At 73.7% G+C, this 41146-nt stretch carries 40 protein-coding genes and 2 pseudogenes; 22 read left to right on the top strand and 20 right to left on the bottom strand.

The features are described 5' to 3' along the window. Positions 1-90 precede the first annotated feature (90 nt). The 5 genes and pseudogenes from ACFV1W_RS26270 to ACFV1W_RS26250 all read left to right on the top strand — a co-directional run. Positions 91-1479, top strand: a pseudogene (locus tag ACFV1W_RS26270) (ATP-dependent DNA ligase); the annotation flags it as partial. Between the two features lie 216 nt (positions 1480-1695). Beyond that, positions 1696-1914: a ferredoxin gene (locus tag ACFV1W_RS26265; RefSeq protein ID WP_380419695.1), complete on the top strand. Its 219-nt coding sequence runs from the start codon at positions 1696-1698 to the stop codon at positions 1912-1914. A gap of 134 nt (positions 1915-2048) precedes the next feature. Further along, positions 2049-3266, top strand: a complete 1218-nt coding sequence (locus ACFV1W_RS26260) for a cytochrome P450 (RefSeq protein WP_380419694.1) — start codon at positions 2049-2051, stop codon at positions 3264-3266. Positions 3267-3452: 186 nt separating this feature from the next. Beyond that, the gene (locus tag ACFV1W_RS26255) at positions 3453-3617 is read left to right on the top strand and encodes a hypothetical protein (protein WP_380419693.1); all 165 of its coding nucleotides are present in this window, start codon (positions 3453-3455) and stop codon (positions 3615-3617) included. 103 nt (positions 3618-3720) lie between these two features. After that, on the top strand, positions 3721-4056 hold the full coding sequence (locus ACFV1W_RS26250; protein ID WP_380419692.1) for a hypothetical protein: 336 nt from the start codon (positions 3721-3723) through the stop codon (positions 4054-4056). 73 nt (positions 4057-4129) lie between these two features. Here the strand turns inward: ACFV1W_RS26250 and ACFV1W_RS26245 are convergent, their stop codons facing one another. The 3 genes from ACFV1W_RS26245 to ACFV1W_RS26235 form a co-directional block, all read right to left on the bottom strand. Continuing rightward, a complete protein-coding gene (locus ACFV1W_RS26245) occupies positions 4130-4414 on the bottom strand; it encodes a DUF427 domain-containing protein (protein ID WP_380419691.1) in 285 nt (94 codons plus the stop codon). Between the two features lie 84 nt (positions 4415-4498). Further along, positions 4499-4735: a DUF6296 family protein gene (locus ACFV1W_RS26240; RefSeq protein ID WP_380419690.1), complete on the bottom strand. Its 237-nt coding sequence runs from the start codon at positions 4733-4735 to the stop codon at positions 4499-4501. A 41-nt stretch (positions 4736-4776) separates the two neighbouring features. Beyond that, positions 4777-5013 (bottom strand): DUF2277 domain-containing protein, encoded by a 237-nt coding sequence (locus ACFV1W_RS26235; protein ID WP_380419689.1) that lies wholly within the window; start codon positions 5011-5013, stop codon positions 4777-4779. A gap of 169 nt (positions 5014-5182) precedes the next feature. Here ACFV1W_RS26235 and ACFV1W_RS26230 point away from each other — a divergent pair, with 169 nt between their 5' ends. Next, a complete protein-coding gene (locus tag ACFV1W_RS26230; protein ID WP_380419688.1) occupies positions 5183-6427 on the top strand; it encodes an MFS transporter in 1245 nt (414 codons plus the stop codon). Between the two features lie 61 nt (positions 6428-6488). On the opposite strand, the gene ACFV1W_RS26225 is transcribed toward ACFV1W_RS26230, so the two are convergent. Then, positions 6489-7745 (bottom strand): alpha/beta hydrolase, encoded by a 1257-nt coding sequence (locus ACFV1W_RS26225; RefSeq protein WP_380419687.1) that lies wholly within the window; start codon positions 7743-7745, stop codon positions 6489-6491. A gap of 121 nt (positions 7746-7866) precedes the next feature. On the opposite strand from ACFV1W_RS26225, the gene ACFV1W_RS26220 reads away from it, so the two are divergent. Further along, positions 7867-8325: a MarR family transcriptional regulator gene (locus ACFV1W_RS26220; RefSeq protein ID WP_380419686.1), complete on the top strand. Its 459-nt coding sequence runs from the start codon at positions 7867-7869 to the stop codon at positions 8323-8325. Between the two features lie 78 nt (positions 8326-8403). Here ACFV1W_RS26220 and ACFV1W_RS26215 read toward each other — a convergent pair whose 3' ends face one another. Beyond that, positions 8404-8922, bottom strand: coding sequence for a gamma carbonic anhydrase family protein (locus ACFV1W_RS26215; protein WP_380419685.1), 519 nt, complete (start codon positions 8920-8922; stop codon positions 8404-8406). Between the two features lie 297 nt (positions 8923-9219). Further along, the gene (locus tag ACFV1W_RS26210) at positions 9220-9786 is read right to left on the bottom strand and encodes a DJ-1/PfpI family protein (RefSeq protein ID WP_380419684.1); all 567 of its coding nucleotides are present in this window, start codon (positions 9784-9786) and stop codon (positions 9220-9222) included. Positions 9787-10157: 371 nt separating this feature from the next. Here ACFV1W_RS26210 and ACFV1W_RS26205 point away from each other — a divergent pair, with 371 nt between their 5' ends. Then, positions 10158-10706, top strand: coding sequence for an RBBP9/YdeN family alpha/beta hydrolase (locus tag ACFV1W_RS26205; protein WP_380419683.1), 549 nt, complete (start codon positions 10158-10160; stop codon positions 10704-10706). A gap of 4 nt (positions 10707-10710) precedes the next feature. Beyond that, positions 10711-11334, top strand: a complete 624-nt coding sequence (locus tag ACFV1W_RS26200; protein ID WP_380419682.1) for a hypothetical protein — start codon at positions 10711-10713, stop codon at positions 11332-11334. A 68-nt stretch (positions 11335-11402) separates the two neighbouring features. Here ACFV1W_RS26200 and ACFV1W_RS26195 read toward each other — a convergent pair whose 3' ends face one another. Then, entirely contained in the window at positions 11403-13703 is a 2301-nt protein-coding gene (locus ACFV1W_RS26195; protein WP_380419681.1) for a transglycosylase domain-containing protein, read from the bottom strand. A 168-nt stretch (positions 13704-13871) separates the two neighbouring features. Next, entirely contained in the window at positions 13872-15365 is a 1494-nt protein-coding gene (locus ACFV1W_RS26190) for an alpha/beta hydrolase (RefSeq protein WP_380419680.1), read from the bottom strand. Between the two features lie 95 nt (positions 15366-15460). On the opposite strand from ACFV1W_RS26190, the gene ACFV1W_RS26185 reads away from it, so the two are divergent. Further along, complete coding sequence (locus tag ACFV1W_RS26185) at positions 15461-16837, top strand: YibE/F family protein (protein ID WP_380419679.1); 1377 nt, start codon at positions 15461-15463, stop codon at positions 16835-16837. On the opposite strand, the gene ACFV1W_RS26180 is transcribed toward ACFV1W_RS26185, so the two are convergent. Both ACFV1W_RS26180 and map read right to left on the bottom strand, forming a co-directional pair. Further along, entirely contained in the window at positions 16823-17248 is a 426-nt protein-coding gene (locus ACFV1W_RS26180) for an acyl-CoA thioesterase (RefSeq protein ID WP_380419678.1), read from the bottom strand. The genes ACFV1W_RS26185 and ACFV1W_RS26180 overlap by 15 nt on opposite strands. Before the next feature lie 54 nt (positions 17249-17302). Continuing rightward, positions 17303-18070, bottom strand: a complete 768-nt coding sequence (gene map / locus ACFV1W_RS26175; RefSeq protein ID WP_380419677.1) for a type I methionyl aminopeptidase — start codon at positions 18068-18070, stop codon at positions 17303-17305. Positions 18071-18259: 189 nt separating this feature from the next. Here map and ACFV1W_RS26170 point away from each other — a divergent pair, with 189 nt between their 5' ends. Further along, positions 18260-18529 (top strand): helix-turn-helix domain-containing protein, encoded by a 270-nt coding sequence (locus ACFV1W_RS26170; RefSeq protein WP_030285102.1) that lies wholly within the window; start codon positions 18260-18262, stop codon positions 18527-18529. 84 nt (positions 18530-18613) lie between these two features. Here ACFV1W_RS26170 and ACFV1W_RS26165 read toward each other — a convergent pair whose 3' ends face one another. The 3 genes from ACFV1W_RS26165 to ACFV1W_RS26155 are packed head-to-tail and all read right to left on the bottom strand — an operon-like array spanning position 18614 to position 21858. Beyond that, positions 18614-20002, bottom strand: coding sequence for an ABC transporter substrate-binding protein (locus ACFV1W_RS26165; protein ID WP_380419676.1), 1389 nt, complete (start codon positions 20000-20002; stop codon positions 18614-18616). A 48-nt stretch (positions 20003-20050) separates the two neighbouring features. Further along, entirely contained in the window at positions 20051-20953 is a 903-nt protein-coding gene (locus ACFV1W_RS26160; RefSeq protein ID WP_380419675.1) for a carbohydrate ABC transporter permease, read from the bottom strand. Continuing rightward, complete coding sequence (locus tag ACFV1W_RS26155) at positions 20950-21858, bottom strand: carbohydrate ABC transporter permease (protein ID WP_380419674.1); 909 nt, start codon at positions 21856-21858, stop codon at positions 20950-20952. Before ACFV1W_RS26155 ends, ACFV1W_RS26160 begins: the two co-directional genes overlap by 4 nt. A gap of 189 nt (positions 21859-22047) precedes the next feature. Here ACFV1W_RS26155 and ACFV1W_RS26150 point away from each other — a divergent pair, with 189 nt between their 5' ends. Beyond that, positions 22048-22737 (top strand): SMI1/KNR4 family protein, encoded by a 690-nt coding sequence (locus ACFV1W_RS26150; RefSeq protein ID WP_380419673.1) that lies wholly within the window; start codon positions 22048-22050, stop codon positions 22735-22737. A gap of 10 nt (positions 22738-22747) precedes the next feature. Here the strand turns inward: ACFV1W_RS26150 and ACFV1W_RS26145 are convergent, their stop codons facing one another. The 3 genes from ACFV1W_RS26145 to ACFV1W_RS26135 form a co-directional block, all read right to left on the bottom strand. Further along, on the bottom strand, positions 22748-23509 hold the full coding sequence (locus ACFV1W_RS26145) for an SDR family NAD(P)-dependent oxidoreductase (protein WP_380419672.1): 762 nt from the start codon (positions 23507-23509) through the stop codon (positions 22748-22750). Next, positions 23506-24921, bottom strand: a complete 1416-nt coding sequence (locus ACFV1W_RS26140; RefSeq protein WP_380419671.1) for an MFS transporter — start codon at positions 24919-24921, stop codon at positions 23506-23508. Before ACFV1W_RS26140 ends, ACFV1W_RS26145 begins: the two co-directional genes overlap by 4 nt. A gap of 81 nt (positions 24922-25002) precedes the next feature. Next, complete coding sequence (locus ACFV1W_RS26135; RefSeq protein ID WP_380419670.1) at positions 25003-25581, bottom strand: TetR/AcrR family transcriptional regulator; 579 nt, start codon at positions 25579-25581, stop codon at positions 25003-25005. Positions 25582-25727: 146 nt separating this feature from the next. On the opposite strand from ACFV1W_RS26135, the gene ACFV1W_RS26130 reads away from it, so the two are divergent. After that, positions 25728-26213, top strand: a complete 486-nt coding sequence (locus tag ACFV1W_RS26130) for a DoxX family protein (protein WP_380419669.1) — start codon at positions 25728-25730, stop codon at positions 26211-26213. Between the two features lie 5 nt (positions 26214-26218). Here ACFV1W_RS26130 and ACFV1W_RS26125 read toward each other — a convergent pair whose 3' ends face one another. Continuing rightward, positions 26219-26515, bottom strand: a complete 297-nt coding sequence (locus ACFV1W_RS26125; protein ID WP_380419668.1) for an MTH1187 family thiamine-binding protein — start codon at positions 26513-26515, stop codon at positions 26219-26221. Between the two features lie 90 nt (positions 26516-26605). Next, on the bottom strand, positions 26606-28090 hold the full coding sequence (locus ACFV1W_RS26120; RefSeq protein ID WP_380419713.1) for a SulP family inorganic anion transporter: 1485 nt from the start codon (positions 28088-28090) through the stop codon (positions 26606-26608). 747 nt (positions 28091-28837) lie between these two features. Here ACFV1W_RS26120 and gcl point away from each other — a divergent pair. Together gcl and ACFV1W_RS26110 are read left to right on the top strand one after the other, a co-directional pair. Beyond that, entirely contained in the window at positions 28838-30619 is a 1782-nt protein-coding gene (gene gcl, locus ACFV1W_RS26115) for a glyoxylate carboligase (RefSeq protein WP_380419667.1), read from the top strand. A 168-nt stretch (positions 30620-30787) separates the two neighbouring features. Continuing rightward, positions 30788-31276, top strand: a complete 489-nt coding sequence (locus ACFV1W_RS26110) for a glutathione peroxidase (RefSeq protein ID WP_380419666.1) — start codon at positions 30788-30790, stop codon at positions 31274-31276. A 47-nt stretch (positions 31277-31323) separates the two neighbouring features. On the opposite strand, the gene ACFV1W_RS26105 is transcribed toward ACFV1W_RS26110, so the two are convergent. Further along, complete coding sequence (locus ACFV1W_RS26105; protein ID WP_380419665.1) at positions 31324-32244, bottom strand: LysR family transcriptional regulator; 921 nt, start codon at positions 32242-32244, stop codon at positions 31324-31326. A 96-nt stretch (positions 32245-32340) separates the two neighbouring features. Here ACFV1W_RS26105 and ACFV1W_RS26100 point away from each other — a divergent pair, with 96 nt between their 5' ends. The 4 genes from ACFV1W_RS26100 to ACFV1W_RS26085 all read left to right on the top strand — a co-directional run bounded on the left by ACFV1W_RS26100 (position 32341) and on the right by ACFV1W_RS26085 (position 36364). Next, the gene (locus ACFV1W_RS26100; protein ID WP_380419664.1) at positions 32341-33045 is read left to right on the top strand and encodes a succinate dehydrogenase cytochrome b subunit; all 705 of its coding nucleotides are present in this window, start codon (positions 32341-32343) and stop codon (positions 33043-33045) included. Continuing rightward, positions 33042-34985, top strand: coding sequence for a fumarate reductase/succinate dehydrogenase flavoprotein subunit (locus ACFV1W_RS26095; RefSeq protein ID WP_380419663.1), 1944 nt, complete (start codon positions 33042-33044; stop codon positions 34983-34985). The genes ACFV1W_RS26100 and ACFV1W_RS26095 overlap by 4 nt, the downstream gene beginning before the upstream one ends. Then, positions 34982-35719 (top strand): succinate dehydrogenase/fumarate reductase iron-sulfur subunit, encoded by a 738-nt coding sequence (locus ACFV1W_RS26090; RefSeq protein ID WP_030285070.1) that lies wholly within the window; start codon positions 34982-34984, stop codon positions 35717-35719. Before ACFV1W_RS26095 ends, ACFV1W_RS26090 begins: the two co-directional genes overlap by 4 nt. A 333-nt stretch (positions 35720-36052) precedes the next feature. Next, positions 36053-36364 (top strand): hypothetical protein, encoded by a 312-nt coding sequence (locus ACFV1W_RS26085; protein ID WP_380419662.1) that lies wholly within the window; start codon positions 36053-36055, stop codon positions 36362-36364. A 220-nt stretch (positions 36365-36584) separates the two neighbouring features. Here ACFV1W_RS26085 and ACFV1W_RS26080 read toward each other — a convergent pair whose 3' ends face one another. Next, positions 36585-37523, bottom strand: a complete 939-nt coding sequence (locus ACFV1W_RS26080) for a DUF2797 domain-containing protein (RefSeq protein ID WP_380419661.1) — start codon at positions 37521-37523, stop codon at positions 36585-36587. A 302-nt stretch (positions 37524-37825) separates the two neighbouring features. Between ACFV1W_RS26080 and ACFV1W_RS26075 the strand changes: the two genes are divergently transcribed. The 3 genes and pseudogenes from ACFV1W_RS26075 to ACFV1W_RS26065 all read left to right on the top strand — a co-directional run. Beyond that, positions 37826-38458: a maleylpyruvate isomerase N-terminal domain-containing protein gene (locus tag ACFV1W_RS26075; protein ID WP_380419660.1), complete on the top strand. Its 633-nt coding sequence runs from the start codon at positions 37826-37828 to the stop codon at positions 38456-38458. A 247-nt stretch (positions 38459-38705) separates the two neighbouring features. Then, positions 38706-40859 (top strand): restriction endonuclease, encoded by a 2154-nt coding sequence (locus tag ACFV1W_RS26070; protein WP_380419659.1) that lies wholly within the window; start codon positions 38706-38708, stop codon positions 40857-40859. 169 nt (positions 40860-41028) lie between these two features. Continuing rightward, positions 41029-41146: pseudogene (locus ACFV1W_RS26065) on the top strand (ABC transporter ATP-binding protein); the annotation flags it as partial.

Genomic DNA, 41146 nt, shown 5'->3' with positions numbered 1-41146 from the left:
GTGGGTGGGGGGGGGGGGGGGGTGGTGGGGGGGGGGGGGGGGGGGGGGGGGGGGGGGGGTGGGGGGTGGGGGGGTGGGGGGGGGGGTGGGGGCCGGGGGGGGGTGGGGGCGGCCCTGCGGGACCTGCCGGGGCCGGCGGCGGAGGCCTCGTTGGGGGTGCGGGAGGCGGAGCGGGAGCTGGAGCGGCTCGCGGGGGTGCGCGGGCCGGGGTCGCAGGCGGAGCGGCGGCGGTTGCTGGTGGAGCTGTTCGGACGGGCGACGGAGGTGGAGCAGGGGTTCCTGCGGGCGGTGCTGGTCGGGGATCTGCGGCAGGGGGCCTTGGACGCGCTGGTCGGGGAGGCGGTGGCTCAGGCGGCCGGGGTGCCGGTGGCGGCGGTGCGGCGGGCGTTGATGTTCCGGGGGTCGGCGCGGGCGGTGGCGCGGGCGGCGCTGCAGGGCGGCGCGGCGGCGCTGGCGGCGTTCGGCTTGGAGGTGGGACGGGCGGTGCGGCCGATGCTGGCGGCTTCGGCGCCGGATGTGGCGTCGGCCCTGGAGCGCACCGGGCCGGCGGGGGTGGAGTGGAAGCTGGACGGGATCCGGGTGCAGGTGCACCGCGACGGCGGCGAGGTCGCGGTGTTCACCCGCAGCCTGGACGACATCACCGCGCGGGTGCCCGAGGTGGTGGAGGCAGCGCTCGCGTTGCCGGTGCGGACGGCGGTGCTGGACGGCGAGGCGATCGCGCTCGGTCCGGACGGGCGGCCGCGCCCGTTCCAGGAGACCGCGGCGCGCTCCGCCTCCCGGCGGGATCCGGACCGGCTGCGGGCCGAAGTGCCGCTCAGTGTCTACTTCTTCGACCTGTTGCACCGGGACGGCGAGGACCTGGTGGACCGGCCGGGCCGGGAGCGCTGGACGGCGCTGGACGAGGCGGTGCCGGAGGTACTGCGGGTCGCCCGGAGGGAGACCGGGGACCGGGCGCAGGCGCTGGCGTTCTTCCGGGAGGCGCTGGCGCTCGGCCACGAGGGCGTGCTGGTGAAGGACCCGGCGGCCGGGTACGCGGCGGGGCGGCGCGGGGCGGGCTGGATCAAGGTGAAGCCCCGGCACACCCTGGACCTGGTCGTGCTGGCCGCCGAGTGGGGCAGCGGTCGCCGGCAGGGGTACCTGAGCAATCTGCACCTGGCGGCCCGGGCGACCGCGGGCGAGCCGGGCCTCGGCCCGTGGGTGATGCTCGGCAAGACCTTCAAGGGGCTGACCGACGCGACCCTCGCCTGGCAGACCGCCGAGTTGCTCGCCCGGGAGACCGAGCGGGACGCCCGGACGGTGTGGGTCCGGCCGGAACTGGTCGTCGAGATCGCCTTCGACGGCCTCCAGCGCAGCCCCCGCTACCCCGCCGGGCTGGCGCTGCGGTTCGCCCGGGTGGTGCGCTACCGGTCGGACAAGAGCGCCACCGAGGCGGACACCGTCGCCACCGTACGGGAGCTGGCGGCCGCCGAGGGCCTGTGAACCGCACCCTCGGCTCAGCGTCGTGCGCCGCCCGACGGCCTGACGTCAGCTCAAACCCAATTGCACACAGGCGATTTGGAACGAGGAGCGAATCGGCCAATCTCCGCGATCCGGCCGCCGCGCACTCCGTGGACGGACGAGCGGCGGTTAGGTTGGCGATGACAACGAGAGGCGGCCGCCGGGCAGCCGGCGGCGCACTGGAGAGAGGTGCCCGACATGCAGGTGAGCGTCGACCGGGACCGTTGCTGCAGCTCCGGGATGTGCGTCATGAACGTCCCCGCGGTCTTCGACCAGGACGAACAGGACAGTCTGGTGAGGCTTCGTCAGACCAACGTCCAGCCGGACCAGTTCGAGGACGTCCGACTGGCCGCCGAACTCTGCCCGGGCGGCGCGATCACCGTCACCGAGGACGGGGCGGGCCAGGGCGGGGCCTGACCGGCGGGCCGTTCGACCCACGGCCCCACGAGCACACCACCACCCCACGAGCACACCACCACCCCACCGAAGACCCCACGACCCCACGAGGACACCTCGACACCAGCACCCCGCGACGCGAGGAGACCCCCACCGTGACCACCACACCCACCGCCCAGGCCGTCCCCCTGCCGGCCCCGCACTCCAGCCGCTGCCCGTTCGCCCCGCCGCCCGCCTACACCGAGGCCGCCGCCACCGGCCCGATGACCCGCGCCGACCTGCCCGACGGCAGCTCCTGCTGGCTGGCGACCGGCTACGCCGAGGTCCGTACCGTCCTGTCCGACCGCCGCTTCAGCGCCGACGTGCGCCACCCGGCGTTCCCGCTGCTGGTCCCCGGCGGCCGCGAGACGCTGATCACCGACAACCCGAGCTTCCTGCGGCTCGACGACCCCGAGCACGCCCGGCAGCGCCGCATGGTCACCGGCGAGTTCCTGGTCAAGCGGGTGGCCGCGCTGCGTCCGGACATCCAGCGGATCGTGGACGAGGCGCTGGACCGGATGACCGAGGGCCGCACCGAGGCCGACCTGGTGGCCGAGTTCGCGCTGCCGGTGCCCTCGCTGGTGATCTGCCTGCTGCTCGGTGTGCCGTACGGGGACCGCGACCGCTTCCAGGGCCTGAGCCGCACCCTGCTCAGCCGGGAGAGCACCACGGAGCAGCTCAAGGCGGCCCGGGACGAGGTCCTGGAGTACCTGCGCACCCTGGCGGCCCGCAAGCGCGAGCGGCCGGAGGACGACATCCTCAGCCGACTCGCCGTGCGGGACGACCTGACCCTGGACGAGGTCGCCAGCACCGGGGTCCTGCTGCTGATAGCCGGGCACGAGACGACCGCGAACATGATCTCGCTGTCGACCGCTCTGCTGCTGGAGCAGCCCGAGCAGATCGCCCGGCTCGCCGACCCGGACGCGCTGCCCGGCGCGGTGGAGGAGCTGCTGCGCCTGCTGACCATCGTGCACACCGGGCTGCCCCGGGTCGCGCTGGAGGACGTGGAACTGGGCGGCGTCACGGTCCGGGCCGGGGAGGGCGTGATCGCGATGGTCTCCACCGCCAACCGGGAGGAGGAGGTGTTCGGCGGCGCCGGCCGTCGGCCCACGGACGAGCTGGACCTGGACCGCGACGCCCGGCGGCACATGGCGTTCGGCTTCGGCGTGCACCAGTGCCTGGGCCAGCCGCTGGCCCGTGCCGAGCTCCAGGTCGCCCTGGAGACCCTGTTCCGGCGGCTGCCCGGCCTGCGGCTGGCCGTCACGCAGGGTGAGCGGGAGTTCCGTACCGAATCGTTCATCTACGGGATGCGGTCGCTGCCCGTGACCTGGTGAGCCCGACCGGCCGCCGCGCGGGAGCGTCGGGCGGCGGCGGGAGCGGCCTCGGCGGCGGGAGCGCACGGTCACCCGACTGGCCTCTTCGCCGGGCCGGAGGCAGGCTGGAGGGGCTACAGACAGACCCGCCCAGCCACGCCCCCGGCCCGGGCGTTGCCGGGACCGGCCGAGGAGACGGAGCCCGCGATGACCGACATGAGCGAACGCTCCGGGGTGAGCACCGACCGCGAGGAGGACGTCCGCGCCGCAGATCCCGAGGAGGGCATCACCTCGATGCAGAACCTGCACGCACAGGACACCTCCCAGGCGGAGGGCGACTCCATGCTGGACGAACCCGGCGCGAACAGCTGACCGTCCGCCACACCCATCCGACCGCCCGACCGAATCGGGCGGTCCCTGCGACCGCAGGTGTCACTGCCCGGGCGGCGGCTCACCGGCGGGGGAGGATAGGCGCATGACCGAACACGATCAAGCCGGCCGACAGGCCCGGCCGGCCGCGGACCCGCGCACCTCGTGGGCGACTTGGACCACCCAGTCGATCATCAGCGGCCCCGGAGGGGTCACCACCGCCGAGGTCGGGCCGATCTCCGGCGACCTCACGGTGCACACCACGTGGGTGGACGGCGAGGCCCGGCTGACGGTCCAGTACACCGGCGCGCTCGACTGGTACACGGTCTCCGGCAGTCCGGTGCCCGCGGCGGACGAGAGCACCGCGCGGGCCGTCCACCAGGCGATGGTGAACGGCGTCAAGGAGGGTCACGGAGCGGTCGCCCCGCCACCGGCCGCCTGACCCGGCCCCCGACGACCGGCCCCCGACGACCGGCCCCCGACCCGCAGACGGGCCGGGGGCGGCGCGTCGCGCGCTACTCGGTGATCTCCACGCCGCGCCAGAAGGCCACCCGGCCCCGGACGTGCTCCGCACCGGGCTTCGGGTCGGCGTAGTACCAGGCGGCGTCCGGGTTGCTCCGCCCGGCCACCTCCAGCGTGTAGTAGTTGGCGGTGCCCTTCCAGCCGCACACCGTGGTGGTGTCGGAGGGCCGCAGGAACTCGGCCCGGACGGAGTCGAGCGGGAAGTAGTGGTTGCCCTCGACGACGACGGTGTCCTCGCTCCGGGCGACGACGGTCCCCTGCCAGATCGCTGTGGTCATGGAGCGATTGTGCCCCACGGACCGCCGCGCGGGCGGGAGTTCGAGGACGGCCCGTACGGCGGACGAGCCCTGCGGGGACAGGCCCTATGGCAGCGGATGGGCGTGCACCGGCAGGTGCGGGGTCTGGTGGCCGCCGCTGGCGAGCATCCGGACCTCCCCCGCGTCGCTGATCTCGGCCCGGACGATCCCACTGTCGTCCTCGTACACGGGGTGTCCGCCCGGGCCCTTGGCATCGGTCCGGGCCACCACGACCACGTCCTGCGGGGCCTGGGTACCGGGCATGCCGGGGAAGGTGAGGGCGTAACGGTTGGCGGGGTTCATCACCGGCTCCTGCTCCCTGGGCGGCCCGTACGCGCCGGGCCTCAGACGGTGGCCTCCGCGGCCCGGGCGTGCGAGCTGCGGACCTCCAGCTCGTCGAGCAGCCGGGCGGTGGCCTCGGCGACCGCGTCCACGGCCCGGTCGAAGGCCTCGCGGTTGCGCGCGGCCGGGGCGCGGAAGCCGGACACCTTGCGGACGTACTGCAGCGCGGCGGCGCGGAAGTCCTCCTCGTCGGCGTCGGGCGTCACGGGCGGTCGCAGCGTCTTGATGTTGCGGCACATGACCCCAGTCTCCCGCGCGGCGGCCGCATCGGCGACCTTCTTCGGTCACCCGGTCCCCGCTCGTCACACGGGGCTCACGAGGGCGTCATCCGGCCGGATTAGAATTCCCGGTGAACGAATCACCGCCGCGTGCAGTCCCGGGCGCGGGCGTCACCCCGGAGTCACCCCCTTGCCTCTCGCGCTGTTCGCGCTGGCCGTCACCGCTTTCGCCATCGGCACCACCGAATTCGCCGCCATGGGGCTGCTCCCCCAGGTCGCCGACGGTCTGCACGTCTCCATCCCGCGGGCGGGCTGGCTGATCTCCGCCTACGCGCTGGGGGTGGTGGCCGGCGCGCCGCTGCTCACCGCGCTGGCCGCGGGCAAGCCCCGCAAGGCGGTGCTGGTCTCGCTCGCCGGGCTGTTCGCGACCGGCAACCTGCTGTGCGCGCTGGCGCCCGATTTCTGGACCCTGGCCGCCGCCCGGCTGATCACCGGACTTCCGCACGGCGCCTTCTTCGGGGCCGGGGCGGTGGCCGCCGCCGAGCTGGTGGCGCCGGACCGGCGGGCACGGGCGGTCGCGGTGATGTTCTCCGGGCTGACCGTCGCCAACATCGTCGGCGTCCCGGCCGCCACCCTCCTCGGCCAGCACCTGGGCTGGCGGGCGACCATGCTGGTGGTGGTGCTGACCGCCGCAGCCGGGACGCTCGCCATCGCCCGGCTGGTGCCCGCCCTCCCCTCCCCCGCCCAGTCCGGGCTGCGGCACGAGCTGCGGGCCTTCCGCAGCGGGCAGCTCTGGCTGGCGCTTGCCACCGTGGTGCTGGGCTGCGGCGGACTGTTCGCCTGCTACAGCTACATCGCACCGCTGCTCACCGAGGTCTCGGGGTATGCGACCGGCTCGGTGACCCTGGTGCTGGCGCTGTTCGGGGTGGGGATGACGATCGGCAACGTGCTCGGCGGGTTCGCCGCCGACCGGGCGCTGCGCCCCACCGTCTGCGCGGCCTTCGTCCTGCTCTCGGCCGCCCTGGCGCTGCTCGCCGTGACCGCGCACGCCCGCTGGTCGGCGGCCGTCACGGTGGTGCTGATCGGACTGTTCGGCTTCGCGATCGTCCCGGCGGTGCAGACCCTGGTCATGCGCAAGGCGCGCAGCGCACCCACGCTGGCCTCGGCCACGGTGCAGGGCGCCTTCAACCTGGCCAACGCCCAGGGGGCGTACTTCGGCGGGCTGGCGCTGGACGCCGGGTTCGGCTGGACCTCCCCCACCCTGGTGGGCTCGGGCCTGGCCGCCTCCGGCGCCGTCGTCGCGGTGCTGGCCTGGGCCGCCGACCGGCGCCCGCCGGCCCCCGCGCCGGTCGAACCGGCGGGGGGACCGGCAGCGGAGCCGGCGGGGGAACCGGCGGGGGAACCGGCGGGCGCCGCTCCGGCCCCGACGCCGTAGCGCGACGACCCGGCCGAGCCCCGTAGCCCGGCCGCTCAGACGAGCGCCGCCCTCCGGCCGCTCAGCCCCGGCGCAGTTCGCCGAGCGCCACCGGGGCGGCGCCGAGCCACCAGGCCGGGTCGGCGGTTCCGTCGGTGGTGCGTCCGTCGCGGTGGACGTGGTGGCGCACGTCGCGGCCCGGGTCGGCGAACTCGCCGCCGAGGGCCCGCTCCAGCCACTCCGCGCCGAAGCGGAAGGCCTCGGCGGCCACCCCGCCCAGCGGGTGGAACTCGTCCTCGTAGACCCGCAGCTCCTTGGGAGCCCGGATGCGCTCGAAGCTCTCCAGGGCCTGGCCCAGGTCGGTCAGCTCGTCGAACTCGCCGATGCCGTAGAGCACCGGGCAGGTGATGTCGGCGACCAGGTCGCCGAGCGGCATCCGGTGGGCCAGGTCGCGGTCGAAGGCCTCTTCGTCGGTGTACCCGGCCATGTACATGTAGTTGTTCTTGAAGGTCGGCTGGGCGCGCTCGAAGATCGTCGCGAAGTCCCCGGTGACGGCCTCGAAGGCGGCGAGCGCGGCCAGCCGGCGGTCGGTGGCGGCGGCCCGGGAGCCCCAGTAACCGCTCATCGAGATGCCGAACATGCCGATCCGCTCCGCGTCCACCTCCGGGAGCGAGGCCAGGTGGTCGAGGTAGCGGCCGATCGCCCGCTCGTAGTTGCCGAGGTCGACGGTCAGTCCGCCGGCCCGGGTCTCGCCCTGGCCCGGGCCCTCGATGGACAGCGCGACCATGCCGCGGGAGGTGTAGTAGCGCTCCGCCGCCCAGATGTAGTCCTCCTTGATCATGTCCATCCCCGGGCCGAGGATGACGGCGGGCGCGTTCTCGACCCGGCCGGCCGGCAGGTGCAGCAGGGCGTGGATCCGCGAGCCCTCGAAGTCCAGCACCACGCGCCGCACCCGGCCGTCGCGCAGCGCGCCGAGACGCTCCACGCAGTGGTTGGCGCGGGCGCGCATGGCCGCCTTGCGCGGATCGGCGGCGTCGAAGATCGAGTACTGCGCCCGGCCCCACATCACCGCCGCCCGCAGGTAGAGGTCGGCGGCGGTCTGGGCGAATCCCCCGCGCTCGTGGTGCGCGGCGCGCTCCTCGGCCTGGCCGGCCACCGTGGCCCACGCCTTGGGCAGCATCGCGCCGCTCCTGACCAGTGCGAACACCTTCGCGAAGTCGGTGTGGTCATGGCCGAGCTGTTCCATGGTCCCGACGGCCTCGGGGTGCAGGGCGTCGAAGCCGCCCTGGGCGAGGGCGACGTCCAGGGCCCAGCTCTGGCCGGTGGAACGGATGGTCATGGGGGTCTCCTTCTGGATAGATAGATAAGTACTTAGCGATTAAGTACTTATTCATTAAGTACTGAGGCTAGGCTGCTGTCAACCCGCTCGACCCACTCGACCACCGAGGAGGACACCGCCCATGGCCGAGCCGCCGCCCACCCGCGGACGCGCCCAGGCACTCGACCGCCTGGCCCGCGCCGCCTACCGCCTCAGCGCCGCCGACGCCCGACTGCGCGGCCGCGCCACCCGCACCCCGGGGGCCCTCTCCCTCACCCACGCCCGGGCCCTGCGCACCCTGGCCGAGCAGGGGCCACTCACCATCACCCAGCTCGCCGCCGGCACCGAGACCACCGGCGCCGCCACCACACAGCTGGTGAACGGCCTGGTCAACGCTGGCTACGTCACCCGCACCCGCCCGCCCGAGGACAAGCGCTCCGTCCTGGTGACCCTCACCGACGCGGGCCGCGACCGCCACCGGCAGCGCCAGCAGGCGCTGGCCGAGGCCCTGCACAGCGACCTCGACGACTACGACGAGGAGGCCCTCGACCGGGCCGCCGAGGTGCTGCACCGGCTGTCCGCCGTCTACGACCGGCTGTAGGGCGTGTCTGACACTTCCCGCCGGGCGCCGCTCCGATGCGAATTGTCAGACACGCCCCGGCGGCCGCGGGGAAACGCCTCAGATCCGCCGGTGGGCCTCGGCGAGCAGCAGATACCCGTCACCGTTGGCCTTGATGCCGGTCCTCTCCTCCTCGGTCAGCGGGCGGCGGACCTTCGCCGGTACGCCCGCGACCAGGAAGCCGGGCGGGACGTCCACGCCCTGGGTGACCACGGCACCGGCCGCCACCAGCGAGCCCGCGCCGATCCGGGCGCCGTTGAGGACGGTGGCGCTCATCCCCACCAGGACGTCGTCCTCGACGGTGCAGCCGTGCAGCACCGCGTTGTGGCCGACCGAGACGCGCTCGCCGACCACCAGCGGGAAGCCGGGGTCGGCGTGCAGGGTGCAGTTGTCCTGGATGTTGCTGCCCGCGCCGACGGCGATCGACTCGGCGTCGCCGCGCAGCACGGCGCCGTACCAGATGCTCGCGCCGGCGGCGACGGTGACGTCACCCACCACGACCGCGTTGGGCGCGAGAAAGGCACCCGGGTCGACGGCGGGCGCCTTGCCCCCGACGGCGGCGATCAGCGGTTCTGCCATGGCTCGTCCTCCTGGCGTGACGGTCGGCGGTCTGTCGCCGGTCAGCGTAGGGGGCCGGTCAGGGCGCGGCGCGGGCGAGGCCGGGTACGAGGCCGGGTACGGCGGAAGGGGCGAGCGCGGCACTCCGGGGGCCGGGGTCCGAGACCACCGGAATCCCGACAACCCCAGCTTGTCCCAAGGCCGTTGACACCATGGCAGGGCGAGCGGCGGCGGTCATCAGCCTGGAGGAGGGCCCGCGGCCCCGGCCAGGCCCCGGAGCCGTACCCCGAGTTCTCTCGGGGTACGGGCGGAGCGGGATCAGTTCAGCGGGGCCTTGGTGCGCAGCACCTCGATGAAGGCCCGCAGCCACGCCGGGTGGTCGGGCCAGGCCCGGGCCGAGACGACCACGCCGTCCACCACCGCCTCGCCCTCCACGAACTCTGCGCCCGCCGCCTTGATGTCCGGGGCGAGCGCGGGATAGGCGGAGGTGCGGCGGCCGTCGAGCAGTCCGGCGGCGGCGGTGATCAGCGGGCCGTGGCAGATCTGGGCGACCGGCTTGTCCCCGTCGAAGAAGTGCCGGGCGATCCGCTGCACCTCCGGGTCGTTGCGCAGGTACTCGGGGGCGCGGCCGCCGGGGATGACCAGGGCGACGTAGTCGGCCGGGTCGACGTCGGCCAGCGCGAGGTCGGCGGGCCAGGTGTAGCCGGGCTTCTCCGTGTACGTGTCGTAGCCGTCCACGAAGTCGTGCACCACGAACTGCAGGCGCTTCTTGGTCGGGGCCGCGATGTCGACCTGGTAGCCCTCCTCGCGCAGCCGCTGGTACGGGTAGAACACCTCCAGCGACTCGGCGGCGTCCCCGGTGACGAGCAGGATCTTCGATGCCATCGCCGACATCCCTCCACGTGATCGAGCGTCAGGCCTGGTCGGGACCGGGGGCGGTGGTCGCCGCCACTCGGGCCCGGTCCAACCTCCCGTACCGGCCGCGCCGTTGGCAACAGGGCGCACCGGGTGCACGGCGGCGCATCACCCGGCTCATGCGCCGGTCACGAGCCGTGCGCGCCGGGGGCGGTGGCGGGTGCGGTCGCGGGTGCGGCGAAAGACTCGGGGAGCGGGCCTGCCGATCGGGTGCGGCGCCCGGCTACGGCGCCGCGGCGGGCGCGGCCTAGACTCTCGTGCTGCCCGTCCACCGACCGCCCACCGTCCGTCCACCGGACGTCCATTCCCAGCAGTCAGCCCGACCGCCTCCCGGAGGAACCATGCCCGACCGCACCACCTATCTCGTCCTCCCCGGCTACCAGAACTCCGGCCCCGCGCACTGGCAGACCCGCTGGGAGGCCGCCGAGCCGGAGGCCTTCCGCCGGGTCGAGCAGGCGGACTGGGACCACCCGGAGCAGGACGACTGGGTGGCCCGGGTGGACGCGGCGGTGGAGGCGGCCGCCGCCGAGGGGCCGGTCGTGCTGGTCGCGCACAGCCTGGGCTGCGTCACCGCGGCCCGCTGGGTGGCGGGGGCCTCGGCCGCGCGGACCGCCGCCGTGCGGGGCGCGCTGCTGGTCGCCCCGGCGGACGTCGACACCGCCGAGGTGCCGGAGCTGCTGGGCTTCCGGCCCGTGGCGCTGGAGCGCTTCCCGTTCCCGACGGTGGTGGTCTCCTCCACCGACGATCCGTGGGTGACTCCCGCACGGGCCCGGGAGTTCGCCGCGGCCTGGGGCGCCCGCTACGTCGAGCCGGGCGCGCACGGGCACCTCAACTCGGACTCGGGGCTGGGCGACTGGCCGGAGGGCCGGAAACTTCTCGCGGAGCTGTGACCACATGACCGGGGGGACGATGAACGAGCGCCGGGACGGCCGGACGCCGCACGCCAGGCGGGCCCTCATCCGGGTGCTGCTGGCCTGCGGGGCGGTGGCCGTGCTGCTGTACACCGAGGGGCAGTGGGAGAGCCGCTCCGGCGGCCTGATGCTGGTCGCCGACCTGCTGAACCGGCCGGAGCTGCTGCTCGGCGGCGCGCTGGCCGCGATGATCGCCGCCGCCTGGCTGAGCGACCGCCGCACCGCCGTACGGACGGCCACCCGGGCGGTCACGGTGACCGCCGGGGTGGTGTTCCTGCTCGGGGTGCTGGCCGCGCACAAGGTGTCGGCGGCCGAGACCCGCAGCCGGGAGGACGCCCCGGCCGGCGCCGAGCGGGCCCTGGTGGTGGTGCACCGCTCGTACGGCTCCGGGCCGCAGGCCGGTGAGCACTGGCAGGTGCTGCTGGAGAGCGGCGAGGGCTGGTCGGCCCGGCGCTGGCTGCTGGCGGAAGTCGGCGGCGCACCGGACGGCGCCCGGCTGGTGGGGGCGAGTTGGACCGGGCGGACGCAGATCACCGTGGTCACCGACTCCTACCGGCGGGTGTTCAACCTCGACCAGGACAGCGGCGAGCCGGTCGAGGCGCGGTAGCCGCGCCGCCCACGGCGACTGCCCTGCCCCGAGGCCCACGGGGGCAAGGGCCGTTCGCCGTGCGGGGCTCACTGGTCCTCGGGGTCCGGCGGGGTGGTCGGGGTGTAGCGGGTGGACGGGCCGCCGGGGGCGGGGTTGGTGCCGTGCGGCCTGCCGGTCTCGCCCGGGCTGGGCGCTCCGGTGCAGGTGGCCGAGCCGGGCGAGGCGCCGGGGGTGGCGCAGCCGGGGTCGTGCCTGACCGGGTCCGGGATGTAGACGGTGGTGAACTCCTTGTCCGGCACGGTGCGGACGGCGTCGCTCATCGCCTTCTGCCAGATCGGTCCCGGACCGGTCGCCCCGAACACCTCGGCCTGGTACTGGCCGCCGATCCGGATGTTGCGCATCGGCACCTTGGTGCCCGGGCTGCCCAGCCAGACCGAGCCGGACAGGTTGCCGGTGTAGCCGGTGAACCAGGCGGACTTCTTCTCGTCCGTGGTGCCGGTCTTGCCGGCGATCTGGCGGTCGTCGTCCAACCGGAGGTCGCGGGCGGTGCCGCCCTTCTCGGTCACCCCGAGCAGCACGCTGTTGATCACGTCGGCGGTGTCGGTGGACATCACCCGGTTGCAGCGGGCCGGCGGCACCGGGACGTCCTTGCCGTCCACGGTGGTGATCCGGTTGACCGCCAGCGGCGCGCAGTAGTCGCCCCGGGCGGCGAAGGTCGCGTAGACGTTCGCCATGGTCAGCGGGCTGACCTCCTGGGTGCCGAGGCCCAGGGCCGGCACCTCCTGGAGCGGGTCGCCGCTCGCCTTGGCCGTCACGCCCAGCTTGTTGGCCATCTGCCTGACGGCGCAGAGCCCGATCTCCTGCTCCATCTGCACGAAGTAGGTGTTCACGGAGAGCGCCATGGCCTGCTTGAGTGCGTACGGGCCCTTCTCACTCGGGCTCTCGTTGGGGATGACCCCGTCCTTCTTGCCCCTGCTGAGGTTCTTCCAGGTGCCGTCGCAGGTCTTCATCGTCGGCCAGTCCATCCGGTTCGGCGAGTCGTACTGCTGGGTGGGCGGCAGCCCGGCCTCCAGGGCGGCGGCGGCCACGATCGGCTTGAAATTGGAACCGGGCTGGAAGCCGATGCCCCCGCCCATCGCCGCGTCCACGTTGAGGTTGACGACGGTCTGGTTCTTCTCCTTCGCCAGGCCGTAGGGGCGGGTCTGGGCCATCGCCAGGATCTTGCCGGTGCCGGGCTCGACCATCGTCATCGCCGCCGAGACCGGGTCGGTGACGTACACCTTGGTGGACACGGCGTTCTGGGCGGCGGCCTGCTTGTCGGGGTCGAGGGTGGTGTAGATGTTCAGGCCGCCAGTGTCCCAGAGCTTCTTGCGCTCGGCGGCGCTCTTGCCGAAGGCCGGGTCCTGCTTGACCACGTGGCGGACGTAGTCGCAGAAGAAGCCCATGCCGGCCTGGGCGGTGATGCAGCCGTTCTGCGGGTCGCGGTAGTTCAGGCCGAGCGGGGCGGCCTTCGCCTCCTTCGCCTGGTCGGCGGAGATGTGCGTGTTCTCGACCATCTTGTCGAGCACGGTGTCCCGGCGCTTCTGGGCGGCCACCGGGTGAAGCCTGGGGTCGTACTGGGACGGGTTCTGCACCAGCCCGGCGAGCATCGCCGCCTCGGGGAGGGTGAGGTCCTTGGCGTCCTTGCTGAAGTAGCGCTGGGAGGCGGCCTGGATGCCGTACGCCTGGTGGCCGTAGAAGGTGATGTTCAGGTAGTTGGTGAGGATCTGCTCCTTGGAGAGGTCCTCCTCCAGCTTGATGGCGTACCGGAGTTCCTGGATCTTGCGGCCGAGGGTCTTGCGCTGGGCCTCGCGCACCGCCACCGGATCGTCCCCGGCCATCTCGACGTTGACGTTCTTCACGTACTGCTGGGTGAGGGTGGAGGCGCCCTGCACGGCGGCTCCGCTCTCGGCGTTCTTGGTGATCGCCCGCAGGACGCCCTTGAGGTCCACCGCGCCGTGCTCGTAGAAGCGCGCGTCCTCGATGTCCACCTGGGCCTTGCGGATCAGCGGTGACATCTGCTCGGCGGTCAGCACGGTGCGGTCGCGCTCGTAGACCTTCGCGATCAGGCCGCCCTTGGCGTCGTAGATCTGGGTGGCCTGGGTGAGCGGCGGGGTCTTGAAGTCGTCGGGGATGCTCTCGAAGCCCTCGGCGCCGTCCTTGGCGCCGAGGCCGACCGCGCCCGCCCCCGGGAGGATCAGGCCCGCCAGCAGGACGCCGCCCAGCACGCTGGAGCCGAGGAAGGTCGCCGCATGGCGCAGGATTCCGAGCGGGGTCTGTCGGCGCCGGGGGCGGGGTACCCAGGTGTCGCCCGGGTCCGGGGCAGGTATGCGGCTCTTCGGTGACATAGTTCGAACATTAAGGCCGCGAATCCCCGCGGCGGGCGGCGTGTTGGCGAACTATTGTCACAAAATCGCGACAGGTTCGACCCATGTGCGAGGGTCGAATGGAGGCCCACGGAGGGACAAGGGCCGTTCGCCCACGGCCCGTTGTCTCCCCGTACGAACTGCCGGACGTCAGCCCGCCGGGCAGAGCACGTCCCCGCCCGGTCGACGGCCCGTCACCAGGAAGTCCGTCACCGCCGCGTCGCCGCAGGCGTTCCCGTTCGCCAGGTAGACGTCGTGGCCTCCGGAGTCCACGGTGACCATCCTGGCGCGGTCGCCGAGGGCGGCACGGAGCCTGAGCGCACCCCGGTACGGGGTGGCCGGGTCCCGCAGGTTCTGGGCCAGCAGGACGTTCGCCGGTCCGCGGTCGCTCACCCGCACCGGCGGCTCGGCGGGCTTGAACGGCCAGAAGGCGCAGGGCATCACGTTCACCGGCATGCCCGCGGTGAGCGGACGGGCGGCGCGGTCGGCGGCGACGCCCTCGGCGTAGCCGGTCGGATCGGAGGGCCAGCTGACGTCGTTGCAGAGGGTTCCGACGGAGACCGCGATGGTGTTCTGCACCGCCTGCTCGGGCGGCAGGACCGGTGCGGGCAGCGGGCGTCGGCCGAGACCGGCCACCATCAGCCGGGCCAGATCGGGGAACTTGGCGTCCGCGTACAGGCTCTCCAGCATGGTCTCCCGCAGGACGTTGCCGTTCAGCTCGGCCGGGTTGGCGCCGGGCCAGGGCAGCGGCGCGGCGTCCAGGCGGGCGGCGAGGTCGAGGAAGAGCGGGCGCACCTGCTCGGGGGTGTCCGCGATCCGGTCCGGATTGTCCGGCGCCGCGGCCCACTTGGCGAAGTCGGGGAAGCGGTCCTCCGCGCCCTGGCCGAAGGCGGCCAGCCAGCCGCGGCCGACCCGCGACGGATCCGGGTCGTCGTTGCTGTCCAGCACGATCCGATCGGTCCGCCGGGGGAACACGGTGGCGTAGACGGCGCCCGCGTAGGTGCCGTAGGAGGTGCCCCAGAGCGAGAGCTTGCGCTCGCCGAGGGCCTGGCGGATCCGGTCCATGTCCCGGGCCTCGTTGGCGGTGGAGATGCTGCGCAGCACCGGGCCGCCGTTGCGGGCGCAGGTTTCGGCGATCCGGCGTTCGGTGGCGAGGTTCCCGTCGATCGAGCCGTCGGCGGCGGGCCAGGGGCGCAGGTTGACCATGGCCAGGTCGGCGTGGTCCAGCCCGCAGCTGACCGGGGTGGAGCGGCCGACGCCTCGCGGGTCGAAGCCGACCAGGTCGAAGCGGTCCAGGACGGACTGCGGGAGGCGCTTGGCGGCGCTCGCGGGGATGCCGAGTCCGGAACCGCCGGGCCCGCCGGGGACGGTCAGCAGCACGCCGTGGCGCAGGCCGGGCTTGGCGGTGGCGATCCGGGAGACGGCGAGCGTGATCTGTCGGCCGTCCGGGTCGTTGTAGTCCAGGGGGACGGTGAGGTCGGCGCACTGTTGGCGGGGGTCGCTCTGGCTCTGGCAGGTGGACCAGTCGAGCTCGCCTCCGCCGTGGTGTTCCGGGGCGGCGGCAGCGGGCAGGGCGGTGAGTGCGGAGACGGCGAGGGCGGCGGCCACGGTGGCGGCGGCGGTACGACGGATGGTGTTCGACATGCGCAAGAGTCTGCTGTGGCGGTGGACTTGGGGCCATGCGGGCAGCTGGCTGGCGGGGGGTGGGGTAATCCCCCGGGAATCCGAGGAGGCGTCAGGTGACGGCAGGGAACCCGCACGGCGGGCATGCGGGTGGCGGGCCCGCGGGTGGCGGACACGACGGCGACGGGCACGAGGGCGACGGGCACGAAGGGCACGCCGTGCCGGTGGTGCACGCGCACGCGCACGGGCCGGCCGCGCCGGTCTCCGCCCACCTGCGCAAGGTGATCGCGGCCGTGCTGATCCCCTTCGCGGTGGCGGTCGCCGTCGGCCTGGCGGTGCTCTGGCCGGGCGGCGTGCCCGCCCACCGGCACACCGGGGTCGGCTTCGACCAGCAGATCCGCCACGGGCGGGTCACCACCGTCCGGGAGGTGCCCTGCGGCGACCCCGCCCCCGCCGACCGGGGCACCTGCGGGCAGGACACCGTCGAGGTCACGGACGGCCCGGACCGGGGCCGCACCTTCACCGTGGTCGTCCACCCGTCCGAGCCCCGGCAGTACGGGCTCGGCCAACGCGTCGTCCTGGCGGCCGCACCGGGCGCGCCCGAGGACCTCCGGTACAGCGTGGTGGACGTGGACCGGAACCTGCCGATGGGCGTGCTGGCGGGGCTGTTCGCGGTCGTGGTGGTGGTGATCGGGCGCTGGCGCGGGGTTACCGCGCTGATCGCGCTGGCGATCAGCTTCGCCGTGCTCTCGCTGTTCATCCTGCCCGCCGTCCTGCGCGGCTCGGACCCGCTGCTGGTGGCGGTCGTCGGCGCCGGCGCGATCATGCTGATCGCCCTCTACCTGTGCCACGGGCTGTCCGCCCGCACCTCGGTGGCGGTGCTCGGAACGCTGCTGTCCCTGGTGCTGATCGGGCTGCTGAGCCTGCTGTTCGCCGCCTGGGCGCACCTGACCGGGAACACCTCGGAGGAGACCGGGTTCGTCCACACCCTCTACCCCGGCATCGAGATCCGGGGCCTGCTGCTGGCCGGGTTCGTGATCGGCTCGCTCGGCGTGCTGTTCGACGTGACGGTCACCCAGACCTCGGCGGTCTGGGAACTGCACGAGGCCGATCCGGCGATGGGCGCCGGCCGGCTGTACCGGACGGGCATGCGGATCGGCCGCGACCACATCGCCTCGACCGTGAACACCCTGGTCCTGGCGTACGCGGGCGCGGCGCTGCCGCTGCTCCTGCTGTTCTCCACCGCCCACCGGACGGTGGTGTCCGTGGCCACCAGCGAACTGGTCGCGGAGGAGATCGCCCGCACCCTGGTGGGCAGCATCGGGCTGGTCGCGGCGGTGCCGGTGACCACCGGGCTGGCCGCGCTGATCGCCGCCGCCGACCTGCCCCGGACGGCGGGGGCCCCGCCCCGCGCGGTGCCGGTACACGCGGCGACGGGACGCACGGCACCGGCAGGTGCGGGGCGGCCGGCGGAGTTGTCAGAGGCCGAGTAGCCCCGGGTCCGAGGCGAGGGCGCGCAGCGGCTCGCGCGGGTCGCCGACCAGCCGGCGCTCCGCCAGGTCGAGGATGCCGCCCACCCCGGTGATCTCCGCGGCCAGCACGCCGTCCTCGCGGACCAGCCGCTGCACCACCTGGAAGGTCTTGCCCTCCCGCCAGCTGAACGCGCAGCTGATCTCCACCGTGTCCCCGGCTCGCAGTTCCCGCAGGTACTTCACCGTGGTCTCCAGCACCACCGGGCCCACGCCCTTGGCGACGAGGTCGGCCTGGCGGATCCCGGCCGCCTGGAGGTACTCCCAGCGGGCGTGCTCGGCGTACTGCAGGTAGACGGCCTGGTTGAGGTGGCCCTGGGTGTCGGTCTCGTAGCCGCGCACCGTGACCTGCGTGGTGAAGTCCTGATCGGTCATGCCCCGCACGGTACTCCGGCGGGACGGGGAGCAGCGCGTGGCGTCGGTCACTTGTCAGGGAAGAGTCAGGATCTGCGGGCCGTCCTCGGTGACGGCGACGGTGTGCTCGACGTGGGCGGCGCGGGTGCCGTCGGTGGTGCGCAGGGTCCAGCCGTCGGGGTCGGTGTCGTAGTCGTCGCGGCCGCCGGCCGTCAGCATCGGCTCGATGGCCAGCACCAGGCCCGGGCGCAGCGGGTAACCCCGGCCCGGGCGGCCCTCGTTGGGGACGTGCGGATCCTCGTGCATCCGTCGGCCGATCCCGTGGCCGCCGTAGCCGTCGAGCAGCCCGTAGCGCCCGGCGCGGGCCGACCTGCCGATGGCGTGGGCGATGTCGCCGATCCGGTTGCCGGCCACTGCGGCGGCGATCCCGGCCTCCAGCGCGTGCCGGGCGGCGGCGATCAGCGCGTCGTCCTCGGGGCGGGCGGCGCCGACCGTGAAGCTGACGGCGGAGTCGCCGCACCAGCCGTCCAGGACGGCGCCGCAGTCGATGCTCACCAGGTCGCCGTCGCGCAGCCGGTAGCCGTTCGGGATGCCGTGCACGACGGCGTCGTTGACGGAGGCGCAGATGACGGCCGGGAAGGGCACGGGCGCGAAGGACGGCCGGTAGCCGAGAAACGGCGAGGTCGCCCCGGCGGCGGCGAGGACACCCCGCGCCACCTCGTCCAGCTCCCGCAGGCTGACGCCCACCACCGCCTCCCGCTGCACGGCCGCCAGCGCGTTGGCGACGACCCTCCCGGCTTCGCGCATGCCGGCGAGGGCGGTGTCCGACTTGAGTTCGACCATGGTGAACCACTCCCCTGAATCCAATTCTTATACCGGTATTTGTATCACGGTCGAGGGTCTGCGAACCCGACCCGACGATCCGGCCCCGTTCATCCGGAGAATCGCCGCGCCGACCCGGTGCGAGATCCGCACTGTTCGGCGCCGCAGTCCGGTGACGGGGGTTTCAGGAGAGGCCCTAGACTCGACGGCATGGTGAGGACTCCGCTGACCCCGTGGGAGCGCGAGCGAGGGGAGCGCTTCGGGGCGCTGCTGCGTGAGGCGCGTGGTGAGCGCAGCATGGTCGAGGTGGCGGCGGTGGCCGGTGTCTCGGCGGAGACGCTGCGGAAGATCGAGACGGGTCGGGCACCGACACCGTCGTTCTTCACCATCGCGGCGCTGGCCTTCGCGCTGGACCTGTCGCTGGACGAGCTGGCGGGCGCGTGCGTGCTGCCCGAGGACGGCGAGGCGCTCTCGGCCTGATCCGGCCCACGGCGTCACGGCACGACGGCGACGGCCCGCCGGACGCGTGGTGCGCCGGGCGGGCCGTCGTACGGGCGGGCCGGGTCAGCCGACCGAGCCGTTGTAGCCCTCGATCGCGGGCTGGAGCTCCTTGGCCGCGTCGGCCAGGGCCTGCTGGGCGGTCTTGCCGCCCGCGACAGTCTGCTCGATGGCGGTCTCCACGCCCTTGCGGGCCTGCGGCATCACGCCGAGCAGGCAGCCGGCGGTGGCCGGGGTGGGCTTGGTGGCCTTCAGCTGGTCGATGGCCGTCTGGAACTGCGGGTACTTGGCCACCCACTCCTTGTCCCTGGGGTCGTCCAGGGACTTCCTGTTGACCGGGAAGTAGCCGGTGCCGGTGTGCCAGGCGGCCTGCTGCCCGGGGCCGGTGAGGAACTTCTCGAACTCCCAGGCGGCCCGCTTCTCGGCGTCCGAGTGCCCCGGGCCGCTGATCCACAGCGAAGCGCCGCCGATCGCCGGGCCTCCCTGGTCGGCGGCGGTGACCTTGGGGAACGGTGCGGTGCCGACGCCGAACCTGGCGGCCTCGGTGTAGCCGCGCAGCACACCGGTGGACTCCAGGTGCATCGCCACCGTGCCTGACTTGAAGGCGGCCTGGGCGTCGTCGGTGACCCGGCCGGTGTTCGCCGCGTAGCCGCCCTTGACCAGGTCGGCCCACCACTGGACGATCTGCGCGCCCTGGGCGGAGTCGAACACGACCTTGCCCGCCTTGCTGCTGCGCCCGTTGTCGTTGTCGCAGTACATGGTCCCCGACTCGGCGATCAGCTCCTCGACGAACCAGCCGTAGACGGCGGCGCCGAAGCCGTAGCGGACGGTCTTGCCGTCGGCGTCCTTCTTGGTGAGCTTCTTGGCCAGGTCCCCCAGCTCGTTGAGGTCCTTGGGCGGCTGCGCCGGGTCGAGGCCGGCCTCCTTGAAGGCGTCGGTGTTCAGGTAGAGCAGCGGCATCGAGGAGTTGAACGGCATCGAGACCAGCTTGCCGCCCGTCGAGTAGTAGTTGCGGATGTTGGGGTCGAGGTCGTCCAACGAGTAGCCGTCCTTGTCGGCGAAGGCCTGGGCGGGGACGGTCTGCTTGGAGTCGATCATGAAGCGGGTGCCGATGTCGTAGACCTGCACGAGGGCGGGGGTGCCCTTCTGCTGCACCGCGGCCTTGTACTTGGTGACCAGCTCGTCGTACTTGCCCTGGAACTGCGCCTTGACCTCGATCCTGCCCTGGTGGGCGGCGTTGAACTGGCTGACCAGCCCGTTCAGCACGTCGGCGTTCTTGCCGGTCATCGAGTGCCAGAACTCGACGGTGGTCACGCCGGAGGCCTGGTCCAGCGCCTGGGCCCCGGGGGCACCCGCGTCGGCGGAGGCGCCCGAGTCGGAGCCGCCGGAACCGCAGGCGGTCAGGGACAGGCCGGCCACCAGCAGGGCCGCGAGCGCGCGTGCACTCTTCTTCACGAGGGTCTCTCTTTCCGGAAGGGGACGGGTGCCGACGGGTCAGCGGACTCAGCGGACGGCGCCCGCGGTGAGGCCGCGGACGATGAACCGCTGGCCGAGGACCACCAGGGCGAGGGTGGGCAGCAGCGAGAGCACGACACCGGCCAGGATCAGCCCGGGGTCGGCCATCTCGGAGTCGCGCAGCGAGGTGAGGCCGATCTGCAGGGTCTGCATGTCGGCCGTGCGGGTGATGATCAGCGGCCAGAAGTACTGGTTCCAGGCCGACAGGAAGACGTAGATCGACAGCGCGGCCAGGGCCGGCCTGTTCAGCGGGACGACGATCCGCCACAGGAAGCGCCAGTGGCCGGCCCCGTCGATCCGCGCCGCGTCCCGCAGTTCGCCGGGCAGCTGCCGGAAGGCCTGGCGCAGCATGAAGGTGCCGAAGCCGGAGGCCAGGAACGGCAGGACCAGGCCGAAGTAGGTGTTGCCGAAGCCCCAGTCCGACAGGGTCAGGTAGTTGGGGATGATGATGGCCTCCCACGGGACCATCAGAGTGGCCAGGAACACGCCGAACACCACGGCCCTGGCCTTCAGCGGAAGGAAGACGAAGGCGTACGCGGCCAGGATCGAGGTGAACAGCTGGGCGAGGGTGATCGCGGTCGCCGTGATCGCCGAGTTGGCGTACTGCCGGAACAGCGGGATGGTGTCCACGGCGCCGGAGAAGTTCCGGCCGGTGACCGAGTGCGGCACCAACGCCGGCGGGTAGGAGGAGAGTTCGGACGGGCCCATGAAGGCGCCGGCGATCGCGTAGTACACCGGGAGGGCCACGGTGACCAGGGCGACGGCCAGCAGCAGGTACACGGCGGCGCGGGCCAGCAGGTCGCGCGGGGAGCGCCCGGCGAGCAGCCGGGGGCGGGGGCGGGGCGCGTCGGCCCCGGTGCCGGTCCCGGTCTCACTGACGGTCGTGGTCATGCGTAGTGCACCTTCCGCTCCAGGACGCCGAACTGGACGGCCGTGCAGGCGAGGACGACCACCAGCAGCACCACGGCCTGGGCGCTCGCCGTGCCGAAGTCGCTGGAGTTGTAGGCGAAGGCCTTCTCGTAGACCGAGTAGACGAGGGTCCGGGTGGAGCCGTCCGGCCCGCCCTTGGTGAGGATGTGGATCTGGCCGAAACTCTGCAGTGCGTGGACGGTGGAGACCACCGTCAGGAAGAACAGGTTCGGGCCGAGCATCGGGACGGTGATCGAGCGGGCCAGCCGCAGTCCGGAGGCGCCGTCGATGCGGGCCGCCTCGACGACCTCACCGGGGATCGAGCCGATGCCCGCCGAGAGCACCAGCACGTTGTAGCCGAGGTTCATCCAGACCGTGGTCAGGGCCACCGAGACCAGCGCGTACCGGGAGTCGGTGAGCCAGCCGATCGGGCCGACGCCGACGTGCGACAGCAGGCCGTTGAGCACCCCGCTGGCGGGGTTGAAGAACACCGCGAACACCACCGAGGCACTGGCCACCGAGAAGGCGAAGGGCAGCGCGAAGGCGGAGCGCAGCAGCCGTACGCCCCGGATGCGGTTCTCCAGCAGCAGCACCAGCACCAGCGCGCCGAGCACCCCGGGCACCACGGTGAGCAGGGTGAACAGGCCCGTGGTGACCAGCGTCCGGCCGAAGTCGGCCGAGGACAGCAGGTCGGTGTAGTGCTTCGCCCCGACGTAGCGGGAGGGCGCGCCGAAGAGGTCGTTGGCGTGTCCGCTCAGGTAGATCGTCCGCCCCAGCGGGTAGCCGATGAACAGGGCGAAGACCGCCAGGGAGGGCAGCAGGAAGGCCCAGGCGAGCCCGTGCTCGCCCCAGCGGCTCCTGCGCGCGGTGTGCGGTGCGGTCGGCATCTGTCGCGCATCCGCCTTTCGTGTGTCGGTTCGGCCGAAACCGTGTCCTGCCCGAACGACGGCGCGGGAACCCCGCAGTGATCAACCGGTGTCCCCGGGATTACGCGTTCGCGTCAGATTCGGCCGGTCGTCCGCCGACGAGGGTTCGGGCCCGGCGGCGCTGTCGGCGCGGCGTCGTACGGTGCCCGGGTGAACGACACGGATTTCGACATGCCGGCCGCGATGGCCGAAACCCTGCGCGGCGGCCGCGAGGAGGCCTGGGCCCTCGTCCGGGGCTTCGCCGCGTACTGGGGCGAGCCGCTGACCTCCCAGGACGGTTTCACCGACGCCGAACTCGACGCGGCCGAGCAGCGGCTCGGGCTGCGGCTGCCGGTGGCAGTGCGGGAGGCGTACCGGCTGTTCGGGCGCCGGGCCGACCTCACCAGCTCCCAGGACGTGCTGCTGACGCCGGACGAACTCCACGTGCTGGACGGCGCGCTGGTGTACCGGACGGAGAACCAGGGCTGCGCCCACTGGGGCGTGCTGCTGGACGACCTGGCCCAGGAGGACCCGCCGACGGTGGCCCGGCCGGACCTCGCGGACAAGTCGCAGGAGCACTGGGAGCCCTGGGAGGAGCGCTTCTCGACGGCGGCCGCCGTGATGGCGGTGAGCGAGAAGCTGCTGGAGGACGACGAGTTGTCCGACTTCCTCGAATCGGATGACGAACTCCCCCACGGTTTCGTGGAGTTGCCCGCGCTGGGGCGGGAGTTCCGCTGGTACGGGGGCCCGGACGTCCTGGTCGTGGCGGTCGGGGACGCCTGGATCGCGGCCCGGGCACGGACCCCGGAGGCGCTCGACGCGCTCCACGAGGCCGTGCCCGGTGACTGGTTGAACGGCTGAGCCGCGCCGGTCAGGCGGTGATCCCGCCGTCCAGCACCAGGTCCGCGCCGACGGTGTAGCCCGCCTCCGGCGAGGCCAGGTACAGCACGGCGGCGGCGATCTCCTCGACCGCGCCGGAACGGCCGACCGGCACCTCGGACTTCATCCGGTCGCTCTTGTCCGCGTCGCTCTCGCCGGGCCGGGACGACATCGGGGTGTCCACCGGGCCGGGGCTGACGGTGTTGATCCGCACGCCCTCGCCGATGTGGTCGCGGGCGGCGGAGCGGGTGAGCGCGGTGACGGCGGCCTTGCTGGCGCTGTAGGCGCCGACGCCCTCGGCCCGCCTGTGGGCGCCCAGGTTGGACGAGACGTTGACGATGGCGCCGCCGCCGTGGGCCCGCATGTGGCCGATCTGGTGCTTCATCGCCAGCAGGGTGCCGGTCACGTTGATCTCGAACACCCTCCGGAACTGGTCCTCGTCGACCTCGGCGACCGGTCCGGCCGCGCCGAACACCCCGGCGTTGTTGACGGCGACGTCCAGCCCGCCGAACTGCTCGACGGTCTCCCGGACCAGCCGGGCGGCGTCCGCACCGTTCGTCACGTCGCCGGTCAGCGCGACGGCCTTGCCACCGGCCCGCTCGATGAGTTCGACGGTCTCGGCCAGCGGGCCGGCGCTGCGCCCGGCGACCGCGACCCGGGCGCCCTCCCGGGCGAAGGCGAGCGCGATGCCCCGCCCGATGCCGCTGCCGCCGCCGGTGACCAGGACGGACTTGTCGGCGAAACGCGTGCTCATGGCGTGGACTCCTTGATTCGAGTGGTGCGTTCAGGGGTGGTGGTGGTCGAGGCGGTGCCGCCGCTCCCGGACAGGGCGCTGACCGCGACCGCGGTGAGGGCCAGGCCCGCGGCGGCGGCCGCGAAGGCCACGGCGTAGCCGCCGACGGTGGTCGGGCGGGTCGCGGCGAGCGCCATCAGGGCGGCCAGTCCGGCGGTGGGGCCGAGCTCCATGGCGGTGTTGAGGACACCTGCGGCCAGGCCGGTCCGTTCGGGTGCCACGCCGCCGGTGGCGAGTACGGCCGCTCCGGCGAAGGAGGCGGCGGCTCCGGCGGGCAGCAGGAGCAGTCCGGGCAGCAACCCGGTGGCGTAGGAGCCGGCGGGGTCGATCCCCGCGAGCAGGGCGAGACCCGCGCCTTCCAGGGCGAGGCCGGCGGCGGTGACCGGCACCGGCCCGAACCGCGCGGTCAGCGGGCCGGCCAGACGGCCGGAGAGCAGCAGGGCGGCCGCGTACGGCAGGAAGGCGGCGGAGGTGCCGGCCGCGCTCCAGCCGCGCAGTTGCTGGAGGTAGAGCGAGAGCAGGACGAAGGCCAGTGCGGTGCCCGCGGAGGTCGCCATCACGGCGACCAGCGCGGTGGCCCTGGGACGGTCGGCGAGGAAGCCGGGTGGCAGCAGCGGGTCGGCGGTGCGGCGTTCGGCGCCGGCGAAGGCCAGTAGCAGAAGCAGGCCGGCGGCCAGCGGCGCGAGCACCTCGGCGTTCCGCCAGCCGTGGTCGGTGGAGGCCACCAGAGCGTAACTCGTCGCGCAGAGACCGGTGGTGGCGAGGGCGGCGCCGCGCAGGTCGAGCGCCGGACGGCGGCCGGCGGGTGCGGGAGCGGGCAGCGAGCCGGAGCGGGCGAGGCCGGCCAGGGCGACCAGGACGGGCACCGCGAACAGCCAGCGCCACGACACCACGGCGGCGACCGCGCCCGACACCACGCTGCCGGTCGTCGCGCCGATCACCGAGAGACCGCCCCAGCTGGCCATCGCCCGTCGGTAGGCGGCGGGTTCGGGGTACAGCCGGCGGACCACCGCGGCCGCGGCCGGGGCGGTGAGCGCCGCACCGGCGCCCTGGACGAAGCGGCCGGCCAGCAGGACGGGGTAGCCGGGCGCGAGGGCGCAGGACACCGAGGCGGCGGCGAGCAGTACCAGGCCGCACCGCAGCGTCCCGCGGCCGCCGTGACGGTCGGCCAGCCGTCCGCCGGACAGCAGCAGCGCTGCGAAGGAGAGCCCGTACGCGGCGCTGAGCAGCAGCACCTCGGACGGGCCGAGCCCGAGCTCCCGGGCGACCAGGGGCAGCGGCACGGTGAGGATCATGATGGTGAAGACCAGTACGGCCTGGACGACGCCGAGCAGCGCGAAGCTCGACCGGGCCGTCGGCGCGGCGGCGCTCATGGAACTCCCCCTCCTGCAATATTTCAAGACCGTTCGGTCCAGAATAAGGACAGCAAACAGCACCGGCCGGACGGCCGGAGTTCAGTCCAGCAGCGCCAGCGCCTGCTCGGCGGCGTCCCGCACCCGGGGCGCGCCGTCGGTGGTCTTGCCCACCACCCGGATCCCCTGCAGCAGCACCACCAGCATCCGGGCCAGCGCCCTCGGCTCCCGCCCGGCGGGCAGTTCGCCCTGGGACCCGGCGCGCAGCAGCGCGGCGGTCAGCGCCGTCTCCAGGTGGTCGTAGCTGGCCTCCACCCGGCGGGCCGCCGCCTCGTCGTGCGGAGCGAGTTCGACGGCCGTGTTGGTGATGAAGCAGCCGCGCTTGCGGTCCCCGTCCCCCATTCCGGCGTACCGGCGCACCAGGGCGCGGACGGCCGGCAGGACCGGGCCGGGCTGGGACAGCTCTGCCAGCAGGCCCGGGTTGTGCTGCTCGTTGTAGCGCTCCAGCGCGCGCAGGTAGAGCTCGTGCTTGCTGCCGAAGGTGGCGTAGATGCTGGCCCGGGCGATGCCGAGCCCCTCGATCAGGTCGGCCATCGAGGTGGCCTCGTAGCCGCGGCGCCAGAACAGCTCGACGGCCGCCTGGAGCGCCGCGTCGGGATCGAATTCCTTCGTTCGCGCCATGACGTGAACGCTAGCCCTTTCGAGATCGATCGGTCAAGAAATAGCGATGAACGACCCGGCCGTCATCTGACGGAGCATTGCCAAGTGGACTAGACCAGCGCTACCTTTGCCGCCCCATCCCTCCTCCCCCACAGGAGGCTCCCGGCATGTCCGCACGCATCCACGCGACCCCCGAGCAGGCCGTCGAGGCCGCCCGCCCCATCGTCCTGACGGCCTTTCGGGCCGTCGTCGGCCTGCTCTTCGCCTGCCACGGCGCCACCTCGGTCTTCGGCGTCCTCGGCGGCACCAAGGGCGGCGGCAGCCTCCCGCTCGGTCAGTGGCCGGGCTGGTGGGCCGCCCTGATCCAACTGGCCGGCGGCTCCCTGGTGCTCCTCGGGGCCGGCACCCGGTACGCCGCCCTGCTCTGCTCCGGCTCGATGGCCTACGCCTACTTCACCGTGCACCAGGAGCACGCGCTGCTGCCGCTGCAGAACGGGGGCGAGCCCTCCGTGATGTTCTGCTGGGCCTTCCTGGCGATCGCGGTCCTCGGCTCCGGCCCCTACTCCCTGGACCGGCTGCTGAGCACCCGTCAACCGCGGGCCGCGGCGGTCGACCCGGTCGAGGCGACCGCCGCACAGCCCACCACCGGCTGAGGCCCTCAGCCCTCCGCGAGGTGCCGCTCGACCGAGGCGACCTTGGCGGTGAGGCCGTCGGTGACCCCGGCCCGGTCGTCGATCTTGATGACCGTGCTCACCCGGTTGCCGTACGCCTTCACCGCCTCGATCGCCGCCCTGATCACCGGCATCACCTCGTCCCACTCCCCCTCGATGCTGGTGAACATCGCGTCCGTACGGTTCGGCAGCCCGCTGGCCCGGACCACCCGGACGGCCGCTGCCACCGCCTCCCCCACGTCCTCGCCGATCCCCAGCGGGGTCACCGAAAAGGCTGCGATCACGGTTCTGCGCTCCTTGTCATCCGACGGCACCGGTCGCGGCCCGGACCACTCCGGGCCGCGACCAGGTTAGGGTCCGTCCCCGACCCGCCGTCAGACGACGGTCGGCAGCGGCGGTTCGACGGCCAGCGGAGCGCTGGCGCGGGCCCGGTGCTGGTCGGCCCAGGAGGCGAGGGCCAGCGTGCACGCGTGGTCCAGGTGGCGCAGTCCGGTCCAGTCCAGTTCCACCGGCCGGTCGCCGGGCAGCCGTTCCAGGGCGTCCAGCAGCCGGGGCAGCCGGAGGAAGGTGGCGTTGCCGCTCAGCCGCACCCGGTGCAGCGGCCGACCGTCCGTCAGCACCACCTCCTCGACGGAGATCTGCAGGTGGGAGGTCTGCCAGGCGGACTTGGCCACCGCCAGCCCGACACCGATCAGCACCCCCTCGAACAGGTCGGTGGCGACGATCGCGACCGCCGTCGCCCCGAGCACCAGCGCCTCGCCCCGGTGCCCCCGGCACAGTGCGACGATCCGGCGCAGCGGCACCAGCCTGGCCCCGGCGTGCACCAGGACGGCGGCCAGCGCGGTGAGCGGGACCAGCCCGAGCACGCCGGGCAGCAGGGCGGTGAACAGGAGCAGCCACAGCCCGTGCAGGAAGCGCGAGGCCCTGGTGCGGGCGCCCGCCTGGACGTTGGCGGCGCTGCGCACGATCACGGCGGTCATCGGCAGGGCGCCGAGCAGTCCGCAGACGGTGTTGCCGAGGCCCTGGGCGGTGAGTTCGCGGTCGTAGTCGGTGCGCGGGCCGTGGTGCATCCGGTCGACGGCGGCGGCGCTGAACAGCGTCTCGGCGGAGGCGATCAGGGTGAAGGCGACGACCGTCCCGAGCCCGGCGGCGCCGACCAGGGCGCCGAGCCCGGCGGGCCCGGGCAGGTGGACGACGTCGAGCAGGGCGGAGACCCGGACCCGGGCCACCGGCAGGTCGGCCGCGGCGGAGAGGGCGGTGGCCAGGCCGACGGCGGCCAGCGGCCCGGGGACGGCCCGGGCCGCGCGGCCGGGCAGGTGCTTCCAGGCGACGAGCAGCAGTAGCGTGCCCAGGCCGAGGGCGACGGCACCGGGGTTGGCGGCGGCGGTCACCACGTCGGTCAGCAGGGCGGGCAGTCCGGCGAGCTTCTGCGGGCCGGTGCCGGGGGCGCGGCGGTCGGCGAGCGAGTACAGCTGGCCGGACACCAGGGTCAGCCCGATGCCGGCCAGCATGCCGTGCACCACCGAGGCGGACATCGCGCGGAACCAGCGGCCGAGCCGTAGCGCGCCCATCGCCAGCTGGAGCAGGCCGGCAGCGAGCACCAGCGGGCCGAGCGCGGCGACGCCGAACTGCTGGACGGCGTCGGCGACCAGCACGGTCAGTCCGGCGGCGGGCCCGCTGACCTGGAGGCTGCTGCCGGGCAGCAGGCCGACGACCAGGCCGCCGACGATGCCGGTGGCCAGCCCCAGTTCGGCCGGGACGCCGGAGGCGACGGCCACCCCGACGCAGAGCGGGAGGGCGACCAGGCACACCACCAGCGAGGCGGGCAGGTCGTGCCGCCAGGGGACGGCGCGCAGCACGGCGAGCGGGGGTCGGCGGCGGCCCGGCGGGGCGTTCTTCCGGGGGCGGCCCGGCGGGCCCTGGCGGCGGCGGGGCGGACGGTTCACCCGGTCACCGCCGGGGGTCGGGCAGGGGTGCGGCGCATGGCGGCGTTCCTTCCGCGCGCCCGCCGCTGCGGGCGCGCCGTTGCGGGACGGGCGTGCGGGGTGCGGGGGTGAGGACGGCTGTGGGGCAGGGGCCGGGCAGGGGTGGAGGTGACGGAGGCGGGCGACGGACGGGGCGACAGCGGTTCGGCCGCGAGTCCGGGCGGTCGGCGGGTGTCGGGTCGGTGCGGTGCCGTGCGATGCGGTGCGCTGCGGTCGGGGGCTCCTGGTCGGGCCGCCGACGATGCCCCCGTCCGGCGCTCCCGCGCCCCCTGCCACGGCCCCCGCCGGACACCCCGGGCCCGGGGTGGCACCGACGGTACCCAGCCCCGCGGGCCGGGCCGACCTGGGGCACCGTCCCTTCACGGGCACTGCACGGCGGCTGCGCATTCCGGCCCGGAGGTTCCGCTTCCCCGGACACGCCAGCACGAACATGGTTCTGGCGTACGAATTCGACCGCCCGGGAGCACACGCTCGGGCCTTACACATTCTGTTGAAGTGCCCCTTGACTCCCCGCCGGACCCGACCCTACCGTGTTTCCGCATACAGAAACCATTCTTCCGTATGGTGGAATTCAGGAGATGAGCCCTCCGACCCACTGCGGGCCGACGCAGGAGAGAACCGATGCCCCGTATGACAGCCGCCCGCGCGGCCGTGGAGATCCTCAAGCTCGAAGGCGTCGACGTCGCCTTCGGCGTGCCGGGCGCCGCGATCAACCCCTTCTACGCCGCCCTCAAGGCCTCCGGCGGGATCAGGCACACCCTGGCCCGGCACGTCGAGGGCGCCTCGCACATGGCCGAGGGCTACACCCGCGCCAAGGCCGGCAACATCGGCGTGTGCATCGGCACCTCGGGTCCGGCCGGCACCGACATGATCACCGGCCTGTACTCCGCGATCGCCGACTCCGTCCCGATCCTGTGCATCACCGGCCAGGCCCCGGTCGCCCGCCTCCACAAGGAGGACTTCCAGGCCGTCGACATCGCCTCGATCGCCAAGCCGGTGACCAAGGCCGCCACCACCGTCCTGGAGGCCGCGCAGGTCCCCGGCGTGTTCCAGCAGGCCTTCCACCTGATGCGCTCCGGGCGCCCCGGCCCGGTCCTGATCGACCTGCCGATCGACGTCCAGCTGACCGAGATCGACTTCGACCCGGAGGCCTACCAGCCGCTGCCGGTCTACAAGCCGGCCGCCAACCGGATCCAGATCGAGAAGGCCCTCGCGCTGCTCCAGGAGTCCGAGCGCCCGCTGATCGTGGCCGGCGGCGGCGTCATCAACGCCGACGCCTCCGAGCTGCTGCTGGAGTTCGCCGAGCTGACCGGCGTGCCGGTGATCCCGACCCTGATGGGCTGGGGCATCGTCCCGGACGACCACGAGCTGAACGCCGGCATGGTCGGCCTGCAGACCTCGCACCGCTACGGCAACGAGAACTTCCTCGCCTCCGACTTCGTCCTCGGCATCGGCAACCGCTGGGCCAACCGCCACACCGGCGGCCTGGACGTCTACACCGCGGGCCGCAAGTTCGTCCACGTGGACGTCGAGCCCACCCAGATCGGCAGGATCTTCGCCCCCGAGCTCGGCATCGCCTCCGACGCCAAGGCCGCCCTGGAACTGTTCGTCCAGGTCGCCGAGGAGCTCAAGGCCGCGGGTTCCCTCAAGGACCGCAGCGAGTGGGCCGCCTCCACCCAGGAGCGCAAGGCGCGGCTCCAGCGCCGCACCCACTTCGACAACGTGCCGCTCAAGCCGCAGCGCGTGTACGAGGAGATGAACAAGGCCTTCGGCCCGGAGACCCGGTACGTCACCACCATCGGCCTGTCCCAGATCGCGGGCGCGCAGATGCTGCACGTCTACAGGCCGCGGCACTGGATCAACTGCGGCCAGGCCGGCCCGCTGGGCTGGACCGTCCCGGCCGCGCTGGGCGTCGCCACCGCCGATCCCGAGGGCCAGGTCGTCGCCCTCTCCGGCGACTACGACTTCCAGTTCATGATCGAGGAGCTGGCGGTCGGCGCCCAGCACCGGATCCCGTACGTCCACGTGCTGGTCAACAACTCCTACCTGGGCCTGATCCGCCAGGCGCAGCGCAACTTCGACATCGACTTCCAGGTCAAGCTGGAGTTCGAGAACATCAACGCGCCGGAGCTGGGCGTCTACGGCGTGGACCACGTCCGGGTCGCCGAGGGCCTGGGCTGCAAGGCGATCCGGGTCACCGAGCCGGAGGGCCTGCTGCCGGCCTTCGAGGAGGCCAAGAAGCTGGCCGCCGAGTTCCGCGTCCCGGTCGTGGTCGAGGCGATCCTGGAGCGGGTCACCAACATCTCGATGGCCGCCGCCGACATCGACAAGGTCAACGAGTGGGAGGAGCTGGCCACCCTCCCCGAGCACGCGCCGACCGCCATCAAGCCGCTGGCCCTCTGAGCCGGTGAAGGAGCGGGGGCGTACGAGCCGCTCCGTACGCCCCCGCGCCCGCGGGCACCGACGGCCCCGCACGGAACACCGGCGGGGCCGACCCGGTTGAGCCGTCCGGGGCCGCTACCGTGTGCCCGGGCGAGACCCGCTGCCAACCTGCCGAAAGGACCCACCACCGTGAGCCTGTACGACATCCCGCTGCGCACCCTCGACGGCGAGGCCACCTCGCTGGCCGACCACAAGGGCAAGGCACTGCTGATCGTCAACGTCGCCTCCAAGTGCGGCCTGACCCCGCAGTACACCGGCCTGGAGAACCTCCAGAAGCGGTACGCCGGGCGCGGTTTCACCGTGCTGGGCTTCCCCTGCAACCAGTTCGCCGGGCAGGAGCCGGGCAGCGCCGAGGAGATCCAGAGCTTCTGCTCGACCACCTACGGGGTGACCTTCCCGCTGTTCGAGAAGATCGACGTCAACGGTGACGACCGGCACCCGCTGTACCGGCAGCTGGCCGAGGTCGCCGACGCCGAGGGCCAGGCCGGGGACGTCAGCTGGAACTTCGAGAAGTTCCTCGTCTCCCCGGACGGCACCGTCGCCGCGCGCCTGCGCCCGCGCGTCGAGCCGGAGTCGGCGGAGCTGATCGCCGCGATCGAGGCCGTGCTGCCGTCCTGACGCCCGCCGCGCACCGACGGGGGCCGCCTTCGGGCGGCCCTCCGCCGTTACAGCAACAGCCTCGTGCCGGGCGGGAGTTCGCCCTCTCCGGCGGCGTCCCGCAGATGCGCCAGCAGGGTCTCGTGCAGCGCCTCGGCGGCCCGGGTGAGCGGCACCTCGCGGCCGTGCGCGACCGCGATGGTGCGGCCCAGGCCCGGGCCGGCGAACGGGGTGACGGACAGGCCGGACCGGGCCGCCACCATGCCGGGCACCACCGCCGGTCCGAGCCCGGCCCGGACGAAGCCCAGCACCGCGTCCATCTCCCCGCCCTCGACGGCGAACTCGGGCTCGAAGCCGGCCGCCCGGCAGGCTGCCAGGGCGGCCTCGCGCACGTCGTAGCCCTCCCGGAACATCACCAGCGGCTGCCCCCGCAGCTCCGCCACCCGCACCGGGCGCCGGGCGGGCCCGGCGGCCGAGACCAGCACCAGCTCCTCGTGCAGCAGTTCGGTGACGGCGAGGGCGGGCGCGGCCTCCCCGCTGGGCGGGGTGATGACCAGCGCGAGGTCCAGCTCGCCCGCCGCCAGCCAGCGCACCAGGTCCCGCGAGCCGCCCTCGCGCACCCCCAGCGCGACGCCCGGGTAGCGGTCCCGGAACACCCGCAGCACGTCCGGCACCAGGCTGGTGCACAGGCTCGGCGGCGCGCCCAGCCGCACCCGGCCCCGGCGCAGCTGCACCGTCTCCTGGACGGCAAGGCGGGCGCTCTCGGTGTCCGCGAGGATGCGTCGGGCCAGCGGCAGCAGGGCGTCCCCGGCATCGGTGAGGGCGATGTTGCCCCGGGTTCGGTGGAACAGTTCGGCCCCCAACTCCCGCTCCAGCGCCCGGATCTGCTGGGAGAGCGAGGGCTGGGCGACGTGCTCGGCCTCGGCGGCCCGGGTGAAGTGCCGGGTCTCGGCGACGGCCAGGAAGTAGCGGAGTTGCTGGAGCTGCACCCGACCAGGCTACGCCGCCTCGATAGGCTACGACTATCGTCATCAGCCGCAGCATGTCTTGGACGCACCCTTGCGACCCTCCCTACCGTTGCTGCCATGACAACCGCGACTCGGACGGGCCGGCATCCGTCCACCCTGGCGACCCTGTGGCGGTCGACCGTCGGCAAGAAGGCGGTCATGGCCGTCACCGGACTGGTCATGCTGCTGTACCTGGTCGCGCACATGCTGGGGAACCTCAAGGTGTTCTTCGGCCCAGACGACATCAACGGCTACGCGGCCTGGCTGCGCACCATCGGCCAGCCGTTCCTGGGCCGCGAGTGGTTCCTGTGGATCGCCCGCCCGGCCCTGCTGGCCTCCGTCGTCCTGCACGGCGTGTCGGCGTACCAGCTGAGCCGCCGGGACCTCGCCGCCCGCCCGAGCAAGTACGTGCACCAGCGCCGCCGCGCCAGCTACGCGACCCGGACCATGCGCTGGGGCGGGGTGATCCTGGGCCTGTTCGTCGTGTGGCACATCCTCGACCTCACCACGCTCACCGTGAACCCGGTCGCCGAGCACGGCCACGTCTACCAGAACATCGTAGGCACCTTCGGCCGCTGGTACAGCGACGTGATCTACATCGTCGCGATGCTGGCCCTCGGCCTCCACATCCGGCACGGCTTCTGGAGCGCCGCGCAGACCCTCGGCGCCAACAACGCCCGCCGCGACCGGGCGCTGAAGCTGACCGCCAACGGGCTGGCGCTGCTGCTGACGGCCGGCTTCCTGTCCGTCCCCGTCGCCGTGATGACCGGAGTCGTCAAATGAGCTACCTGGACTACACCCTCGGCGAGCCGATCGCCGACACCAAGGCCCCCGCCGGGCCGATCGAACAGCGCTGGGACCAGCGGCGGTTCGACGCCAGGCTGGTCAACCCGGCCAACCGGCGCAAGCACACCGTGATCGTGGTCGGCACCGGCCTGGCCGGCGGCGCGGCCGGCGCCACCCTCGCCGAACAGGGCTACCACGTCGTCCAGTTCTGCTTCCAGGACTCCCCGCGACGCGCCCACTCGATCGCCGCCCAGGGCGGCATCAACGCGGCCAAGAACTACCGCAACGACGGCGACTCGATCCGCCGGCTGTTCTACGACACCGTCAAGGGCGGCGACTTCCGCGCCCGCGAGTCCAACGTGCACCGGCTCGCCCAGGTCTCGGTGGAGATCATCGACCAGTGCGTGGCCCAGGGCGTGCCCTTCGCCCGCGAGTACGGCGGCCTGCTGGACACCCGCTCCTTCGGCGGCGTGCAGGTCTCCCGCACCTTCTACGCCCGCGGCCAGACCGGCCAGCAGCTGCTGCTCGGCGCCTACCAGGCGCTCTCCCGGCAGATCGCCGCCGGGAACGTGGAGATGCACCCGCGCACCGAGATGCTCGACCTGCTGGTGGTCGACGGCCGGGCCCGCGGCATCGTGGCCCGCGACCTGGTCACCGGGAGGATCACCAGCTACACGGCGGACGCCGTCGTCCTCGCCACCGGCGGCTACGGCAACGTCTTCTACCTCTCCACCAACGCCAAGAACTCCAACGCCACCGCGATCTGGCGGGCCCACCGGCGCGGCGCCTACTTCGCCAACCCGTGCTTCACCCAGATCCACCCCACCTGCATCCCCCGCTCCGGCGACCACCAGTCCAAGCTCACCCTGATGAGCGAGTCGCTGCGCAACGACGGCCGGATCTGGGTGCCCAAGGCCCAGGGCGACACCCGCCCGCCCGAGCGGATCCCCGAGGAGGAGCGGGACTACTACCTGGAGCGGATCTACCCCTCCTTCGGCAACCTGGTGCCCCGCGACATCGCCTCCCGGGCCGCCAAGAACGTCTGCGACGAGGGCCGCGGCGTGGGCCCCGGCGGCCAGGGCGTGTACCTGGACTTCGCCGACGCGATCCGCCGGATGGGCCGGGACGCCGTCGAGGCCAAGTACGGCAACCTCTTCGAGATGTACGAGCGGATCACCGCCGAGGACCCGTACCAGGTGCCGATGCGGATCTATCCGGCGATCCACTACACGATGGGCGGGCTCTGGGTCGACTACGACCTGCAGACCAGCGTCCCCGGCCTGTTCGCGATCGGCGAGGCCAACTTCTCCGACCACGGCGCCAACCGGCTCGGCGCCAGCGCCCTGATGCAGGGCCTCGCCGACGGCTACTTCGTGCTGCCGCCGACCATCAACGACTACCTGGCCCGCAACCCGGTCGCCGCGGTGCCCGCCGACCACCCGGTGCTCACCGAGGTCGAGGCCGAGGCCGAGGACCGGCTCAACCTGATCCTCTCCGTCGACGGCGACCGCACCCCGGACTCCTTCCACCGCGAACTCGGCGAACTCCTGTGGGACGAGTGCGGGATGGCCCGCGACGAGGCCGGACTCAGGCGCGCGCTGGAGCGGATCCCGCAGCTGCGCGAGGAGTTCTGGCGCCGGATCAAGGTGCCCGGCACCGGGCAGGAGCTCAACCAGTCGCTGGAGAAGGCCAACCGGCTGGTCGACTACTTCGAGCTGGCCGAGCTGATGTGCCTGGACGCGCTGCACCGTGCCGAGTCCTGCGGCGGCCACTTCCGCACCGAGAGCCAGACCCCCGACGGCGAGGCCGCCCGGCGCGACGACGAGTTCGCCTACGCCGCCGCCTGGGAGTTCACCGCCACCGGCGCGGCTCCCGTGCTCCACCGCGAGCACCTCGACTTCGACCACGTCCACCCCACCCAGCGGAGCTACGCATGAACCTCACCCTGCGCATCTGGCGCCAGGCGGGCCCGGACGCACCCGGCTCTATGACCACCTACCAGGTCAGCGGCATCAGCCCGGACATGTCCTTCCTGGAGATGCTGGACACCCTCAACGAGGAACTGATCACCCGCGGCGACCAGCCGGTCGCCTTCGACCACGACTGCCGCGAGGGCATCTGCGGCGCCTGCGGCATGGTCATCAACGGCCAGGCGCACGGCCCGGAACGCACCACCACCTGCCAGTTGCACATGCGGCACTTCCGGGACGGCGACACCATCGACGTCGAACCGTGGCGGGCGGCGGCCTTCCCGGTGGTCAAGGACCTGGTGGTGGACCGCTCGGCCTTCGACCGGATCATCGGCTCCGGCGGCTACATCACCGCCCCCACCGGCAGCGCCCCCGAAGCGCACGCCACGCCAGTCCCCAAGGAGGCCGCGGACACCGCCTTCGAGCACGCCGAGTGCATCGGCTGCGGCGCCTGCGTGGCCGCCTGCCCGAACGGCTCGGCGATGCTTTTCACCTCCGCCAAGGTGGTGCACCTCAACGTACTGCCCCAGGGCGCGCCCGAACGGGCCGCCCGGGTGCGGAACATGGTCTCGGCGATGGACGCCGAGGGCTTCGGCGGCTGCACCAACACCGGCGAGTGCGCCACCGCCTGCCCCAAGGGCATCCCGCTGCCCAGCATCGCGGCGATGAACCGGGAGTTCCTGCGGGCCGCCCGCGGCTGAGCCCCCCGAAGACGGTCGGCCCCCGCTCTGGTGCTCAGGCGGGGGGCCGACCCCCGTTCTCGGGGCGTGCGAAGGCAGTTCGCGCTCCCCGAACGGGTGGTGGATGGCCGTGGCCGGTGCTTCCTGACGGAGAATCGCGCTACGGTGGTGCTCCGCTACGGAAGGACGGCATATGCCCGAGGTTCAGTCCTGCTCCGGTTGCGGCGGGTCCGGAGGGACCCAGAAGACCGAGGCAACGGTCGAACTGGACGAGGAAGGGAGCATGGTGCCCAGGGTTCACGACTACTGGTCGCCCTGCGGTCGGTGCCACGGATCCGGGACGGTGATCGTCGGATGAGAATGGTCTTCGAGTGCGTCGAGTGCGGTGGGCACTACCTCCCGCCGGAGGGCATGGTGTACCCGGACGGGCCGGCCTCGCCGGTCTGGTGCTCGCCCTGCCAGACGTCCAAGCGCACGGCGGGCCTCCGGGAGGACCCGCTGCTCGCCCGCCTCGCCCTGGCCACCGCCCGGGCCGCCCTGGCCCGGCGCGCCGCCGAGGCCGCCGAGCCGGCCGCCGTCGGGCGCGCTGACGTCCGGCCGTCCCGGCCCCCGCTGTCCCGCCGGGCGCGCTCCGGTCCGGGCGGGCTTCGCGGCAGGCTGGGCTGACCTCCGACGCCGTCCGGTCAGGCTTCGGCCTCGGCGAGGAAGCGTGCCACCAGCTCGGCGACGGCCTCCGGCACGTCCTCGGGGCGGTAGTGGCCGACGCCCGGCAGTTCCACCGCCCGGGTGGGGAAGGGCCAACCGTAGGCGCGCAGCGAGGTGTCGGTGATCAGGGCGTCGTTCTCGAAGCCGTTGAGCTTGAGGGTGCCGAGCGGGCCTTCCGGGCTCAGAACAGCGCCTCCTGGGTGTCCGGCTCCGGCGGGCGGACCCGCTCCTCCAGCACCAGGCCCTCGGAGGCCCGTCCGGTGACGGGCGTGAGCGTCCAGCCGGTGAGCCGCCGGGTGTCCAGCAGGAGCGGGCCGGAGCCGTCCGGCTGGTCGAGGAAGAGGTGCCGGCCCACCGGCGGACGCAGCGTGCCCGCGATCACCGCACCGGCGGCCAGGCCGGCGATCTCCCGGTAGGCCTCGGGGGCGCCGCCGGCCAGGCCGAAGCGCTCCACGTGGTCCACCACCGGACGGTCGGCGAGCAGTTCCACGGCGTGGCCGTCCAGCAGCCGGTGCGCCCGGGCACGGGCCTGGGTGAGCAGCGCACGGCGGTGCGGGGCGTCGCCGTGCGCCCACCAGTGGTCCGTCTTCAGCCGGGGCTTGTAGCGCTCGCGGGCCATCCCCGAGGCGGCGACGGTCAGTTCGGCGCGGCGCACCGCGGGCAGGCCGCCGCGCGCGGTGAACGCGTAGGCCAGCGCGCCCTGTTCGAGCAGTCGGCTGTCGCCGCGCTGCTCGGCGGTCAGGCCGACCTTCAGCAGGCCCTCGCCGAACCAGGCGAGGTAGAGCAGGTAGGTGCGCCCGTCGTCCAGGATCTGGTCCCGGGCCAGCGCCAGGCCGCGGTCCACGCTCTGGCAGGCCGGGCACTGGGTGGCGCTGCCGTCCGGGGCGATCTCCCCGTGGTGCGGGCAGGGCGTGCGCTCCGTCGCGCCGGCCAGCCAGGCCCCGGTGCAACGGCGCGGGCCGCCGAGCAGCCAGCCGACCCCCGTACCCGGCGCGACGGCGCGCTCGTGCACCCGGCCGCCGCGCACGGCGCCGAGCAGGGCCCGGCCGTCGTGCCAGCTCAGGCCGGTGGAGACCCAGCCGGCCGGCCGCTCCGGGTGCTGGGGTGCGGGGATCGTCACGGGCAGCCCTCCCTGTCGGGTCGACGACCCTCGTGAGGCTACCCGCTGCCACCGACAACCCCCGCATCCCCGAGACGGCGGGGGCCGGGGGCCCGGTAGGACCGACCGCCGACCGCCGACCGCCGACCGGCGCACCGGCAAGGAGCCCCGGACGGCCACGGCCCCTTTCCGCCCACCCCCACGAGAACCCGCCCGGCATCCACACCGCCGTCGAGCGCGGCCGCCGCCCCTGAGCCGCTTCCGGGGCCTGTCCTCGAACTGCCGCCTGCGGGAGTCCGAGGACAGGCCCTATCGTGCAGCCCATGATCGACTCACCCACCCCGGACGACCTCGCCCGCACCCTGCGCCTCGCCGTCGACACCCTGTCCGCTGCCCCGGCGGACGCGGACTGGTCGCGGCCCGCCGGCACGCTCGGCTGGAGCTGCTGGGAGACCGTCGAGCACCTCGCCGACGACCTCCTCGCCTACGCCGCCCAGCTCGGCCCGGCGCGGCCGCCGCGCGAGCGGTACGTGCCCTTCGCGGCGACCCGTCGCTCCCCCGGCGCCCCGAACAACTTCGTCCGCGCCGAACCGGCCGAGGGAGTGCCGGGGCTGCTCGAAGTGCTGGACGCGAGCGGCGGGTTGATGGTGGCCGTCGCCCGCGTCGCGCCGCCGGACGCGCGGGCGTACCACCCGTGGGGCCTGGCCGACGCGACCGGCTTCGTGGCCATGAGCCTGGTCGAGACCCTGGTCCACCTCCACGACGTCGCCCAGGGCCTCGGCCTGCCCTGGGCCCCGCCCGCCGAGGTCTGCGCCCGGACCCTGGCCCGGCTGTTCCCCGACGTCCCGCTCGTCGCCGCACCTTGGCCCACCCTGCTCTGGGCCACCGGCCGCACCGCCCTGCCCGGCCGGCCGCTGCGCACCGACTGGCGCTGGTACGCCGAAGTACGGGACTGAGCCCGACGCGGCGATCCACTGACCGTCCGTCAGGTTCCGGGCCGGCCCCGGGGGGTGCTTGTCCGACGGTTCCCTCCGTGCGCGCGACGCGAGCTGCTGGCCGAGCCCTGGGCCCCGTTCGCTTCCGCAGGTCGCGGGCGCTTGGCCCGTCGGGCCGTCCACGTTCTATTGTGGCGGGCGCGGTCGGCGGTGTCGCCGGGAGGCGGCGCGGGGCGGCCGGGTCGGTGCGAGGAAGAAGGGGTGGCTGGTGGCGGGGCGGCGGAACAGCGGGGTGCTGGCGGTCTGGGCGGAGGCGCAGCGGCAGCAGCAGCGCCGGGAGGAGGCCCGGTGGCGTGCCGAGGCGGCGGAACTGCGCCGGCACGAGCGCGCGCAGCGCGAGGCGCAGCGGGCGGCCGCCCGGGACGAGCGGGAGGCGCAGCGCGCGTACCAGCAGTCGCGGGAGGCGGAGGCCGCCCGGCGGACGGCCGAACTGGACGCGCGGGTCGCGGAGTTGCGCGGTCTGCTGGCGGCCGGGCTGGCCGCTCCGGCGTTCGGGCCGCAGGCGCTGCTGGCGCCGCGCCCGGTGCCGCCGTTCGATCCGGGGCCGCTGGGCGTGCCGGTACCGATGCCGGACCAGACCTCCGCCGAGTACCACGTGCCGCCGCCGGACGCCGCACAGGCCCGCAACGCCGGGGTGCGCCGGCAGTACGAGCAGTACCTGGCCCAGGCCCGGGCCCGGTTCGAACGGGACTGGTACGCCGCGCAGGCGCAGGAGGCGGACCGGCAGCGCCGGCTGGCCGCGTACCACCAGGAGTACCTGGCCTGGGCGGAGGGCTTCCGCCGCCAGGAGGAGGAGCGCGGGGCCGGCACCGAGGAGCTGCTGCGGCGGCTTCGGGCGGGTGACCCCGAGGCGGTGCAGGAGTACTTCACGGCCGGCCTGTACGCCTCGGCGTCCTGGCCGGAGGGCTTCCCGCACCGGCTGGTGGCGGCCTGGGAGGCGTCGAGCCGTCAGCTGGTGGTGAACTGGGAGCTGCCCGGTCCGGAGGTGGTTCCGGCGGCCACCCGGATGCGGTACGTGAAGACGGAGGACCGCGAGGCCGAGGTGGCCCGCCCGGCGACCGAGCGCAAGGCGCTGTACCGGGAGGTGCTGGCCCAGTCGGCGCTGCGGGTGGCCGCGGAGCTGTTCCGGGCGGACCGGGACGGGATGCTGGACTCGGTGGTGCTGAACGGCTTCGTGCTGGGCATCGACCCGGCGACCGGCCGGGAGGCGGAGCGCTTCCTGTCCACACTGACCGCGACCCGGGCCGAGTTCTCCGGACTGGCGCTGGACCGGGTGGCGCCGGTGGAGTGCTTCCAGGGCCTGGGCGGCCGGCTGTCGGCGCGGCCCGAGCGGCTGGACGAGGTGAAGCCGGACCGGCTGCCGGAGTCGGTGGGCGGGAACCTGGCCGGGCACTTCGGCGAGGACGAGCCGGACCTCTTCGAGATGGATCCGCTGGAGTTCGAGGACCTGATCGCCGAGCTGTTCCGGCTGCGCGGCTTCCGCGTCATGACCACGGCCCGCAGCGGCGACGTCGGGGTGGACGTGGTGGCCGAGGACCTGGACCCGGTGACCGGCGGCAAGATCGTGATCCAGGCGAAGCGCTACAAGAAGACCGTGCCGCCGACGGCCGTGCGGGACCTGGAGTCCACCGTCCGTCACCACGGCGCGATCAAGGGCATCCTGGTCACCACGGCGGGCTTCGGCCGCGGCTCGTACAGCTACATCGAGGGCAAGCCGCTGACCCTGGTGAGCGGGCCGGAGCTGGTCGAGCTGCTGGCGGAGCAGGGCCTGCGCGGCCGGCTCGGCGGCGGACCGGGCGGCGGCGCCGAGCCCGGGCCGAAGCCGAAGGAGGCCAAGCCGGCCGCTCCGCAGAGCAGCGTCACGGTCAGCTGGCAGAGCCGTACGGCCGGCGGGGACCCGGTGGAGCTGGACGTCACCGCGTTCCTGTGCGCCGGCGGCCGGGTGCTGAGCGACGAGCACTTCGTGTTCTTCAACAACCCGCAGGACCCGGACGGCGCCGTGCGCCTGCACCCCACCCACTCGGTGCCGGGCGAGCCGGCCCGGGCGGTCCGGCTCAGTCTGGACCTGCACCGGCTGCCGGCCGCCGTCGACGAGGTGGTGCTCGCGGTCTCCACGGAAGAGGAGGAGCCCCCGGCGCTGCCGCTCAGCCACGTGTACGGGCTGGCCGTCGCCGCCGAGTACGGGCCGGGCGCGGACGGGCCGGCCAAGTGGCCGGGCGCCAACGGCGGCATACCGGACTCCGCGATGCTGCTCGGGAGCTTCCGGCGGGCGGACGGCGGCTGGCAGTTGGCGCCCTCACCACGGGCGGTGACGAACGGTCTGGCCGGGCTGGCGACGGCCTTCGGCGTCGCGGTGGAGTGACCGGCAGCTGCCTCGACCCTCAGGGGACAGGTCATACCTGAGGAGGAGGGTGCCCTCGCCGCGCCACCGGGTCGGCGGGGGCCGACCGCCCCCTCGGCATACACATCGAGCCCGGACCACTTGGGAGGATGGATCGGTAGGAAAATCCGATTCGTTCCCAGGAGTCCTCGTGACCTTCCCCGCAACCGCCGTCCGTACCGGCCTGGCGGCCGCCCGCGCCACCGGTCTGAACAAGGTCTACGGGGAGGGGGAGACCCGGGTCGTCGCCCTCGACGACGTCAGCGTGA

It is taken from the genome of Kitasatospora sp. NPDC059648 (assembly GCF_042734825.1).
Classification (GTDB): Bacteria; Actinomycetota; Actinomycetes; order Streptomycetales; family Streptomycetaceae; genus Kitasatospora.
The sequence above is the reverse complement of the archived record's forward strand: the minus strand, read 5'-3'. Positions and strand labels throughout refer to the sequence as shown.

Bases quoted from the DNA above. Each gene is read 5' to 3' on its own strand.
- ACFV1W_RS26225 (WP_380419687.1), bottom strand. From the start codon at position 7,745: ATGACCATCCGTTCCACCGGCCAGAGCTGGGCCCTGGACGTCGCCCTC.
- ACFV1W_RS26210 (WP_380419684.1), bottom strand. From the start codon at position 9,786: ATGGCATCGAAGATCCTGCTCGTCACCGGGGACGCCGCCGAGTCGCTG.
- ACFV1W_RS26220 (WP_380419686.1), top strand. From the start codon at position 7,867: ATGGCCGAGCCGCCGCCCACCCGCGGACGCGCCCAGGCACTCGACCGC.
- ACFV1W_RS26145 (WP_380419672.1), bottom strand. From the start codon at position 23,509: ATGAGCACGCGTTTCGCCGACAAGTCCGTCCTGGTCACCGGCGGCGGC.
- ACFV1W_RS26170 (WP_030285102.1), top strand. From the start codon at position 18,260: ATGGTGAGGACTCCGCTGACCCCGTGGGAGCGCGAGCGAGGGGAGCGC.
- ACFV1W_RS26135 (WP_380419670.1), bottom strand. From the start codon at position 25,581: ATGGCGCGAACGAAGGAATTCGATCCCGACGCGGCGCTCCAGGCGGCC.
- ACFV1W_RS26265 (WP_380419695.1), top strand. From the start codon at position 1,696: ATGCAGGTGAGCGTCGACCGGGACCGTTGCTGCAGCTCCGGGATGTGC.
- ACFV1W_RS26255 (WP_380419693.1), top strand. From the start codon at position 3,453: ATGACCGACATGAGCGAACGCTCCGGGGTGAGCACCGACCGCGAGGAG.
- ACFV1W_RS26140 (WP_380419671.1), bottom strand. From the start codon at position 24,921: ATGAGCGCCGCCGCGCCGACGGCCCGGTCGAGCTTCGCGCTGCTCGGC.
- ACFV1W_RS26155 (WP_380419674.1), bottom strand. From the start codon at position 21,858: ATGCCGACCGCACCGCACACCGCGCGCAGGAGCCGCTGGGGCGAGCAC.
- gcl (WP_380419667.1), top strand. From the start codon at position 28,838: ATGCCCCGTATGACAGCCGCCCGCGCGGCCGTGGAGATCCTCAAGCTC.
- ACFV1W_RS26195 (WP_380419681.1), bottom strand. From the start codon at position 13,703: ATGTCACCGAAGAGCCGCATACCTGCCCCGGACCCGGGCGACACCTGG.
- ACFV1W_RS26090 (WP_030285070.1), top strand. From the start codon at position 34,982: ATGAACCTCACCCTGCGCATCTGGCGCCAGGCGGGCCCGGACGCACCC.
- ACFV1W_RS26100 (WP_380419664.1), top strand. From the start codon at position 32,341: ATGACAACCGCGACTCGGACGGGCCGGCATCCGTCCACCCTGGCGACC.
- ACFV1W_RS26200 (WP_380419682.1), top strand. From the start codon at position 10,711: ATGACCGGGGGGACGATGAACGAGCGCCGGGACGGCCGGACGCCGCAC.
- ACFV1W_RS26240 (WP_380419690.1), bottom strand. From the start codon at position 4,735: ATGAACCCCGCCAACCGTTACGCCCTCACCTTCCCCGGCATGCCCGGT.
- map (WP_380419677.1), bottom strand. From the start codon at position 18,070: ATGGTCGAACTCAAGTCGGACACCGCCCTCGCCGGCATGCGCGAAGCC.
- ACFV1W_RS26205 (WP_380419683.1), top strand. From the start codon at position 10,158: ATGCCCGACCGCACCACCTATCTCGTCCTCCCCGGCTACCAGAACTCC.
- ACFV1W_RS26085 (WP_380419662.1), top strand. From the start codon at position 36,053: ATGAGAATGGTCTTCGAGTGCGTCGAGTGCGGTGGGCACTACCTCCCG.
- ACFV1W_RS26190 (WP_380419680.1), bottom strand. From the start codon at position 15,365: ATGTCGAACACCATCCGTCGTACCGCCGCCGCCACCGTGGCCGCCGCC.
- ACFV1W_RS26075 (WP_380419660.1), top strand. From the start codon at position 37,826: ATGATCGACTCACCCACCCCGGACGACCTCGCCCGCACCCTGCGCCTC.
- ACFV1W_RS26215 (WP_380419685.1), bottom strand. From the start codon at position 8,922: ATGGCAGAACCGCTGATCGCCGCCGTCGGGGGCAAGGCGCCCGCCGTC.
- ACFV1W_RS26235 (WP_380419689.1), bottom strand. From the start codon at position 5,013: ATGTGCCGCAACATCAAGACGCTGCGACCGCCCGTGACGCCCGACGCC.
- ACFV1W_RS26180 (WP_380419678.1), bottom strand. From the start codon at position 17,248: ATGACCGATCAGGACTTCACCACGCAGGTCACGGTGCGCGGCTACGAG.
- ACFV1W_RS26245 (WP_380419691.1), bottom strand. From the start codon at position 4,414: ATGACCACAGCGATCTGGCAGGGGACCGTCGTCGCCCGGAGCGAGGAC.
- ACFV1W_RS26095 (WP_380419663.1), top strand. From the start codon at position 33,042: ATGAGCTACCTGGACTACACCCTCGGCGAGCCGATCGCCGACACCAAG.
- ACFV1W_RS26250 (WP_380419692.1), top strand. From the start codon at position 3,721: ATGACCGAACACGATCAAGCCGGCCGACAGGCCCGGCCGGCCGCGGAC.
- ACFV1W_RS26160 (WP_380419675.1), bottom strand. From the start codon at position 20,953: ATGACCACGACCGTCAGTGAGACCGGGACCGGCACCGGGGCCGACGCG.
- ACFV1W_RS26130 (WP_380419669.1), top strand. From the start codon at position 25,728: ATGTCCGCACGCATCCACGCGACCCCCGAGCAGGCCGTCGAGGCCGCC.